Raw genomic sequence first — 55,962 nt, 5'->3', positions numbered from 1 at the left:
ATCAAGGCGCTGCGCCGCAAGATCGGGGCGGAGCGGATCCGTACCGTCCATGGCGTGGGATACGCGCTGGAGACCCCGGCGCCATGAGCACGCTCCGGCCCCGGGTGCGGGAGGCGCACCCCGGACGACGGGCGCGCAGAATCCTGATCTCGATCAAGACCAAGCTCGGCGCGCTGGTCGTCGGATCGGTGTTCATCACCTCGGGGCTGGCCCTGGTGGCCATAAGGACGGCCACCGAATTCCGTTACATCACGGTCTTCGCGATGATCGCGACGCTGTTGATCACCCAGTTCGTGGCGCACGGTCTGACCGCGCCGCTGGACGAGATGAACACGGTCGCCACCTCCATCTCGGACGGTGACTACACGCGGCGCGTCCGGGGCGCGGACCGCCGCGACGAGCTCGGGAACCTCGCCTCCACGATCAACCGCATGGCGGACGACCTGGAGGCGGTGGACCGGCACCGCAAGGAGCTGGTCGCCAATGTCTCGCACGAGCTGCGCACCCCCATCGCCGCCCTGCGGGCGGTCCTGGAGAACGTCGTGGACGGGGTCTCGGCCGCCGATCCGGAGACGATGCGTACGGCCCTGAAGCAGACCGAGCGCCTCGGCCGGCTGGTGGAGACCCTGCTCGATCTGTCACGACTCGACAACGGTGTCGTCACGCTGAAGGCGCGGCGCTTCGAGGTGTGGCCCTACCTGTCGGGCGTGCTGCGGGAGGCCAATCTCGCCGCCTCCCAGCGCGGTCTGTCCTCCGGCTCGGGCCATCACACCCGCACCGACGTCCATCTGCACCTCGACGTGTCGCCGCCCGAGCTGACCGCCCACGCGGACGCGGAGCGGCTGCACCAGGTGATGGCGAATCTGATCGACAACGCCGTGAAGCACTCCCCGCCGCACGGCCGGGTGACGGTACGGGCCCGGCGCGGCCCGCAGCCGGGCTCGCTGGAGCTGGAGGTCGAGGACGAGGGCCCCGGCATTCCGGAGTCGGAGCGGCGCAAGGTCTTCGAGCGGTTCAACCGGGGCAGCGTGGCCGCGCCGCACGGCCCGGGAAGCGACGGCGGTACGGGTCTCGGCCTGGCGATCGCCCGCTGGGCGGTGGATCTGCACGGTGGCCGTATCGGTGTGGCCGAATCCGCACGTGGATGCCGCATCCAGGTCACTCTTCCGGGCAGCCTCCAGGCGAACGGTTGACGTAGGGTTCGAACCGGAAGCCCGCGTTCTGCGTCCAAGTGAACGGGACGTTGCCAGGGATGCGCGCCGAAGGGTGCGCAGCCGCGCTGTCGCGTACCCGTAACACAGGGGAACCACGCTTGTTTCCCGCCATTGTGTACGCCGAAACACTTCGTCAAGTGTGACTTGCGCGACGTTGGCACGCCCGGTCTGCACCTCTCGGCCGGGGAGGCGTAGCCTTTATTTCCGCTGTCCATCACCTTGTGAAGCGGAAGAGGGCGGTTGCCGCCGTGTCGTCTCAGTCCCCCAGTAACTCGAGCATCTCGACCGACCAAGACGAGCAGGGTAAGAACCCTGCCGCCGCCTTCGGTCCCAATGAGTGGCTCGTCGACGAGATCTACCAGCAGTACCTCCAGGACCCGAATTCGGTCGACCGTGCCTGGTGGGACTTCTTCGCCGACTACAAGCCCGGTACGCCCGGTACGGCCGAAGCCCCCCCGACCGGTACCGCAGCCGCGGGGGCTGCGGTGACCCCGGCCCCGGCCGCTCCGGCCGCCCAGGCGCCCGCCGCGCCGGCCCAGGCCCCCCAGGCCGCGCCCGCGGCCCAGACCCCGGCCCCCGCGGCCGCGCCGGCCGCTCCGGCGAAGCCCGCGGCCGCCGCCCCGGCTCCGGCCAAGCCCGCCACGCCCGCAGCAGCCGCCGCACAGCCGGCTGCCGCGAAGGCGCCGGCCAAGGCCGAGCCCGCCGAGGCGCCCGCCGGGCCTGAGCTCGTGACGCTGCGCGGCCCGTCCGCCGCCGTCGCGAAGAACATGTACGCCTCCCTGGAGGTGCCGACGGCCACGTCCGTCCGCGCCGTTCCGGTGAAGCTGCTGTTCGACAACCGCATCGTCATCAACAACCACCTCAAGCGCGCCCGCGGCGGGAAGATCTCCTTCACGCACCTCATCGGGTACGCGATGGTGCAGGCCCTCAAGGCCATGCCGTCGATGAACTACTCCTTCGCGGAGAAGGACGGCAAGCCGACCCTGGTCAAGCCGCCGCACGTCAACTTCGGCCTCGCCATCGACCTGGTCAAGGGCAACGGCGAGCGCCAGCTGGTCGTCGCGGCCATCAAGAAGGCCGAAACGCTCAACTTCTTCGAGTTCTGGCAGGCGTACGAGGACATCGTCCGCCGCGCCCGGAACAACAAGCTGACGATGGACGACTTCACCGGCGTCACCGTCTCGCTGACGAACCCCGGCGGCCTGGGCACCGTGCACTCCGTGCCGCGGCTGATGCCCGGACAGTCCGTCATCATGGGCGTCGGCTCGATGGACTACCCCGCCGAGTTCCAGGGCACCTCCCAGGACACCCTGAACAAGCTGGGCATCTCCAAGGTCATGACGCTGACCTCGACGTACGACCACCGGGTCATCCAGGGAGCCGCCTCCGGCGAGTTCCTGCGGATCGTCGCCAACTTCCTCCTGGGCGAGGAGGGCTTCTACGACGAGATCTTCAAGGCCCTGCGGATCCCCTACGAGCCGGTCCGCTGGTTCAAGGACATCGACGCCTCGCACGACGACGACGTCACCAAGGCGGCCCGCGTCTTCGAGCTGATCCACTCCTACCGGGTCCGCGGCCACGTCATGGCCGACACCGACCCGCTGGAGTACCGCCAGCGCAAGCACCCCGACCTGGACATCACCGAGCACGGACTCACCCTGTGGGACCTCGAGCGAGAGTTCGCGGTCGGTGGCTTCGCGGGCAAGTCGATGATGAAGCTCCGTGACATCCTCGGCGTGCTGCGCGACTCGTACTGCCGCACCACCGGCGTCGAGTTCATGCACATCCAGGACCCGAAGCAGCGCAAGTGGATCCAGGACCGCGTCGAGCGCTCGCACTCCAAGCCGGAGCGCGAGGAGCAGCTGCGCATCCTGCGCCGGCTGAACGCCGCCGAGGCGTTCGAGACCTTCCTGCAGACCAAGTACGTCGGCCAGAAGCGGTTCTCGCTGGAGGGCGGCGAGTCCGTCATCCCGCTGCTCGACGCGGTCATCGACTCGGCGGCCGAGTCGCGTCTGGACGAGGTCGTCATCGGCATGGCCCACCGCGGCCGGCTGAACGTCCTGGCGAACATCGTCGGCAAGTCGTACGCGCAGATCTTCCGCGAGTTCGAGGGCAACCTCGACCCGAAGTCGATGCACGGCTCCGGCGACGTGAAGTACCACCTGGGCGCCGAGGGCACCTTCACCGGCCTGGACGGCGAGCAGATCAAGGTCTCGCTCACCGCCAACCCCTCCCACCTGGAGGCGGTCGACCCGGTCCTCGAGGGTGTCGTCCGCGCCAAGCAGGACGTCATCAACAAGGGCGGTACGGACTTCACGGTCCTGCCGGTCGCCCTGCACGGTGACGCGGCCTTCGCGGGCCAGGGCGTCGTCGCCGAGACGCTGAACATGTCGCAGCTGCGCGGCTACCGCACGGGCGGCACGGTCCACATCGTCATCAACAACCAGGTCGGCTTCACCGCCGCCCCGGAGTCGTCGCGTTCGTCCATGTACGCGACCGATGTGGCCCGCATGATCGAGGCGCCGATCTTCCATGTGAACGGTGACGACCCGGAAGCCGTGGTCCGTGTCGCGCGGCTCGCCTTCGAGTTCCGCCAGACGTTCAACAAGGACGTCGTGATCGACCTCATCTGCTACCGCCGCCGCGGTCACAACGAGGGCGACAACCCGCAGTTCACCAACCCGCAGATGTACAACCTGATCGACAAGAAGCGCTCGGTGCGCAAGCTGTACACCGAGTCGCTGATCGGCCGCGGGGACATCACCCTCGAAGAGGCGGAGCAGGCGCTCCAGGACTTCCAGGGCCAGCTGGAGAAGGTCTTCGCGGAGGTCCGCGAGGCGACCAGCCAGCAGCCGGCCGAGGCGCACGTGCCCGAGCCGCAGCCCGACTTCCCGGTCCCGGTCACCACCGCGGTTTCCCAGGAGGTCGTGAAGCGGATCGCCGAGTCGCAGGTCACGATCCCCGAGCGGATCAAGGTGCACCCGCGCCTGATGCCGCAGATGCAGCGCCGCGCGGCGTCCATCGACGACGGCACCATCGACTGGGGCATGGGCGAGACGCTGGCCATTGGTTCGCTGCTCATGGAGGGCACCCCGGTCCGGCTGTCCGGCCAGGACTCGCGTCGCGGCACCTTCGGTCAGCGCCACGCGGTGCTGGTGGACCAGGAGACCGGCGAGGACTACACGCCGCTGCTCTACGTCGCCGAGGACCAGGCCCGCTACAACGTCTACGACTCGCTGCTCAGCGAGTACGCGGCGATGGGCTTCGAGTACGGCTACTCGCTGGCCCGTCCGGACGCGCTGGTCATCTGGGAGGCCCAGTTCGGTGACTTCGTCAACGGCGCGCAGACCGTCGTCGACGAGTTCATCTCCTCGGCCGAGCAGAAGTGGGGCCAGACCTCCGGCGTCACGCTGCTGCTGCCGCACGGCTACGAGGGCCAGGGCCCGGACCACTCGTCCGCCCGCCCGGAGCGCTTCCTCCAGATGTGCGCGCAGGACAACATGACGGTCGCCATGCCGACGCTGCCGTCGAACTACTTCCACCTCCTGCGGTGGCAGGTGCACAACCCGCACCACAAGCCGCTGATCGTCTTCACCCCGAAGTCGATGCTCCGCCTCAAGGCGGCCGCGTCGAAGGCGGAGGAGTTCACCACCGGCGGCTTCCGCCCGGTGATCGGTGACGAGTCGGTCAACGCCACGGACGTCCGCAAGGTCGTCTTCTGCGCCGGCAAGGTCTACTACGACCTCGACGCCGAGCGTAAGAAGCGTGGCGTGACGGACACGGCGATCATCCGCCTGGAGCGCCTGTACCCGCTGCCGGGTGCCGAGCTGCAGGCCGAGATCGCCAAGTACCCGAACGCCGACAAGTACCTGTGGGCGCAGGAGGAGCCGGCGAACCAGGGTGCCTGGCCGTTCATCGCGCTCAACCTGATCGACCACCTCGACCTGGCCGTCGGCGCCGACATCCCGGGCGCCGAGCGACTGCGTCGCATTTCACGGCCGCACAGCTCGTCCCCGGCGGTCGGCTCGAAGAAGCGTCACGAGATCGAGCAGGCCCAGCTGGTGGCCGAGGTCTTCGACGCCTGACCGGGCGCGACCGACCGGTCGCCGTACTGACGGAGGGCCCGGCATCCCGAGGGGGATGCCGGGCCCTCCGGCGTGTTCCGGCCTGTCAGACGGGCTGCGGCTCGAAGTCCCAGTAGGGGCGCTGGCGGCGGCGCACGCTGAGCGTGTGGGGATGCTGGTCGCCGAGGGTGTCCGCGAGCATCCGGATGACCTCCTGCTCCTTGTCGGCCGCGTCCTTGACCCGGCGCAGGGCGCGCAGATCCGCCGCGTGGGCCGCCCAGGCGGAGAGCGTCAGCGGATGGGTCTCACCCAGGACGGCCTGGGCGCGCCGCGCGGTGTCGCCGCTGAGTTCGAGCGCGCGGTCCTCGTCGCCGGACAGGGCACGGGCGCCCGAGGTGTTGAGGCCGCAGCCGAGGGTCCAGGGGTGCTCGTCTCCGACGGCCGCCCGCATCCGGGACAGGGCCCGTTCGGACATGTGCAGGGACTCGTCGCGGTCGCCGGACTCGGCGCGTACGAGGGAGAGGTTGCCGAGGACCCCGGCTGTGAAGGGGTGCCCGTCGCCCAGGAGGGCGCTGTACTCGTCGGCGGCGCGCTCGGCCAGCTCACGGGCGCGGCCGGTGTCGCCGTGTTCGCGCAGCAGGGTGGCGTAGTCGGCGAGCACGGCGAGCGTGTCGGGGTGACGGGGGCCGTGGACCTGTTCGGAGCGGCTGAGGACGGTCCGCATCAGCGCTTCGGCGCTCTGGTACTCGCCGCTGCGGCGCAGACAGAGCGCCAGGTTCTGTTCCGCCCGCAGGGTCTGCGGATGGTGGCGGTCCATGATCTGCCGGTGCATCCGGACGTTCTGTTCCTGGCGTGAGGTCGCCTCGGGGTAGCGGCCGAGCCGGCGCAGCAGCGTCGCGCAGTCGATGCCGCTGGCGAGCGTGCTCGGATGCCGGAGCTTGAGGACCCGCTCGCGGGCCTGGAGCACCTCCATGTGCATCAGGAGAGCCGCTTCGTACTGTCCGAGCTGGGCGAGCACGGAGGCGAGGTTGTGCCGTGCGGAGAGGGCGCGGGGGGCCGTGTCCCCGAGGAGCCTGCTGTACGCCTCCCAGACCTCCGCGAACAGGACGCGGGCCTCCTCGTACGCCGCCAGGGCCATGAGGCTGCCACCGAGGCCGGTCTTGGCGCGGAGCAGTTCATTGCTGTCGGTGGCGTGCCGCTGGAGCTGGTCGACCGAGTTGCGGCCCATCGCCTCGGCCTCGCGGTAGCGGCCGACCCTGCGCAGCATGATCGAGTGCAGATACTCAAGGAGCAGCAGGTTCCGGTTGATCGGGGCGAGCCGCTGCTGCCAGCGTGGCAGCGCCTTCTCGCACAGCTGTAGACCGGCCGAGTGCTCTCCGCGTACGCGCAGGTAGTCGATGCAGTCCAGGACCAGCTCCTGGACGTCGGGGTCGGTGCTGTCGAAGGCTCCGGCGTAGTCGAGATGCGGGATGAGCTGGGCGTAACGTGCCCACAGGCGGGTGTCGTTGGGGTTGCGCGGTGAGCCGCTGACGAGGACCCGGCAGGCGGTCTGCGAGGCCGCCTCGCGCTCCTGTTCCGGCATCCCGTCGCGGAGGTAGCCGTGGTACAGGTGGTGCATCTGGACCGACTCGACACCGGGGTCGAGGCCGGTGTCGGCGGGGTAGTCCATCCTCATCACGGCCGTCGCCTCGTGCAGCCGGCGCAGATTGGTGTGCCAGCCGATGGGGTCGGCGGCGAGCGCGGCGAGGTGCGCCGGCAGGTCCCCGGGGCGGGCCGTCTGGATGAGGCCGACGGGGATCGCGTCTGGAGAGAAGAAGCCGAAGACCTTGAGGAGTTCGGCGGCGTCCGGGTGCTTCTCACGGAGCATGTTCTGGGTGAGCGACCAGCTGGTCCAGACGCTCTTCTTGTAGTCGTCGTCGGCGATGCTGATGCCGAACTGGTTGGGCTTCCCGCTGCGGATGCGCTCGATGTACGTCTCGACCGGCATGGTCTCGTTGATGTCCAGCCAGGCGGCCGTCTGGTTGAGGAGCAGCGGAAGGTCCTGCACGGCGTCGGCCAGGGCGTCCGCCTGCCGGGGGCTGAGCCTGGCCGCGCGGCGGCGGGCGAAGGCGATGCTCTCCCGCCGGGTGAAGGGCTGGACCTCGATCTCCACGGTCCGGCCGAGCGCCGCCCAGTCCCTGGTCAGAGTGGTGATCAGGACATGTCCCGGGCCGTCGGGGAGCAGTCCCTCGATGCCGTCGGTGCTGTCGGCGCCGTCGAAGACGAGCAGCCAGTTGCGGTGTGGGCGGCCGCTGCGCAGGGTGTCCTGAACGGCGCGGATCCGGTCGCCCGTCTCGCGTCCGGCGGGCAGTTCGAGCCGGGTCGCGAGCTCGGCGAGCTGCTCCCGGGCGGTGCCGGGATAGCCGGAGTTGACCTGCCAGACGATGTCGTACTCGTTGCGGAAGCGGTAGGCGTACTCGCGGGCGATCTGGGTCTTGCCCACCCCCGAGATCCCCCGCAGGACACAGCGCTCACCCTCGCCGGAGCCCCGGCTGAAGACGTCGTGGATCTCGTCGAGGATCGCGTCGCGGCCGGTGAAGCGCTCGTTGCGGGGCGGTACGTTCCACTGCGCCTGGTCGTCGTTGGGGAAGCGGGGGGCGTCCTCGTCGCCCGCGGCCTGCTCCCCGTCGCCGATCGGCCGGGGGCGCTCGACGCCGAGCCTGCGCAGCAGTCGGCGCCGTGCCTCGCGGGCGTCGAGGCCCAGAAGGTTGACGGGCCCCAGTGCGGCGGCCGTGGTGGGCAGCGTGCCGGTGGCGACGTTGACGGCGGCGAACCGGTCGGCGTTCGGCGGGACGACCTCGCGCAGCGCCTCGGCCCACTCGGAGGCGGGCCGGGGACCGAGGCCGAAGTACCAGTCGTCCAGCACCAGGAGCACCCGGCCGGGCGCGTCCAGAAGGTCGTTGAGCGCCTCGACGAGCGTGGTCTCCACGGCGGGGTCCCAGCGCAGCATGGACGTACTCAGTCCCTGCTGTTCCAACTGGTGCGAGATCCAGGCCGCCCACGGGCGGCTGGAGCCCGCGTGACTGATGGTGATGTGCTCGGCCATGCGACCGTCTCCCTGTCCTACGAGCAGTGTGCATTCGATGTGGAGCGTGGGGTCTTCCGGCACCGTAGTTCATCGGCGCCCACGAGAACTGACGAAGTGTCGGACGCGCGGCCCCGGCCTGGAGGTCTACGGCGAGGCCGCGGTCGCCGCGCCCATCTCGGCGCGCATCCGGCCGGCTATGTGCCGTATGAGCCGGGCCATGTCCGCGCAGTACACGGTCGGATGGTGGAAGCCGCTGTGCGCGACATAGCGGTGGGCGTAGTTTCCGGCGCCGCAGACCGCGACCAGTGGGCAGTCCAGGCAGTCGGCGGCGAGGGCGTCGCGGCCGAGCTGGCGGGCGACGATGCCCGGATGTTCGAGGGCTTCGTCGAAGGTGTCGTGGTGGACGTCCAGCCCCGTGGCGGGGGCGTGTTCATAGGCCGTCTTCAGCGAGTCGACCTGTTCGATGGCCCCGTCGGTGTCGATGACGACGGTGGCGGCCGGGGAGAGTCCTACGGACTCGGTGGTACTGGGCCGGCCGAGGAGCAGCGCGATGATCTCGGCGAAGAGCCGGACCCGCACGGCGGGCCCCTCCCGTCGGCCCCACCACAGGTCGAAGACCTCGGCGAGCCAGTCGCCGTACGGGGTCGGCCTGGTGTGCGGAAGGTACAGCAGACGCGGGTCAGCGGCGGCGACCCCGGGTGGCGGCGAGGACCAGTTGGCGTGCGGCAGCAGCAGATCCAGGGCGGGAGGCGCCAGCGCGGTCAGCGAGTGGAACACCTCGGCGGGATCGCGGGCGAGGTCGATGACGCTCAGGATTCCGGCGTACGTCCCGGGGTGCCCCCGCAGCAGCCCGGCGGCGCGCGAGGCGGCGGGCCAACTCGCGCGCCCCGCGTGGTCGACCCGGCGGCCGTTGTGCGCGGCCGTCCCCCCGTCGAGGCTGAGCCCGACGCGGATCCCGGCACCGGCGAGCTCGGCGAGGACGCCCGGCGTGAGGAGGGTTCCGTTGGTCTGGACGACGAAGCCGATGTCGCAGTCGTCCGGCACGGCCTGCCGCACGTACGAGGTGTAGGCGAGCAGCGGCCCGGCGCCGCCGAGCAGGGGCTCACCGCCGTGCAGATCGACCCGTACGGACGTCAGGGCGTGCGCGCGGACGTGCTCGCCGATCCGGGCCGCGGTGCGCCGCATGGTCTCGTCGGAGACCCGGGCGGGGCGGTGGCGCCAGGTGCGGTCGGGGCTCTCGTAGATGTAGCAGTAGGTGCAGGCGAGGTTGCAGCGGCTGTGCACCTTGAGGACGAACTGGCGGAACGGAAGGCGGCGGGGCCACGCCCGACGGGCCTCGGCCACGTCAAGATCGCGCAGCGGCCAAGGGGCTAAGACCTCGTGGGGGCTCGGTTCTCCTCCCGCACGCCCGTTCCTCACGGTCACGGCGTGTCGTCGAACGCCGCGAAGGTGTCGTGCTCCGAACGCGGCTGGCTCACCAGGTCCTCCAGTACCGCGCAGAGTGCCGGACGGTCGACGCGGTCGAGCAGCACGGCCAGATCGACGCCGGAGAAGTCGGGCAGCGACTCACGGGGCGCGCTCACGGCCGGGGTCCGCACATCGTCTCCTCAGGTGATCGGCTCAGCCCTGGGCAGGTCTAACCGGGCATGCCCTCTGCCCCGCGTCCGGAAACACGTGCGAGTCACTGCGTGCCGTCCAGCCGCTGGATCCGGTCATCGGTACGCCGTGCTTCGGCCGAATCCGTTTCGGTGGTCCGTGCCCATTGGTCCCGGGCCGCCCGGTACATCTCCAGGGCTCTGGCGGGCCCGGCGAGGAACTCCAGCACCTCGCCGCGCCCGTGCAGGGCGCGGGCGGCGATGGCCGGGTCGCCGGCCTCCGCCGCCGTGTCCGCCGCGCGGCGGTAGGCGTCGTCGGAGTGGTCCCACTGCTCGCGCTCACCGGTGCGCTCGGCCAGCAGCCGGTGCAGCGCGCCCAGTTCGAGCAGGGCGAGGGCTCGGGGGGCGGCCGCGACGGTGTCCCTGAGTGCCTGCTCCGCCGTCCAGCACGCCTCGTAGAGGTCCGCGATCATCGACTCGAGGCGGTAGCGCTCGCGCAGCGCCTCGGCGAGGAGCAGCCTGCGCTCGGTCGCGGACGGGTGGCTGGGGGCCGTGTCGGCGACGGCCTCCCGGAGGCTGTGCACGGCCTCGGAGACCGTGGACCTCCGATCGGGTTCCTGGAGGATCTCCAGGAGCATCCGGCCGTAGGAGACAAGGAGCTCTACGCGCTGTGGGTCGCCCGGTCGTAACAGACTCAATGCCCGTTTCATCTCCGCCTCGGCCAGCTCGATGTCCTGTGTGTCGCCGGTCGCCCGGTGCCGCCCCCACCGCAGTACGGCGAGCCGACCGCGCGCGACAGCCTCCAACTCCGTCTCCCCCTCTCTACGGGCCGCGTCGGCGGCCCGGTTCAAGGTTTCCCCCTCTTCGGGGCGTGTGAACGGTTCCCCGCTGAGCGCATACGCCTCGGCGAGATCGAACAGCGCGCGCGCCGGCGGCATCGCCTCACCGTCCGCGCCCCCCGTGTCCTCTACCCCTGAATCCAGCGCGGAAGCGGCCCTTCCGGCCAGTTCCCGTTGCTCGTGGCCGCCCGGCCGCGCCAGCGTCGCACGCTGGAGAAGGACCCGGCCGAGCGCGAACCACAGGGCGGCCGGGGGGCGTCCGCCGGGCCAGGTCTCACTGAGCCGGCCCAGCAGCCGGCTGGAGCGGCGCAGCGACTCGGCGGCGGCGGTCGGCGAGAGCCTGAAACGCCGTTCCACGATCCGGGTGTGCAGGAGCGCGCACTCCAGCATCGTCGCCGGATCCAGCCCCCGTTCCCCCAGCGCCCGTTCGAGCTGCGCCGCCGCGTCGTCGAGGTCCCGTACACCCTCCTCGGCGCCCGCGGCGGCCTCGCCCCGGGCACGCAGGACGCGGGCGAGCGCGAGCCGGTCCCCCGCCCGTACGGGGGTGTCCGGCGAGGCGGTGTCGTCGGTGCGGGAGCGGGCGATGCGCTCGGCGAGCCGGAGGGTCTCCGGATCCCCCCACTCCGTCCAGGCGTGCAGCAGGGCCTCGGTGTGGAGCCGGTCCCGGTCCTGATGGCCGGCGGCCTCCGGGGTGCGCAGCAGCCGCAGCGCCTCCAGCAGGTCGTCGGTGGCGTGGTCGCTCTCGTACCGGCGCAGGTGCGCGGTGGCGGCGGCGACCGGACCCTCGGCCGCGGCCGGAGTGGTGGAGCGGTAGCCGACCTCGCGCTCGAACCGGCGCATCACCTGCTCGGAGACGTACACGAACGGCTCGGGCACCCTGTCGTGGCCGCTCACCACCCGCCGGCCGGTGCCCTCCAGATGGGCGACGACGATGGCGGGGAAGTTGCGGGCGCCGCGGCCGAAGGTGCGCTCGATGTAGAAGGAGCAGTGCTTGAGGACCAGCGCGGCCTCTCCCGCGCTCAGCTGCTCGAGCAGCAACTGCCGGACGTGGGGCTTGAACTCGAACCAGGGGCCGTGGCGGCGGTCGGCGTCCTCGAGATCGGTCACCAGGCCGCCGAGCAGGACCTCGGCGAGCTCGCCGGGGCCGCTCTGCGGAAGCATCGCCCGCTGGACCAGTTGCATCACCGGTACGGAGAGCGGGGCGGCGGAGAGCTGGACGGCGAGCTGGCGGGCGGCGGGTGAGGCGGTCTCCCCGAAGTCGGCGAGCAGCCTGACGGCTTCGGCCCGCCGGTCGGCGTCGTGCCCCTCCCGGCCCTCCCGGCTCTGCTGGGCGCCGGTGGTCTCGCCGTTGGTGTCGTTCTCGCTGTTCTCGCTGTGCTCGCTGTTCTCGTCGTCGGCGGCCGGGGTGTACGGCTCCGGATCCACGGGGGGCGGCTCCAGCAGCGCGGCGGCGCAACGCAGTTCGAGACCGCCCCGGGCGGACACCAGGCGCGCCCAGGTCCGCAGCGCCGCAGGCGTCGCGGTGAGCACCGGCACATGCAGGCCGGGGACGGGCGCGCCGTTGTGTCCGCCGGTGCGGGACCCGGAGCGGGCCGCGGAGTCGAGCCTGCGGAACTCCAGCGAGCGGTACGGTCCCGGCCTCCGGGTCAGCAGACCGACGGCGGCGGGCAGCCCGGTGCGCTGCCAGAACCGGTGCGGCAGCGGCTGCAGCACGGCGAGGGGCGCGCTGCCCGCCCAGCGGTGCAGCAGCCGCTGGAAGGAGCCGTCGCGCCACAGCGGCCCCGCGCAGTCGCTGAGCAGCAGATGCACGCGCTGCCCCGAGACGTCGGTCAGCTCCTCGGCCGGGCGCAGCACGTGCCCGGGGCCGGGGTGGGCGGTGACCCCGATGCCGCTGCGCTCCGCCCGGCCCGGGCCCCGGCGGGCGGTGACCCCGATGCCGTGGGGCAGCGGGTGGAGGTAGTGGACGCTGACGTCCCGGAAGGCACCGAGCTGTTCGCAGGCGCGCCGCAGTTCCTGCAGGAGGCCCTCCCACACGGCCATGGAGGGGGCGCCGTCCATGAGGATCTGCAGGTCGGCCGTGCGCCGGCCGACCGGGCGGCGCACCGGCATCACCAGGCCCGTGGTGGCGGTGAGTTCCGCGGTGGCGTTCTCGTCGAGCTCGACGCGGGTGGCGGGTCCCGAGGGGCGGTAGGAGCGCAGTGCCCGCAGGGCGCGTTGCAGCGGGGGCAGGGACGGCAGGGTGGGGGCGGAGGAGAGCCGGACCCGCCGGCCCGGTGAGGCGGCCGGGCGCACGGGGGCGGAGGAACGTGCGGAGGTGGTCGCGGAAGCGGTTCCGGAGGGCTCGGCGGGGCTCTCGGCGGAGGCTTCGCCGGAGCCTCCGGTGAGGGGGTCGGTGAGCTGGAGGGCCGGGTTCCGGCCGTCCGCACCCGGGTGCGGCCCGGGACTCCCCTTCTCGGCACCCACATTGGCCGGATCCTTACGGGTCCCCGGGGGCGCTTCCGCACTGTCCGTGGCGGCGCCGGGCGCGCGCGGAGAGTCCGCGGGCGCCGTCCACCGGGACAGCCAGAGGGCGTCCGCGATCTGTCCGCTGTCCAGGGGGGCGCCCGCGGCGGCAAGGGTCTCGACGAGCTGGTGGAAGGGGTCCGGGCCGGGGCCTGGCACCCCGCTCACCCTGTCCGGTCGAGCGGCGCCATCAGTACCTCCGCGAGCCGGTCACGTGCCGCGGTCCCCTCCCGGTCGCTCATGTTGCGCACGAGATGGATGGCGTTGAGGAGCTGGTCGACGGCGAGGACGTCGCCCGGGTCCCGGTCGAGGAAGCGCCGGATGAGCTCGCCGTACTCCGCCTCGGCCGCCTCGCCGAAGTGCGCCCGGACCATCCCGGCGAGCCGGCTCTCGTCGGGCGCGGCCATCTGGAGGTGGATGCAGCGCCGTCGCAGGGGCGCCGGGAAGTCCCGCTCGCCGTTGCTCGTCATCACGATGAAGGGGAACTGACGGCAGCGGACCCGGCCGTTGCGGATGGGGACCTTGACCCCGTCGTCGGTCATCACCTCCACCTCGGGGGCGATGTCCGCGATGCGCTCCAGCTCCGGGATGGCGAACTCGCCCTCCTCCAGGACGTTGAGGAGGTCATTGGGCAGATCGATGTCGCTCTTGTCCAGTTCGTCGACGAGCAGCACCCTGGGCCGCGCGTACGGCAGCAGGGCCGTGCCGAGCGGCCCGAGCCGGATGTACCGCCCGATGTCGGCGATCCCCTGCGGTCCGCCGTCCGGCCGCCCGTCGTCCGGCCGTCCGTCGTCGGATCGTCCGTCGCCGGGTCGGCTCTCGCCGAGGGTCGTACGGATCTGGAGGTCCTGGAGCCGGCCGATGGCGTCGTACTGGTAGAGGCCGTGGATCAGGGCACTGCGGCTGACGATGGGCCAGCTGAGGACGCGGCCCAGACCCAGTTCGTACGCGACCGAATGGGCGATCGTGCTCTTGCCGCTGCCGGGATGGCCGGTCACCAGGAGCGGGCGGCGCAGATAGAGGGCGGCGTTGATGAGCTCGCGCTCCTCCGTGCCCGGCCGGTGCAACTGGGCCTGGCGGGTGCGCACTCCGAGTCGGCGGCGGGACGCGCTGTCGAGCTCGCGCGGGCACTGCAGGGGCCCGTCACCGTCGAAATCCCGCCAGGGCGGCGGCGGGGGCAGCATGTCGATCCCGTCGTGCGGGGCTCCGGCACCCCGGTAGATCAGCCATTCGCTCATGTCGACCCCCTTCTCGACAGGCTGCCATGACAGTACCGGGGACGGCCCCGGCTCACGATGCATTCCGGTCTCGTCGACCGGGATGTTCCAGGGGCTTCCCGGCCGCGCGGGGCAAAGGGTGGTCCGGGTCGTCGTAGAACAGGACAAGTCCCCGCACCCAGCGCGCCTCCGGGTCCATGCCCCGGGCGCGCAGCCGCCACACCTGGCCGGGAAGCGACTGCAGGGCGTGCGCCGGGCGGTCCGTGGCCAGCAGATCGGCGATCCCCGTGTGGAAGTCGTCGCAGGAGTCACCGCAGTCGACCTCGTACGCGTGCCCGTGCCCGTCGGAGCGCCACAGGGCGACGGGGAAGCCGAGCCCCACGGCCCGCTGGGCGGCGACCCCGCCGGGACCGGTCGTGACGTCCCGGCAGAGCACCGGGATCCGGCCGTCCGGTACGGCACCGAGCTCATGGCGGCCGAGCGGCGCCCGGGGGTCGGCGAGCCGCAGGAACTCGAGACGGGGCGCGCTCAGCAGACCGCTCCAGCGGTTCGCCCAGAGGGTCTCTCCGTCCGTGGCCACCGGCGCGAGGCGGCGTTCGATGTCCCGCAGGACCACGGGGCGGTCGGCGCCGATGACCACCCGCGGCGAGCTGGGGCGGGGGTCCTCCCTCATCTCCCAGTCGGCGACGGCCGCGCCGAACCGGGAGCCGGGCAGGGCCACTTCGAGCGGTACGGGGTCTCCGGGCGGCCGGGCCGCGTCGGCGCCGGACAGGACGCCGGAGAGAGCGGCGAGGGCCTGATGGCGGGCCTGTTCGAAGGGCAGGCCGTCGGGCTGGGGCGCCACGGCGAGCTCCCAGCGGCCGTCTCCGTACCCCTTGAGGATCGACCAGGTGAACAGCTGCTCCTGGACCTGCGCCTCGCCGTAGAGGTCGTCGTCCGTCTCCTCCTGGTAGAGGGCGGGGGCCTCCTCGAATTCGAGGAGGACCGCGCGGGGGGCCGGCCGCAGACCGCGCAGGGTCCTGCGGGCCTGGGGACGCAGGGCCTGCCCGCGCTCCATCACCCAGCGGTGCAGGGCCTGCGCCTCGACGGCCGCGGCGCCGTCGGCGCCGGAAGCGGCGGCGCTGCGGTGCGCCTCGACGGCGACCCGCGCGAGGTACTGGAGGTGGACGGCGAGGTCGTCGCTGCCGCCGAAGCCGCGGAGCATGCCGTGGCCGTCGCGCCAGGTCAGCGCCCGGGTGGCGCGGTTGGCGTGCTGACCTGTGGCCTCCTGCACGAGCTGCTGCACGACCAGGGGGCTGCGGGGTCCGGGGATGCTGCCCAGCCGGTGGAGGGCGGTGAGCCGGTCGGTCAGCGCCCAGGTGCTCAGCCGGCCGGGCAGTTCGCGCTGTCCGTCGATCCAGGTGTCCTGGCCGTCGCTCTGTTCCGGGTCCTGGCGGCGCCAGTGCCATTCGTCGTGCAGCCGCATCAGCTCCCGGTACGGCTCGTCCCCGAGGTCGGGGGCGCCGGGCTGGTGCGCGTCGGGGCCGAGGGCGCGCAGGGCGCTGACGGCGACCGCGAGACCGGAGCGGCCGTCCTTGGCGCGCGCCTTGACGACGCCGATCACCTCGCCGCGGTCGAGGTCGATGAGCGGGCCCCCGGAGACGCCGTGGCGCATGTCGACCTTGAGCGTGACCTTGATCCGGCTGCCCTTGTTGCCGCCATGGCCGCAGACCAGCTGTTCGGTGACGAAGGGCCCTTCCTCGCCGGTGGCGTCGTAGAAGCGGCCGATGATTCCGCCGCCGTCGTCGTCCTGCCCGAACTCACCCGGCGGCCGGTCCGTCAGCCAGACGCAGCGTTCGCGTTTCACCGGTTCCAGGAGCGCGATCAGGGCGAGGTCGGGGGTGATGCCGTCGACGGCGTCGGCGTACGGCTCGCGCCCGGCTTCCTCCGCGCCGCGCTGTGGCACGGACTGGCGGGGCGAAGGCATGCAGTACGCGAGCCGGCCCGGCAGGACCTCCCCGTCCACCACGACCCCCACATCGGGCTCCCCGGGGGCGACCGGGTCCTGGGGGCGGCGCAGCCCGAGGCCGTCCACGAGGACGTGGGCGCAGGTCAGCACCCATCCGGGCGCGACCAGGAAGCCGCTGCCCCAGAGGACGGGCCGGCGCCGGCCGGGCGCGTAGGGGCCGTCGTCGGCGGGGGCGGCCGGGCGGGGTGGTGGGCAGATCCCGACGGTGGCGTCCTGCGCAAGACGCCACAGGATCTCGCGTCCGGACATCAGCTCGCGGCCCGGTCCGGGCCTCCTTCGGGCGTTCCGTTCCGATGGGCCGAGCGGCGGTCGGCGTGCCGCCAGGTCAGGGTGATGGAGAGGTTCGCCTTCGCCTCGCCGTCGGCGAGGACCGCGAAGGCCTTGCCGGGCTTGGCGGAGACCTCGATCCCGAAGGTGACGGCGGTCTCGTCGGGGGCGACGGCGGCGGTGGCGTCCCGCACGGAGCGGGCGACGCCCTCGACGGTCTCCTTGAGCCCCTCGACCCTGGTGGTCACCCGGTCCCAGACGCCGACGTCCTCGTAAAGATCGTCGTACTCGCCCCCACCCCCGTCGAGCCGGGACACCCGGACCCAGACCTCGGTGCCGTCGGGCAGCTGTACCGGCCGTATCCCGTCCCCCATGACGCACCCCCGTCCCCGTGGCGCACCAGTTCCCGTACGCCCCAGTCACACTGATGGAGGATCAGGCTAGCTCGCCGGGGGCGCGGGGGCGAGGGGCTCCCCGGCTCTCCTATCCTGGCTGGGAGAACGCATTTTCCGAGTCCCAGCGGAGCACCCCTTGTACTTCACCGACCGTGGCATCGAGGAACTGGAGAAGCGGCGCGGCGAGGAGGAAATCACCTTCGAGTGGCTCGCCGAGCAGCTGCGCACCTTCGTCGACCTGAACCCGGACTTCGAGGTCCCGGTGGAACGCCTGGCAACGTGGCTGGCCCGCCTGGACGACGAGGAGGACGAGGAGTAGGCCCTCGGGTCACGCCTTCGACGGGGGGCGGGTCGGGCTGTGCCCGGGGCTCCCGTACGGCCGGAGGCGGGCGGGCACGGCACATCACCGGGACCGCGACCGTGACCGGTGCGGCGGGGCCGGGCGCGCCCGTGATGCGGGAAGCCGCTCGCAGCGCACTGCGCCGGACCGGCGCCGGCGGCGGGCATCCGGGCGGAAGCTTCCCGCCGGAGGCCTGCGGGCGGGTCCTCGAAAACGAGGCGCGGTTCAGCGCACCGCCGGACGGGCTGAACCGGGCGCGCGGGCGGGCGGCGGCGGGGGCGCGCCGCGCCGGACAGCTTGATCCGAGCGGCATGATCCCCGCAGGGGCGGGACCCGGGCCTCCGGTTCGGGGCCTGTCCTCGGCCACTACCTGCCGGCTCACTGCCCGCCAGGACTGATCAGCCCCGGGGGAACGAGCGCGGGACGACGACTCCGACCGCTCACCGACTCGTCGGCGCCTCCGGGAACCACCGACCCCGCGCCCCCAGGGCCGCTCAGCGACACGAGCGCACGACGGACTCGTCGGTACGCTGCACCACGGGGGCGGTTCGAGCCGCCGGCCTCTCGGCAGTACGGCGGTGCGGCCGCCCGGGGCCGCCGGCTCCCAGGACGGGACGGGCCTCCCGACCACGCGGGCGGCCCTTTCTGCCGCTGCCGCCCCCGTTTCGAGTCCACCGACCGGCCCAGCGGCCGGTCCGCGCCACATCGCGTTCGGCGCGCACCGCGCGGTGCCCTTCGCCGGCCACGCCCTCGCGACCACGTGATCACTCGGCCCCCACCGCAGCGCCGGTCCCGCGCGATCGTGCGTGTCCTCCGAGGGCCACGCCATCCCGACCAGCTTGTCGACCGGCCGACACCCGCGCCGCTCCCGCGCACGCACCGCCCCAGCCGCGCCGCCGCCGCGCCCCCGCTCACCCCCGTCGAGGCGGCCCACAGGCCGCCCCGCACTCCACCGCGTCGGAGGCCGGCTCCCCTCGCCCCCCGGGCCGGCCGAAGGCCAGGCCCCGCCCCTTGACTTCCTTCGACCGCGATATATCGTGTCTATCGAGATACGCGATATGTTGCGTCGCCGATCCGGGAGGTCCGCACCATGACAGAGTGGTCCGTCGCCGAGCCCCAGAAGCTCACCTTCGACGACCCCGTGACAACGCTCAAGGTGCGCGTCGTCAACGGGACGGTCAACGTCGTCGGGACCGACGAGGGTTCCGCGCGGTTGGAGGTGGGGGAGATCGAGGGTCCGCCGCTGAGCGTGACGCGGCAGGGTTCGACCCTCACCGTCGCCTACGAGGATCTGACCTGGAAGGGCTTTCGCGACTGGCTCGACCACAAGCTCGACCGCAGGAGCTGGCGGCGCAGCGCCGTCGTGACCCTCGCCGTGCCGGCCGGGGCCGACGTCGAGGTGGGGGCAGTCGGTGCCGCCGTGATGGTGTCCGGGGTCCGGGGACGTACGGACGTCCGCGGTGTCACCGGCGACACCACGCTCGTCGGACTCTCGGGCCCGGTCCGCGCGGAGAGCGTCTCCGGCAGCCTGGAGGCCCAGTCCGTCACCGGCGATCTCCACCACAAGTCCGTCTCCGGCAGCCTCACGGTCGTCGACGGCGCCGGCCCCCGCGTCCGGGCGGAATCGGTCAGCGGCGACATGGTCGTCGACCTCGACCGCGCCGGCCCCACCGACGTCCGCCTGACCAGCGTCTCCGGCGAGATCGCGATCCGGCTGCCGCACCCGGCGGACGCCCAGGTCGAGGCGAACACCGCGAGCGGCGCCGTCTCCAACGCCTTCGAGGACCTCCGGGTCGGCGGCCAGTGGGGCGCCAAGAAGATCACCGGAACGCTGGGCGCGGGCACGGGGACGCTCCGCGCGACGACCGTGTCCGGCTCGATCGCGCTGCTGCGCCGCCCGGCCGCCGCCGAGGCCGACCCGGGCTCCGGCTCCGGCTCCGGCTCCGGTCACGACGCCGGCCCCGAGTCCGGCCCCGACTCCCCCATCGACTTGGGAAAGGTGCTCTGACATGCCCCCGGTCTTCGCCCACGGCCGCCTGCGGCTCTACCTCCTCAAGCTCCTCGACGAGGCCCCCCGCCACGGCTACGAGGTGATCCGTCTCCTGGAGGAACGGTTCCAGGGCCTGTACGCGCCCTCGGCGGGCACGGTCTACCCCCGGCTGGCCAAGCTGGAGACCGAGGGTCTGGTCACGCACGCCACCGAAGGCGGCCGCAAGGTCTACTCGATCACCGACGCGGGCCGCGAGGAACTGGCAGGGCGCGGCGGCGAGCTCGCCGACCTGGAGCTGGAGATCCGCGAGTCCGTCTCCGAGCTCGCCGCCGAGATCCGCGACGACGTCCGCGGCGCCGCCGGCAAGCTCCGCAGCGAGATGCGGGCCGCGGCGAGCGAGACGCGCCGTCCGGAACCCGGCTTCGGCGACACCTTCGGTACGGCGTTCGGGGAGACCTTCGGCGACGCCAAGGAGGAGCTGCGCCGCGCCAAGCAGGAGTGGAAGGAGCAGACCCGCCGGGCCAAGGACGAGTCGCGCCGGGCCCGCGAGGACGCCAAGGCGGCCCGACGCCAGGCGAAGGAGGCCCAGGAGAAGGCCCATCAGGAGGTCCAGCGGATCGCCCGCCAGGTCCAGGAGCAGGTCCAGGACCACTTCAGGCGGGGCGACTGGCCCACGGGCGTACGGGAGGGGCTGTCCGAGCTGACCGCCCAGCTGGGCGGCATGGCCCGGGGAGCGGCCTGGCCGCCGTACGTCAAGCCGGATCCCGCCGACGCGGACCCGGAGTGGCCGAAGGACACCGAGTCGACCGGCGACCCGGCCCGTGACCTGGACCGGCTCCTGGACCGCTTCCGCGACGACATCCGCGACGCGGCGCGGGACCACGGGGTCTCGGAGGCCCAGCTCGGCGAGGCCAGGCGCCATCTGTCCACGGCGGCGGCCCATATCGCGGCGCTGCTGCGCAGCGACCGGCAGGAGGGTTCCGACCGCGCCTGAGCCCGCACCGGGTCCGGGCCGACGGGGTTCCCCCTGTCCCGGTCGGGGGACGACCCGCGACCCGGCCACGCCTTACGCGGAGCCCAGGAGCCCGGCGGGCCGGTTACCCGGCGGGACGCGGCCGGCGTACGAGGGCTACGGCCGCACCGCGTTCGGGCGCAGCGCCTAGCGTCACCGCTGCCGTCGACGGCTGCCCCATCGATCCGAAGCCCGTGCGCTCGGGCGCCACCTGCTGACGGCCCCGGCCGTCCTCATCCGGCGGCGGACGCCTCGGCCGCGAACAGGAGCCGTTCCAGGGCGCCGTAGGTCGCGCCGTGCTCGGCCATGACCTCCGACACGAGACCCGGGCGGGCCGCGAGTGCCAGCAGCAGGTGCTCGGCGCCGATGGTGCGGTCGCGACGGCCGAGGGCGACACGCAGCGACTTCTCCAGGACGTCCTTGGCCTCGCGGGTGAAGGGGCGGCGGCCGGACCACCAGCTCCGGTCGGCCCGGTCGCCGGCCAGCACGCCCACGCCGTGGGTCTCCTCCACGCGGGCGACGATCTCCTCGACGGAGATGCCGATCCCGGCGAGGGCGTCGGCGTCCGCCCTGGACATTCCCCCGCGTCGGCGCGCCTCGGCGAAGGACTCCTCCAGCGCGGCCCGCCGGTCGGTGACGCCCAGGGCCCGCAGGGCGAAGGCCGTCCGTCCTCCCTCCGCGTCGAGCAGGGAGAGCAGCAGATGCTCGTCGGTGACGGAGTCGGAGTGGGCCCGCTCGGCGTGGGCGACCGCGCCGGTCACCACGGAACGGGCGTCCTTCGTGAACCGTTCGAACATCACTGCCTCCCGTACTTCTTGTGGACGGCCTGCCGGCTGACCCCCAGCTCGGCCGCGATCTCCTGCCACGACCAGCCCTGGTTGCGGGCACTGCGCACCTGGACGGCTTCGAGTTGCTCGAGGAGTCGCCGCAGCGCGGAGACGGCGCGCAGGCCGACCCGTGGGTCGCGGTCGCCCGCCCTCGCGGCGAGATCGGTTGCGTCGGTCATGGCTGTCAACTTACATTGACAGCCCTCGGCTGTCAACCTTGGTTGACGGTGAGGGTCACCGCGGCTCCCGGCGCGGCCACCACCCGCACACGCGCGGGCTTCCCGGGCGCCACGCGCCGCGTGTCCGCACACGCCCGCCCGCCGACCTCGATCCGCCAGCCCCGCTCGCCCGGCGGCAGCGACAGTTCGGTGACCCGTGAGCCGCGCCGGGCCGCCTCGTACTCCAGCCGGTAGACACCGGAGCCGTACGACGAGGAGCGCACCGCCCCCGCGACCGCGGCGGCGTACGGCGAGGCGGTCTGCTCCTTGTTCGTACGGAAGGCCCCGGCGGCGTCCACCGCGCAGTACCCGCCTCCGTAGCACCACACATAACCCGCCCAGCCGGAGCTGTAGCGGTTCAGCGAGGCGAGGGCGTCACGGTAGAAACGGCCCATGTTCGGCAGGTCGTTGTTGAGCGGCCCCCACTCCCCGACGACGACCGGGACGCCGTAGGCCTTCGGATAGCCGGTGACCGCGGTCTCGTACGACTCGATCCAGCCCGCCGCCGGGTCGTAGTCGGCGCCGGCCTCCATCGCGGTGTTGTAGAAGTGCGGGGCGTACACCACCTTCGGGTCCTTGATCCTCCCCAGGCCCGTCGGGACGCCCTCGCCGACGATCGGTGTCGGCTCGACGAACACCCAGGTGTCCCCGTCCACCGAACGGACCGCGTCCGCGAGCCGGTTGTACATCGGCGTGAGCTGGTCCCGCTCGATCCGGCGGGCCGCGGCCGGCAGGTCCTCCCCCTCCCGCAGCTCCCCCATGGGCTCATTGATCAGGTCGTAGCCGAGCACGGCAGGATGGCCCTCGAACCGGCCGGCGAGCACCCGCCACATCCGGGCCTGCGCGCGCCGCAGGTCCTCGTCCTCGTAGAGATGGGTGAAGGCCCGCTGCACGGCGGGCTCGAAGTACTCCGAGAACCAGTCACCGGGATGCGGCGCGAACGGCAGGCCGTCGGTGCGGGTGGCCCACTCCGGGACGCCGCGATGCCCGAAGGCGGGCCCGAAGACATCCTGGTGGGCGTCGATCAGGATCTGGATGTCGTACTTCTCGGCCCAATCCAGGATCCGCTCGATCTTCCGCAGATACGCCCGGCTGTACTGGCCCCGCCGTGGTTCCAGGTCGTCCCAGAAGACCAGCAGGCGGGCGAAGTTGAAGCCGCGGCCGCGCATGTCGCGCAGATGCTTCTCGGTGACGGCGCTCAGCGCCTCGTCACCGCGGTGGGTCTTGTCCTCGATGTTCCAGCCGCGCAGGGTGAGGGCGCGGCCGTCCTTGTCCGTCAGGGCGGGTATGCCCGCGGGCCCGGCGGGGCCGGTGCGGGCGGCCGCAGGGGCGGCCGTCGGGGCGAGGAGCGCGGCGGCGAGCGCCGCGACTGCGGCGAGGGTGCTGGTCGTTCGCATCACGGGAAACCTCCGGCACGGCGGTGTGGTCGCGTGCCGGAGATCCCATCAGTACATCTGACGGACCATCAAGACGTCGTGAGGACGATCTTTCCGAAGAGGTCGCCCGAGGCCATCTTCTCGAAGCCCTCGCGCGCCCGGTCCAGCGGCAGCACGTCGTCGATCACCGGCCGGACACCGGTCGCCGCGCAGAAGGAGAGCAGGTCCTCCAGCTCGTCCTTGGAACCCATCGTCGAACCGATGACCTTCAGCTCCAGGAAGAAGATCCGGGTCAGCTCGGCGTGCGGGGGGCGGTCGCCGCTGGTCGCGCCGGTGATCACCAGTGTGCCGCCCGGCCGCAGCGACTTGACGGAGTGGGACCAGGTGGCGGCGCCGACCGTCTCGATGACGGCGTCGACCCGCTGCGGCAGCCGCGCGCCCGGCTCGAACGCGTCGACGGCGCCCAGCTCGACCGCCCGCTTGCGCTTGGCCTCGTCGCGGCTGGTGGCGTACACCCGCAGGCCCGCCGCCTTGCCGAGGACGATCGCGGCGGTCGCGACGCCACCGCCGGCGCCCTGGACGAGGATCGAGTCGCCGGGGCGAACGCCGGCGTTGGTGAAGAGCATCCGGTAGGCGGTGAGCCAGGCCGTGGGGAGGCAGGCGGCCTCTTCGAAGGAGAGCTCCTTCGGCTTGGGCAGCACGTTCCACGCGGGGACGGTGACCTTCTCGGCGAAGGTGCCCTGGTAACGCTCGGTGAGGATGGACCGGGGCTCACGCGGCCCGACGCCGTGACCCGTCTGGCCGATGACCGAGTGGATCACCACCTCGTTGCCGTCCTCGTCGATGCCGGCGGCGTCGCAGCCGAGGATCATCGGCAGCTTGTCCTCGGCGAGGCCCACTCCGCGCAGCGACCAGAGGTCGTGGTGGTTGAGCGAGGCGGCCTTGACGGTGACGGTCGTCCAGCCGGGACGTACCTCGGGAGCGGGCCGTTCACCCAGCTCGAGGCCGTTCAGCGGCTGGTCGCGGTCGATTCGGGCGGCGTAGGCAGCGAACATGACCTTGAGCGTAGGACTCGGGGCCGTACGGGGGAACCATGTGCCGGTGTGACACGCACCCCAGGCCGCGGGCTCGCGACGCGAAGGGGTTCGGCGACGGAAGGGGCCCGGGCAACCCGAAGGGTTCGGCGACGCGAAGGGTTCGGCGACGCGAAGGCGCCCGGCAGCGCGAAGGGGCCCGGCAGCGCGAAGGGGCCCCGCCGTTCGGCGGGGCCCCCTGGGTGCGCGTGACCGGGTCAGCGGCGCGCCACGCCCTCGGCGCGAGCCGCCGCGGCGACCGCCGCGGTGACCGCCGGGGCGACCCGCTCGTCGAACGGCGAGGGGATCACGTAGTCGGCCGCGAGGTCGTCACCGACCACGTCGGCGAGCGCGTCCGCCGCCGCGATCTTCATGCCCTCGGTGATCCGGGAGGCCCGCACCTGCAGCGCACCGGCGAAGATGCCCGGGAAGGCGAGGACGTTGTTGATCTGGTTCGGGTAGTCCGAACGGCCGGTGGCCACGACCGCCGCGTACTTGTGCGCGACGTCGGGGTGGACCTCCGGGTTCGGGTTGGCCATGGCGAAGACGAACGCGTTCGGCGCCATCGACGCCACCGCGGCCTCCGGGACCGTACCGCCGGAGACACCGATGAACACGTCCGCGCCGGCCAGCGCGCTCTCCAGCGAACCGCTCAGACCCGCCTTGTTCGTGATCTCCGCCAGCTCGCGCTTGACCGGGGTGAGGTCCTCACGGTCCAGGCTCACGATGCCCTTGCGGTCGGCGACCGCCACATCGCCGAGCCCCGCCTCGAGGAGGAACTTCGCGATGGCGACACCGGCCGCGCCGGCGCCGGAGATGACGCCGCGCAGCTCGCCCAGGCCCCGCCCGGTCAGCTTCGCGGCGTTGCGCAGAGCGGCCAGGGTGACCACGGCCGTGCCGTGCTGGTCGTCGTGGAAGACGGGGATGTCGAGGCGCTCCTGGAGCTTGCGCTCGATCTCGAAGCACCGCGGCGCCGAGATGTCCTCGAGGTTCACTCCACCGAAGGAGGGAGCGAGCCGGACGACGGTCTCCACGATCTCGTCCGCGTCGGTCGTGGCGAGCGCGATCGGCACCGCGTCCACGCCACCGAACTGCTTGAAGAGGATGGCTTTCCCCTCCATGACCGGAAGGGAGGCTTCCGGGCCGATGTCGCCGAGTCCGAGCACGGCCGTTCCGTCGGTGACCACGGCGACGACCTGGGACTTCCAGGTGTAGTCGTGGACCAGGTCCGGCTGCTCGGCGATAGCGGTGCACACCTTGGCGACGCCGGGCGTGTACGCGAGGGACAAATCGTCCTTGTTGCGGACGGGCACAGTGGCCTGGATGGCCATCTTGCCGCCGCGGTGCAGCGCGAAGGCCGGATCGAAGGGCTCGTCGGGCCCACCTTCCGTACCGCTGTCGCTGCGAGGATTGACGATCTCCGCTGCCATTTGGTTGACCCCTTAAGTCTTCATCATTTGAGGGTGGCCACTCCTGGTTGAGGAGGGGTGGGCGGACCCGCGTCCGTGCCCTGCGCCTGGCGGTTGGCCCGCCTCGGCAGGGGGAGGTACGAACGCGCGGGCGCGCCGCACACGCGCCCTGAGCCCCGGATGAGGGGTGTAAGGATCCTTCTTACCGGACGGACGGCGTCGGCGACGAGTCCATATCCGGTGATCTGTCACTCGCGACGGCGCGCCCGATGACATGATTCGTCACACCATGTCGGTCAGCGCTCACAGAACGCCCGGTTCGCGGACTTCGCGGAGTCCGTATGACGAGATCAACCGAAGATTTTCCGGTCTGAAGGTAGTGCTCCCGGAGATGGTCCGGCCTTGCGGTACCGGCCTTCCGGAGATCGGGGGTGACCCGTTACCCGATTTTGACATGCGCGGCCCCCTGATTCGTGTGGTCCGAATGGCAAGATGCCGTAATCACACGAGGTCGCGACACCCGAAGGTGCGTGCCCGACCTGGCAACTCCCTCACCAGCCGGAGGAACCCGACCATGACCGCAAGCTCCACCCGCTGTACGACCGCCGCCAAGCCCCGGACGTCCCGGATTGCCGCGGTCGCCGCGATCGCGGTCGCCGGCTCCATGCTGCTGACCGCCTGTGGCGACCAGACCGACAGCGGCACGAAGAAGGAGGGCACCTCCTCGAGCTCGGCCCCGCTCTTCTCCAAGCTCCCCGCGAAGGTCCAGAAGGCCGGCGTGATCAAGGTCGGCACGGACGCCACCTACGCGCCGATGGAGTTCAAGGAGGGCGAGAAGGTCGTCGGTGTCGACCCCGACATCGCCGCCGCCCTGAGCAAGCAGCTCGGCGTGAAGTTCGAGTTCACCAGCGGCACCTTCGACACCCTGCTCGGCGCGCTGCCGACCGGCCGCACCGACGTCGTGATGTCCTCGATGACGGACACCAAGGCCCGCCAGGAGGGTCTGGACGACAAGGGCAAGAAGACCGGTACCGGTGTCGACTTCGTCGACTACTTCTCCGCCTCCACCGGCATCCTGGTCAAGAAGGGCAACCCGGAGAACATCAAGTCCCTCGACGACCTGTGCGGCAAGAAGATCGCCGTGCAGCGCGGTACGACCTACGAGCAGTCCGCCAAGGACCAGGCCGCCAAGTGCGAGAAGGACGGCAAGCCGAAGCTCACCTTCGAGTCCTTCCCGACCGACGCCGAGGCCCAGACCCGTGTGAAGGCCGGCGGCGCCGTCGCCGACCTGAACGACTCGCCGGTCGCCGCGTACATCGCCAAGACCGCCGGCGGCGGCAACGACTTCGAGGCCGTCGCCAACAAGTCGGACGCCGGACTCTTCGGCATCGCGATCGACAAGAAGAACACCGAGCTGCGTGACGCCCTCAAGGCGGCCCTCGACGCGGCCATCAAGGACGGCAGCTACAAGGCCGCGCTGGACAAGTGGGGCGCCGCCGACGGCGCCGTGACCGAGGCCAAGATCAACGGCGGCTCCTGACCCGCGCACCACTGAAGGGCAGTCGTTGTGAGCGACAAGTTCGACAAGATTCCCTCCGGGGCCACACCCGCCCCGGCGGGGGTCCCCCCCGAGGCGATCAAGGCCATTCCCGTACGCCACTACGGACGCTGGATCAGCGCCGTCGTGGTGATCGCGCTCCTCGGGGCGCTCGGCTACGCGTTCTCCCAGGGCAATGTCCGCTGGGCGACCGTGCCCGAGAAGCTGTTCGACTCCAGCATCCTCTCCGGCCTCTGGCACACCATCCTCATCAGCGTCGTCTCGATGCTGCTGGGCCTGGTCCTCGGTGTGCTGTTCGCCGTGATGCGGTTGTCGAAGAACCCGGTGACCAGTGCGGTCGCCTGGCTGTACATCTGGGTCTTCCGCGGCACGCCGGTCTATGTGCAGCTGCTGATCTGGTTCAACCTCGCCCTGATCTTCCCGCTGTTCAACATCGGGTTCTACAAGGACGAGATGACCGATGTCATGACCCCCTTCCTGGCCGCCCTGCTGGGTCTCGGCCTCAATGAGGGCGCGTACATGGCGGAGATCGTCCGGGCCGGCATCCAGTCGGTCGACGAGGGCCAGACGGAGGCGTCGCACGCCCTGGGCATGACCCAGGCGAAGACCATGTGGCGCGTGGTGCTCCCCCAGTCGATGCGGGTGATCATCCCGCCGACCGGGAACGAATTCATCAATATGCTGAAGACGTCGTCCCTGGTCATCGCCGTTCAGTACCCGGACCTGCTGCGCAGTGCGCAGGACATCGCCTCCACCTCGTTCGCGGTGATGGAGATGTTCTTCGTGGCGTCGATCTGGTACCTGGCACTGACGTCGGTGTTCAGCGTCGGCCAGTTCTACCTGGAACGGCGGTTCGCGCGGGGTTCGCTGCGCCAGCTGCCCGCCACCCCGTGGCAGAAGGTCAAGGCGAACATGCTCTCCCTCTCCAACTGGCGGCGGTGATCCTATGTCTACGCAACCCATGGTGAAGGCCGAGGGCGTTCACAAGTCCTACGGCGCCGCCCACATCCTCAAGGGCATCGACCTGGAGGTCGCGCCCCGCGAGGTGTTCTGTCTGGTCGGCCCGTCCGGCTCCGGCAAGTCCACCTTCCTGCGGTGCATCAACCACCTGGAGAAGATCAACTCCGGTCGGCTCTATGTCGACGGTGACCTCGTGGGCTACCGCCAGAAGGGCGACAAGCTCTACGAGCTCAAGGACAGCGAGGTCGCGGCGCAGCGCCGGGACATCGGCATGGTCTTCCAGCGCTTCAACCTGTTCCCGCACATGACGGCGCTCGAGAACGTCATGGAGGCGCCGGTCCAGGTGAAGGGCGAGTCCAAGGCGGTGGCCCGGGAGCGGGCGGCGAAGCTGCTGGACCGCGTGGGCCTGGCCGACAAGGCCGGGAACTACCCCTCGCAGCTCTCCGGCGGTCAGCAGCAGCGGGTCGCGATCGCCCGTGCGCTCGCGATGGAGCCGAAGCTGATGCTCTTCGACGAGCCGACCTCGGCGCTCGACCCGGAGCTGGTCGGTGACGTCCTGGACGTCATGCGCGACCTCGCCGAGTCCGGCATGACGATGATCGTGGTCACCCACGAGATGGGCTTCGCCCGCGAGGTGGGCGACTCCCTCGTCTTCATGGACGGCGGTGTGGTGGTCGAGTCGGGCCACCCGCGCGATGTGCTGGGCAACCCGCAGCACGACCGCACGAAGGCGTTCCTCTCGAAGGTGCTGTGACGCCGTCGGGGCTGTGGCCGTAGGGGAAGGGGCGGTACGGAATCTCCGTACCGCCCCTTTCGCGTTACTTGACGGCCAGCACGAGCGAGTCGGACGGGGAGGCCCAGACGGCCCGCGCCTCGCCGAATCCGGCCGCGCGCAGGGTCGCGGCGTGCCACCGCGCGGAGGGCGTCTCGCCGTCGGCGTGCTCGCCGTAGATGGCGAACCGCTCGGCGGTGGGCCCGGCGAGGACCGGATCGGAGGCGGCGAGCTTCCACCAGTCGGTCCAGTCGAGGGCCCCGTCGGCCCTGGCGCGGTCCATCGCGGCGTGCCGGTGGGCGCGCTCGGCCGCGTTGATCCGGGGGGTGCTCTCGTCCCTCATGTGGTCCGCGTTCATGAAGACGCCGCCGTCGCGGACGAGCGGCGCGAGCTGTCCGTACAGCGTGGCCAGCGGCCCGAGGTGCAGCCAGTGCAGGGCCGTGGCGGTCAGGACGGCGTCGTACGAGTCGTGGGGCAGCGCGTCCGTCCATCGCGGGTCCTTGAGGTCCGCGCGGACGAAGGTCACCCGGTCGTCACCGGCGAAGTACCCCTCGGCGATGGCGAGGAGCGCCGGGTCGAGGTCCACGCCGGTACTGACGGCCTTCGGGAACCGCTGGAGCAGCCGGTCCGTAATACTTCCCGTACCGCACGCCAGATCCAGGACGCGGGGCTCCGGACCGACCACGGCCTCGACCATGTCGAGCATGACCCGGAACCGCTCCTCCCGGTCGGGCATGTACCACTCCTGCTGACGGTCCCAGCTCTCCTGCCAGGCCCGCCAGTCCGTGGCACTCGCTGTCGTATCCGTCATCCCCGGCCTCCCGCTCCGTAATACCCTCGAAGTAATACCCTGGATGGGCAAGCGTCACTTACCCCCGCTGCCCCGACCCTAGACCGCCGCCGTAAGGACTACAAGTGGAACTGGCCTATTACTCGGATTACGCCGTGCGTCTGGTCAACACCGAGGAGCCGGCTCGCAACAAGGACGCCCTCACGTCGGTCGAGGTGGTCCGCGACCTCTTCGGCGCGGCCTCCCAGATGGCGCGGCGCGTCACGGACGCCGACGTGACCCGCTTCCGGTCGGTACGGGCCCGGCTGCGCGCGGTCTTCACCGCCGCGGACGCGGGCGACCAGACCGGGGCCGTGGACCTGCTGAACTCGCTGCTGCTCGAATTCCCCGTCAGCCCGCAGATCTCCGGGCACGACTACCTGGACGACGAGGGCCGGCCGCGCTGGCACATGCACCTGGCCGACCACCCGTCCAACGCGACCGCAGGCTACGCCGCGATCGCCGCCATGGGCCTCGCCTTCCACCTGACCGAGTTCGGGGCCGACCGCTTCGGTCTGTGCCAGGCGGCGCCGTGCCGCAACGCCTACCTGGACACCTCCACCAACCGCTCGCGCCGCTACTGCTCCGACCGCTGCGCGACCCGCGCCAACGTGGCCGCCTACCGGGCGCGCAAGCGCCTGGAGACCGAGCGGGCGGAGAACACCGGCCTCACGCAGGACAGCAGCCAGGACAGCACGACCCCGACGGACCGCTGACGCCCGGGCGTCAGCGGCCGGTAGCGCGCCCGTACGCGGCCGAGCACGAGCTCCGGCGGCACACTGCCGAACAGCCGGCTGTCGCCCTCGGCGTCCGGATTGTCACTCAGCACCCACCAGCCGCCGTCCCGCCGGCCGACCAGCCGCTTCACGATGAGCAGGTCCTGCTGGAGAGGGTGGCGCAGCACGACCACGTCACCCGGCCGGGCCACCGCCCGGTAGTGCACGAGCAGTTGGTCGCCGTGCAGGAGCGTGGGGACCATCGACAGCCCCGTGACCTCGGCGATCCCGAACGGCACTGCCGATTCCCGCCCCTGATTCGCCATCCGGCACCTCCCGGTTCGATCGTCCACGAGTCTCATGGTGACCCTGGACTTTTGTCCTAAGCCCAAGGGGGCGCTCGCGAAATCGCGCTTCTCACGGAGTAATGTCCCACCTGAGAAGACGATCACGAGGAAGGACAGCTCAATGCTCTCCCGCCTGTTTGCCCCCAAGGTGAAGGTCAGCGCCCACTGCGACCTCCCCTGCGGTGTGTACGACCCGGCCCAGGCCCGTATCGAGGCCGAATCGGTCAAGGCCGTCCAGGAGAAGTACCTGGCCAACGAGGACCCGCACTTCCGGGCCCGCGCCACGGTCATCAAGGAGCAGCGCGCGGAGCTCGCCAAGCACCACGTGTCGGTGCTGTGGAGCGACTACTTCAAGCCCCCGCACTTCGAGAAGTACCCGGAGCTGCACCAGCTCGTCAACGACGCCCTGAAGGCGCTGTCGACGGCGAAGGCATCGACGGACCCGAAGACGGGCGAGAAGGCGCTGGAGCTCATCGCTGAGATCGACCGCATCTTCTGGGAGACGAAGAAGGCCTGATTCGCGTTCTTTCTTCGCGTATCGCCATGCTTCACCAGACCGCACCCGGTCCGCAGGCCGCCTCTCCTGGCGTCCACCGCGGTCCGGGTGCGGTCTTTTTCGGTCCCCCTGTACGGGTCGGTGCGGTCGGTGCGGATCGGTGCCGGCGCCGGGACCGGCCCCTCACCCCACGCGCAGCGTGTACCGCAACTTCTCCTTGGCGGCCGCGCCAAGACGGTCGTAGAAGCGGATCGCCCCCTCGTTCCACGCCGGTGTCTGCCATTGGATCTCGGTCAGGCCCAGGGACCGGGCCTCCTCCTCGATCGCCGCCATCAGGAGCGCGCCGAGGCCCAGACCCCGCCGGCTGTCCGCGAGGTAGAGGCAGTCCATGTGGAGATAGGGGCCGGCCCAGGTGGAGAGTTCCGGGGCGCAGGTGGCGTAGCCGGCCAGGTGACCGTCCGGGAGTTCGGCGACCAGGCAGCGCAGGCGGCGGGGGTCCTCACCGAAGAGCATCGCCGCCAGACGGTCGGCGAGACCGGGCGCCGGGGGCGCGGCCTTCTCGTAGGCGGCGTGCTCGGCGGCCAGTTCCGCGACGCGCGGCAGGTCGGCCGGGAGGGCGTGGCGGACCCGGGGGGCGGGCGCCGTCATCGCACGACCCCCTCGATCACATCGGTGCCCCACGCGTCGAGCCGGCCGCCCCAGGGCCCTTCGCCGTCCAGCACGTGACGGACGAAGGACTCCCGCTCGTGGGCGAGTACCGCGGCCTCCCAGACGCAGGGCGCGAGACCGACCCGGCCCGGGCGCAGTTCTTCGGGGCGCCCCGCCGGGCCCGTGTGGACCGAGAGGTCGGACATGTGGCCCTCGATCCAGGTGTGGACGAGGACGTAGTCGCCGTCGCCGCCCGCGTGTACGAGCAGGACGGCCAGCCCCAGGGAGCCGTACCGGCGGCCGCCCGCCAGCCGGTCCGCGGCGATCCGCAGCGCCGGAGCCAGGTCCGCCTCGGTGACCGTGCGGCCCGGGGCCTCGATCCCGTACACCTTGACGAGGTGCCCGGCAGTCTCCCGTACGCCGAACGACCGCACCGCGCGCGGGTGGTGGCCCTCGGCCAGCGCCGTGAGCGCCTCCAGGTCCACCGCCGTCGCACTGTTGGCGTCGTGCGCCCAGGTCCGCAGGGTGTAGGCGCGGCCCTTGTCCTCGACCGGTATCGGCTCCTCGTCGGTCAGGCGGTAGCCCGCCGCCCGCGCGACCGCCTCGCTCGCCGCGTTGCCCGGTTCGATCTGGAGCAGGAGCCGCGGAAGTCCCAGCGTCCCGTGCGCGTAGGCGGTGAGCAGCCGGGCGGCGCGCGGGGCGAGGCCCTGGCCGCGGTGGGCGGCGCCGACCGCGTAACCGAGGGAGCGGGCGGGGACGCTGATCATGACCTCGCCGAGCGGCTCCCCGCCGTCCTTGGTTATCGCCAGATGGAGCCGGCTGCCCTCGGTGCGGGCGCCGCGGATCTTCGTCAGGAGCCCGGCCGCGGCGGCCTCGTCGAAGGGCGAGGGCAGCGGAGTCCAGCGGGCCACCACCGGGTCGTCGAAGAGCTCCGACATCACCGGCAGATCGTCCTCGGTCCACTCCCGGAGGACGATGCCCTCCCCCTCGATCCGTACGGTCACAGTGACGCACTCCCCTTCGTCGACGGCCGGAGAGCGGCTCCTACGCCGCTCTCAGCAGCGGACTCCCGTTCCGCAGCAGCCATTGACGGTACGCCGCCGCGCGCAGCGCGGCCTCCCGGTACGCCGCCGAGAGGTCCTCGTACATGCCGCCCGTCCCCTCCGGCGGGGCCTCCAGGCGCGCGTACAACAGCAGCCGCACGGCCAGCGGGTCGCCCCGCAGGGGTCTGATCGCCATGTCGTCGCGGGGTCCCGAGGTCGGCTGGCAGGGCGCCACCGCCTCGCCGAGCACGATCAGGGAGGCCGCCGTGTGGTAGTCGGCGTGCAGGACGGGCGGGTTGATACCGGCGGCGGCCAGGACGCGGCGCAGCCCGTCCCACTCGCCGTCGACCGTCGGGTCGACCAGCCACCGGTCCCCCGCCAGGGCGGCCAGTTCCACGACGGGCTCGGCGGCCGCGGGGTGATCGTTGGCCATGGAGACGAACTGCGGCTCCCGGTCGACCAGTACGCGCCGCTCCAGGCCGTCCGGGACCCTCAGCGGGCAGCCCTCCACCTCGTGCACGAAGGCCACGTCGAGCTGGCCGGCCGCGACCATCCGCAGCAGCGCGTTGGCGGAGACGTCCATGTGGAGGGCGATGTCGGTGCCGGGCAGCCGCTGGCGCAGTCGGCGCAGCCAGCCGGGCAGGGCGCGGCTCGCGGTGGAGCCGACGCGCAGCCTGGGGCCGTCGGCGCGGGCGGCCGCCGCCCTGGTCTCGGTGATCAGGGCGGCCATCTGCGTCACCAGGGGCCGGGCACGGCTCAGTACCGACCGGCCGAGCGGCGTCGGCCGGCAGCCCGTGCGCTCGCGCGAGAACAGCTCCGCGCCCAGGGAGTTCTCGATGCGCCGCAGCTGGGTCGTCAGCGACGGCTGGCTCATCCCCAGCTGGCGCGCGGCCTTGTGCAGGCTGCCCGTGTCCGCGATGGCGCAGAGCACGCGCAGATGCCTCACCTCCAGCTCCATGCCCCGAGGGTAGGGCGGCGCCCTGGGTCGCACCAGACAACCATTCCGGCTCAATTGCCGCCGAATTAAAGGTCTGTTGGGACGGGTGATGCGTTTGTGCTATCGGGGTTTGCCATCATCCGTACGGGCCCGGGGCTCCTCGACACTCTGACCGACCCACCCAACCGAGCGCGCCCACCCAGCGCGTACCGGACGAGTAGGAGCCCCCCATGAGACATCGCATCTCCGTCGCCGCCGCGGCCCTCGGCCTGGCCGTCGCCGCCCTCGGCGCCGTCCCCGCGAGCGCGAGCCCCGCCGCCCCCTCCCCGACCAGCGCCTCCGGCTTCACCGCGTACGCCGGTTCGGCGGCTGAGGCCAAGGCCAACAAGGCGTTCTACGAGGCCGTGATGAAGTCCGTCGCCGAGAAGCGCGCCGCCAATCCCGGCGCCCTCGCCGTCACCGTGATCTACAGCACCGCCAACGCCCCCAGCTTCCGTTCGCAGATATCCCGGAGCACCCAGATCTGGAACAGCTCCGTGAACAACGTGAAGCTGCAGGAGGGCAGCAACCCGGACTTCCGGTACTACGAGGGCAACGACTCCCGGGGCTCGTACGCCAGCACCGACGGGCACGGCCGGGGTTACATCTTCCTCGACTACCGGCAGAACCAGCAGTACAACTCCACGCGCGTGACGGCCCACGAGACCGGCCATGTCCTCGGTCTGCCCGACCACTACTCCGGCCCGTGCAGCGAGTTGATGTCCGGCGGCGGTCCCGGGACCTCCTGCCAGAACGCCCAGCCGAACTCGCAGGAGCGCTCCCGCGTCGACTACCTGTGGCGCAACGGCCTGGCGGCGGCGGTCGCCAAGGCCTCCTGACCCGCGCCTCCTGAACGAGGGGGAGGGACGCCCCGCCCTCAGCAGTGGCGGGGCGCGCCTCCCCCTCTCCCCGCACCCTTCGCGCGAACGCCCCTTGCGCCGACGGCCGTTGCGCCGAAAGCGGTTGAGCCGGCGGCGTTGCGCCGGCGGTCTTTGCGCCAACAGCGGAACCCCTTCCGCGGTACGACCACCGGGCGAGAGTGGGCATCCTCAGATGTCGACCCGGGAGGCTTCCGTGACCAGCGAGCGATCCGAGACGCTCTACGAGGCGGTGGGCGGCGCCGACGCGCTGCGCCGCCTCTCCGACACCTTCTACGAGGCCGTGCTCGTCGACCCGCTCCTCGCGCCGGTCTTCGCGGACTTCACCCCGGCGCACGTCGAACACGTCGCCGTATGGCTGGCCGAGATCTTCTCGGGCCCCGACCGCTTCACCGCCGAACTGGGCGGCCACCAGGCGCTGTTGCGCGCCCACCTCGGCCTGTCCATCACCGAGGAGCAGCGGTCGCGCTGGATGGAGCTGATGACCGCGGCAGTGGAGAAGGAACTGCCCGACGACGAGCTGCTGCGCCGCCGGGTCCTGGAGTACTTCGAGTGGGGTACCAGGATCGCCCGGGATGTCTCCGCCGCACCGCCGGGTACGGACCTGGGTGAGCCGGGTCCGACGCCGAGGTGGGGCTGGAAGGGCCTCGCCTGAGCGGGCGGCGACCCGGCACGGGGAGTCAGGCGTGCTCCGGGAGCCTGCGTCCGAACGCGGTTCCTGGAGGCAGCTGGCGCCCGATCCGGTCGAGCGCCTCCTCGAAGTCGCCGCCGGCGATGCCCGACTCGTAGGCCGTTCCGGCGTAGTGCAGGGTCAGGCTCAGGTCGGCGCGCTCACCGAGCGTCAGAAGGCAGCTCAGCGTGGCCTGTCGGGTGTCCCCGTCGGTCACGACGGGCAGCGGCAGGTCCCATTCGATGACGCATCCGGTGAGCGCGTCACCGTCGGCCGACCTCAGGGTGGCGAGACCCGCCCCCTCATATTCGATCCCCCTGATGCGGGTGGCCACCCGCTTGCCGTCCGCCGTGATGACGATCGCTTCCGCGCCCCGACGGTCCCGGTACCAGCCGGTCCAGACTTCCCTCGACTCCGATGACATGCGCGGACTGTAGCGGTATGACTGGCTCCACCGCGCGGCCGGTCACCCCGGAGTCTGACTTCTGCCGATCTCGTCGTCCTTGCCCGGCCGCTCCCCCGCGACCTCACCGGCTTCCGTCTGTCCGGATTCCGTCTGTCCGGTTTCATTCTCCGCGGACCGCGCGTCACCGGTCTTCCCGGATTCGGCTTCGGCGGACGCGGCGGTCGGCGACTTACCGTCGAAGAGTTCACAGTCTGGGTTGCTACAGGGCTGGGGCTCCCAGACGGGCACCCACGCGCCGAGGACCTTGTGGCGCTTGATGGTCGTGCCGACAGTCCGTCCGCAGGCCGGACACACCGGGTCGGCCTGCGGATCACGGACGGTCGGTCCTTCGCTGCTGCCCATGCTTCCAGCGTAGGCAGTCGGACGCGTCACCGCTTCCTGGTGTACGTACGGACGAGGACGCCGTTGTCGAACGAGCGCACCGCGCCGAGCTCGAATTCACGCACGGCGAAGTCGGCTCCGAACATGGGCATCCCCGCGCCGTAGACCTGCGGATAGGTCTTGATGACCAGCTCGTCGATCTCGTCGATCAGTTGGCCGGCGAGAGTGGATCCGCCGCAGAGCCAGATGCCGAGCGGGCCGTCCTCGGCCTTCAGCTGCCGGACACGGCCGACGAGGTCGTCGGCGATCAGCTCGACGTTCGCGTCGGGGGACTTCTCCAGCGAGCGGGTCGCGACGAACTCGCGCAGATGGGAGTAGGGGCTGGTGATGCCGACGTCCAGGCCCACCTTGTAGGAGTTCAGCCCCTGGACCACGGTGTCGAAGTGCCGGCTCGCGGCGTCGGGGTCGATACCGAGCACGGGCCAACCTTGGGTCGGAATGGTCTCCGGATACTCGGTCTTCAAGTACTCCATGTACTCCCCGGCCACGTACTGGTACGTGGACGTGGCGTCGCCGCCCGGGTCGCCGATGAAGCCGTCGATGGTGCAGGCGATGAAGTAGGTGAGCTTGCGCAAACCGGTCCTCTTTGTCTCGGGATGATGGGGATGAGTCCCAGCGCGCTGCCCGCGCGTCGAACCACGACGGTTATAGTGCTTCAGCTGTAGTGGTGTACGCAAGCACTAATTTCCCGGCGGCTCCGAAGGCCCCGTCCCCTCGCCCGGACTACCTGGTCCGGCGGGTCACGAACTCCGCCAGTGCCAGCAGGTCCCCCGCTGCCGAGAGGTCCGGCACCGCCCGGGACAGGTGCTGCACCGCCCGGCCCATCCGGTCCGCCGCCTGCGTCTGCGCCCAGTCGCGGCCGCCGGCCCGCTCCACGGCGTCGGCCGCCCGGCGGACCGCCTTCTCGTCCAGCACCGGCAGCCGGTACAGCTCCGCCAGCTCGGCACCGGCCTCCAGCCCGGAGCCGAGCGCCGCCACCACCGGCAGCGACTTCTTGTGCGCGGCCAGATCCGCCCCGGCCGGTTTGCCCGTGCGTCCGGGATCGCCCCAGATCCCGATGAGATCGTCGATCAGCTGGAAGGCGAGACCCGCCTCCCGGCCGAACGCGTCCATCGCCGCGACTTCCTCCTCCCCCGCGCCCGCGTACAGCGCCCCGAGCGCGCAGGCGCAGCCGAGCAGCGCACCGGTCTTGGCGGTCGCCATCGCCAGGCATTCGTCCAGTGAGACCTCGTGCGGCCCCCGGTGCTCGAAGGCGCAGTCCGCCTGCTGTCCCGCGCAGAGCTCGATCACACAGGCCCCGAGCCGGGCCGAGGCAGCGGCGGACGCCGGATGCCCGTCCTCCGCCAGCAGCCGGAGCGCGAGCGCGAGCATCGCGTCGCCCGCGATGAGGGCGTCCGGAATGCCGAACACGGTCCAGGCCGTGGGGCGGTGCCTGCGCGTCGGGTCCTCGTCGACGATGTCGTCGTGGAGCAGGGTGAAGTTGTGCGCGAGCTCCACGGCGGCCGCCGCCCGTACGGCCTGGCCCGGGTCCCCGGCCAGCGCGCCCGCCGCCGCGAGCACCAGGGCCGGCCGGATCGCCTTGCCCGCCTGGCCCGCGGCCGGGGTCCCGTCGGCGTGCTCCCAGCCGAAGTGATACATCGCCACGCGCCGCAGGGAGCCCGGCAAGGAACCGACGGCGTCACGCAGTTGGGGAGTGACGACGGTGCGGGTGTGGTCGAGGAGTGCCACGGCCCCCTGGCCGTCGGTCGTGGCATCCGTGCGGGTCATGGTCACGGTCACTTCCTTCACAGCATGTCCGTCACTGCGGAACCGGTGGGCCGGCCGGGGTGGCCGCACGCGCGCGGGCGGCCACCCCGAGCACACATCAGCGCCAGCGGCCGACCTCCACGTTCTCCAGGACACCGAGCGCGTCCGGCACCAGGATCGCGGCCGAGTAGTACGCCGTGACCAGGTACGAGATGATCGCCTGCTCGTCGATGCCCATGAAGCGGACCGACATGCTGGGCTCGATCTCGTCCGGGATGCCGGTCTGGTGGAGCCCGATGACACCCTGGTCGGCCTCACCGGTACGCATGCAGATGATCGAGGTGGTGCGGGCGTCGGAGATCGGGATCTTGTTGGACGGGAAGATCGGCACCCCGCGCCAGGCGGGCACGTGGTGCCCGCCGATCTCGACGCTCTCCGGGACCAGTCCGCGCTTGTTGCATTCACGGCCGAAGGCGGCGATGGCCTTGGGGTGGGCGAGGAAGAGCTTGGAGCCCCGTCGGCGGGACAGCAGTTCGTCCATGTCGTCCGGGCTCGGCACGCCGTCGTGGGGCTGGAGCCGCTGTCCGTAGTCGCAGTTGGAGAGGAGGCCGAACTCCCGGTTGTTGATGAGCTCGTGCTCCTGGCGCTCGCGCAGCGCCTCGACCGTGAGCCGCAACTGCTGCTCGGTCTGGTTCATCGGCTGGTTGTAGAGGTCGGCGACGCGGCTGTGGACCTTCAGCACGGTCTGGGCCACGCTCAGTTCGTACTCGCGGGGCGCGGCGTCGTAGTCCACATAGGTGTGGGGCACGACGGCTTCGCCGACATGGCCGGCCGACAGGTCGATGGCCGCCTCGCCGTACTTGTTGGTGCGCTGGTGCGGCAGCGCGGCGACCGCGGCGAGGTGCTCGGCGAGTGACGTGGCCCGCTCCGCCAGGTTCTGGACGTCGGCGCGGGTGAGTTCGAGGACCGTGCACGCGGTCGCCGCGCGCGCGGTGTACTTCCAGGTCGCCTGCCCGTCGAGGAGGCCCGCGTCGCCGAAGTACATCCCGTCGGCGAGGACGTCGATGACCGCCTCGCCGCCGTAGGGCCCCTCCCCGAGCTGCTCGACGCGGCCGTGCGCCAGCAGGTACACCCGGTCCGTGCCGTCGCCCCGGTTGGCGATCACCTCACCCTCCGCGAAGTCCCGCTGGGTGCAGCGCTGCGCCAGTTCGGCGAGGGCCACCTCGTCCGCGTAGCCGCGCAGGGCCGGGAGTTCGCCGAGCTCGGCGGGGATGACGGCGACGCGGTCGCCGGTCTGGACGAACGTCACCCGCCCGTCGCCGACGGAATAGCTGAGCCTCCGGTTGACCCGGTAGGTACCACCCTGCACCTGCACCCACGGCAGCATCCGCAGCAGCCACCGGGAGGTGATCTCCTGCATCTGCGGTGCGGACTTGGTGGTGGTCGCCAGGTTCCGCGCGGCGGCCGTACCAAGACTCTGCTGCGGTGGTGCCTGATCCGCGCGCGTCTCGTCGCCGACCGTGCCTACCGAACCAACCGACATGGATCTCCCTCTCGATCAAGAGCTGACCTGCAGGAGAAGCCTTTCAGCACGGAGCGTGCAGGCGCCATTACACAAATGGGTGGGACTGGATCACGCAGGCGCGGGCAGGACACGCGCTTTTCCACTCCGGCGGCGGAGCGCCCGGAAGGCCCGGAATCCACGCCGGTGTCCGGATCGGCTCGCACGCCGTCCGAACGCATGGCCCCGGACGTCCGTACTCCGGTACAAGCGGTATCAGCGAAAGGAGGCGGTCATGGCCTCACCCATGTCCGCGAGCAGGTTCATCGACGCGCTGCGCGACGAGGGCCTCTCGGTCGTCGAGGTCGGCGACTGGCGACACCACAACCGCAACCACAAGGGCCCCTGGGGCCCCGTTCACGGCGTGATGATCCACCACACCGTCACCCGGGGCACCGCGCAGACCGTCCGGATCTGCCGAGACGGCCACTCCGCCCTGCCGGGGCCGCTGTGCCACGGCGTCATCGCCAAGGACGGCACGGTCCACCTGGTCGGCTACGGCCGGGCCAATCACGCGGGGCTCGGTGACGACGAGGTCCTGCGTGCCGTCATCGCGGAGAAGGGGCTCCCACCGGACAACGAGGCCAACACGGACGGGAACCGGCACTTCTACGGCTTCGAGTGCGAGAACCTCGGCGACGGCAAGGACCCCTGGCCGGCCGTCCAGCTGGAGGCGATCGAGAAGGCCGCCGCCGCGGTCTGCCGGGTCCACGGCTGGACCGCCCGTTCGGTCATCGGTCACCGTGAGTGGCAACCGGGCAAGGTCGATCCGCGGGGCTTCACCATGGAGTCGATGCGGGCACGCATCGGGGCGCGCCTGAAGTGACGCGCCCCTGACGCGCCACGGGACGTGACAATGGCCGGGTGAACGCGTTCGACCTCGCCTCCCTGAACCCCCGGCTCCCGTCCCCTCTGGAGCCGGTCGAGGACGAGCGCTTCACCCGGCACGGCGTGCGGCTGCTGCTCAAGCGGGACGATCTGATCCACCCCGCCCTGCCCGGCAACAAGTGGCGCAAGCTCTCCCCCAATCTGCTGGCCGCCGCCGGGCGGCCGGTGGTGACCTTCGGCGGCGCCTACTCCAACCATCTGCGCGCGACCGCCGCCGCCGGCCGGCTTCTCGGCTTCCCGACCGTCGGGGTCGTACGGGGCGACGAACTGGCCGGCCGGCCCCTCAATCCGTCGCTGGCGCGCTGCGTCGCGGACGGAATGGAGCTGCTGTTCGTGGACCGGGCGACCTATCGCGCCAAGAGCGATCCGGAGGTGCTGGCGGCCGTCCTGCGCGATGCTCCGCCCGGCAGTTTCGTCGTCCCCGAGGGCGGCAGCAACGCCCTCGCGGCCCGGGGGTGCGCCGAGCTCGGCCGGGAGCTGGCCGGGGCCGCCGATGTCGTCGCGGTGGCGTGCGGTACCGGCGGCACCCTCGCCGGGCTCGCCGCGGGGCTGGGCCCCGGGCAGCGGGCGCTCGGGATACCCGTCCTCAGGGGCGGCTTCCTCGGCGGCGAGATACGCGCCCTCCAGGAACGGGCCTTCGGCGGGCCGGCCGGCGACTGGAGCCTCGACGAGCGCTTCCACTGCGGCGGCTACGCCCGCACGACTCCCGAGCTCGACGCCTTCGCAGAGGAGTTCGAGGCCCGCCATGGACTGCCCGTGGAACGTCACTATGTCGCCAAATTGCTCTACGGACTCACGACCCTGGCCGCCGAGGGCGCCTTCCCCCGCGGAACCACCGTGGCCGCCGTCGTCACCGGTCAGCCGGACGACTCCTCGCGGTAGGCGGCCGCCTCCTCCAGGTCCAGCCGGCGCAGCAGCGTGCGCATCATCTCGTCGTCGATCCGCCGGGCGTCCCGCAGCTGGACGAACACCTCCCGCTCGGCCTCGATCATCTGACGTGACAGGCGCCGGTAGGTGTCGTCCGCGCTCTCGCCGGTGAACTCGTTGACCGCTCCGAGCCGCTCCCACACCGCGTTGCGGCGACGCTCCATGACGGTCCGCAGCCGGTCGGCGAGCGGCGGCGGGAGCGCGTTGCGCTCGTCGGCGAGCAGTTCCTCCAGGCGCCGCTCGGCGGCGGTCGACGCCTCGCTCTGGGCCTGCGCCTCGGCGAGCGTCTCTGCCTGCGCGTCCCGGCGGGGCAGCTTCAGGATCCGGATCAGCGGCGGCAGGGTGAGGCCCTGCACCACCAGCGTCCCGATCACGGTCGTGAAGGTGAGGAAGAGGACCATATTGCGGGACGGGAAGGGTCCGCCGTCCGCCACCATCGGGATCGAGAAGGCGATGGCCAGCGACACCACTCCGCGCATTCCGGCCCAGCCGACGATCAGCGGGGCCTTCCAGTCCACCCCGGGCTCCCGCTCCCGTATCCGCCGTGACAGCACCCGGGGCAGGAAGGTCGCCGGATAGACCCACACGAACCGCACCACGACGACCGCCACGAAGACTCCGACCGCGTACCAGATCGCCTCGGCGATGCCGTACCGGCCGAGCCCCTGGACCACGTACGGCAGCTGGAGGCCGATCAGGGCGAAGACGGCGGACTCGAGGAGGAAGGCGACCATCTTCCACACCGCCTCCTCCTGGAGGCGGGTCGCGAAGTCCACCTGCCAGTTGTGGTGGCCGAGGTAGAGGGCGACCGTGACGACGGCGAGCACGCCGGACGCCCCGACCTCCTCGGCCGCCGCGTAGGCGATGAAGGGGATGAGCAGGGAGAGCGTGTTCTGCAGCAGGACCTCGCGCAGGTGCCGGCGCAGCCAGTGGATGGGCACCATCAGGACCAGCCCGACGCCGATGCCGCCCACCGAGGCGAGGGCGAACTCACGGATGCCCCCGCCCCAGCTCACGCCCTCGCCGACGGCCGCCGCCAGCGCGACCTTGTACGCGGTGATCGCGGTTGCGTCGTTCACCAGGGACTCGCCCTGCAGGATCGTGGTGATCCGGTGCGGAAGCCCGAGCCGGCGGGCGATGGCGGTGGCCGCGACCGCGTCCGGCGGCGCCACCACCGCCCCCAGGACCAGGGCGGCGGTCAGCGGCAGATCGGGAACGAGGGTGTAGGCGAGCCAGCCGACGGCGACCGTCGCGAAGAGGACATAGCCCACCGAGAGGAGGGCGACGGGTCTGATGTTCGCGCGCAGATCGAGATACGAGGATTCGACCGCCGCGGTGTGCAGCAGGGGCGGCAGGACCAACGGCAGCACGATGTGCGGATCGAGCGTGTAGTCGGGGACCCCGGGCACATAGGAGGCGGCGAGCCCCGCCGTCACCAGCAGCAGGGGCGCGGGCACCGGCGTCCTGCGGGCCACCCCCGCGATCGCGGCACTCGCCGCGACCAGCGCCACCAGTGGCAAAGCTTCCATCTCGGTCCCCGTCCCTCGCAACGTAACCTGGCAATCATGAGCGAGTGTCCCCACGTTGCCGAACTGCCGCGCCCCGAGCCCGAACCGCTGAGCGCCGAGTGCCCGGAGTGCCTGGCCGCCGGCACGCATCCCGTACAACTGCGGCTCTGCCTGGAATGCGGGCATGTGGGCTGCTGCGACTCCTCGGTGGGCCGGCACGCCACGGGGCACTTCCAGCGGACCGGCCACGCGGTGATGCGGAGCTTCGAGCGCGGTGAGAGCTGGCGCTGGTGCTTCGCGGACGGTTCGATCGTCTGACAGCTGGGTACGTCAAAGCTCCGCCGGTTCCTCTCAATTGGGCGGCGCAGACCCCTAGCCACTGTCCGTACTCATGGCCTTACCATGAGTGACAAGCGTCGAGGCCCGGCCACTGTGGGGGCCCCGGCGACACGGCACCATGGATCGCGATAGCGTCACGGCGGACTACGTACCACTGCGTATCGCCCGGCCTGGGGGAACTTTTCTCCTCCCGGCCCCGAAAGAGCTTGTGCCACCTTGGAGGTGAGGGTGTCCCAGATCGCAGGCGAGCCCGGGACCCAGGACTTCGTGGAAGTCCGGCTGCCCGCTGCGGGTGCCTACCTGTCCGTGCTGCGTACGGCCACGGCCGGCCTGGCGGCGCGTTTGGACTTCACCCTCGACGAGATCGAGGACCTGCGCATCGCGGTCGACGAGGCCTGCGCGATCCTGCTCCAGCAGGCCGTGCCGGGCTCCGTTCTCAGCTGCGTCTTCCGGCTGGTGGACGACTCGCTCGATGTGACGGTCTCGGCGCCGACGACGGACGGCCGGGCCCCGGAGCGGGACACGTTCGCGTGGACGGTGCTCTCGGCGCTGGCCGGCAAGGTCGAGTCGTCCGTCGCCGACGACCGTACGGTCTCGATCAGCCTGTACAAACAGCGCGGCGCGGGCCCAGGTCCGGCGTGAGGAACGGGGAGGGTCCCGTGCGAAACGAGCTACGTTCCACGGCCGGAATCCCGGATCCGACGGGCATCCCGGAGCAGCAGGCGCGGCCGCACCCCGCGGACGCACCCGGTGGGCCGGAAGGGCTCGACGGCCTTTCGGCCGCGACGGAGCAGGCGCAGGCGCAGGCTGGGGGTACCTCCCAGGCGGAGCTTCGGGGGAGGGCGGCCCATATGAGCGAGCAGGCACACGACCACCACCATCACCACGATCCGCATGACCGGAGCGGGGCGCGGGCGATGTTCGTCGAGCTGCGCAAGCTGCCCGACGGATCGCCGGAGAAGGCGGAGCTGCGCAACCAGCTGGTGCGGATGCACCTGCCGCTCGTGGAGCACCTGGCACGGCGCTTCCGCAACCGTGGCGAGCCGCTGGACGACCTGACCCAGGTCGCCACGATCGGCCTGATCAAGTCGGTGGACCGCTTCGACCCGGAGCGCGGTGTCGAGTTCTCGACCTACGCGACGCCGACCGTGGTCGGCGAGATCAAGCGGCACTTCCGGGACAAGGGCTGGGCGGTGCGGGTCCCGCGCCGCCTCCAGGAACTGCGCCTCTCCCTGACGACCGCCACGGCCGAGCTCTCCCAGCAGCACGGGCGCTCCCCGACGGTGCACGAGCTGGCGGAGCGCCTGGGCATCTCGGAGGAGGAGGTCCTGGAAGGCCTGGAGTCGGCCAACGCCTACTCCACTCTCTCCCTGGACGTCCCCGACACGGACGACGAGTCGCCGGCGGTCGCGGACACGCTGGGCGCCGAGGACGAGGCGCTGGAGGGCGTCGAGTACCGGGAGTCGCTGAAGCCGCTGCTGGAGGATCTGCCGCCGCGGGAGAAGCGCATCCTGCTGCTGCGCTTCTTCGGCAACATGACCCAGTCGCAGATCGCGCAGGAGGTCGGCATCTCGCAGATGCACGTGTCGCGCCTGCTGGCCAGGACGCTGGCGCAGCTGCGGGAGAAGCTGCTGGTGGAGGAGTAGGAGCCGGCGGGGCGGCGCCCTACGCGTCGCTTCCCGACCCCCGGATGCCCAGGGCCCGGGTCGTCTCCGGGTTCAGCAGGAGGACGAGGGCCGCCACGGCGGTCACCGCGAGGGCGATGCCCGCGGGGATCAGCGCGCTGGTGGCCTGGAGCAGCTGCCAGGCGACCGGGAGCGCGAGGATCTGCGTGATGACCGCCGGCCCTCGGCTCCAGGAGCGGCGCACCAGCAGTCCGCGCGCGGCCGCCAGCGGGATGAGACCGAGGGCGATCAGGGTCGCGCCGCCGGTCACCGCCTGGGTCCGGCTGTCGGGGCTGCCCGTGAATCCGGTCACCAGTACATACACGCCACCGACCACCAGAGCCAGGGCCTCCAGCGCGGCGAGCGCCGCCGCGGCGGTCAGGCGGGCGGGGCGCGGGGCGGTGTCCGTGGGGGTGTTCTGCTCGGTACTGCTCACCCCAGCAGGGTAGCCGCCGGCGCCTTCCACGGTCCGGACGGGGCTGGGCCAGGTACCGCGCGGTAGGTACGCTGGCGGCCATGCGCGCACTTCTTGTGGTCAATCCGGCAGCAACCACCACCAGTGCCCGCACGCGCGACGTTCTGATACACGCGCTGGCCAGCGAGATGAAGCTGGAGGCGGTGACGACCGAGTACCGCGGCCATGCCCGGGACCTCGCCCGCCGGGCCGTGGAGTCCAAGGACATAGAGATGGTCGTCGCTCTCGGTGGCGACGGCACGGTCAACGAGGTCGTGAACGGGCTTCTGCACCACGGCCCCGATCCGGAGCGGATCCCGATCCTCGCGGTCGTCCCCGGCGGCTCGACCAATGTCTTCGCCCGCGCGCTCGGCCTTCCTAACGACGCGGTGGAGGCGACCGGCGCGATTCTGGACGCGCTGCGTGAGCGCCGCGAACGTACGGTCGGTCTGGGACTGGCGTCCGGCACGCCGGGCACCGACGACGAAGCGGTTCCGGCCCGCTGGTTCACGTTCTGCGCCGGGCTCGGTTTCGACGCGGGGGTGATCGGCCGGGTCGAACAGCAGCGGGAACGCGGGAAGAGATCCACGCACGCGCTCTACGTCCGCCAGATGGTCCGCCAGTTCGTGGAGGAGCCGCACCGCCGGCACGGGACGATCACGCTGGAGAGGCCCGGCCAGGACCCCGTCGACGATCTTGTGGTGTCCATAGTCTGCAACACCTCTCCCTGGACCTACCTGGGCAATCGTCCGGTGTACGCGTCCCCGGAGGCGTCCTTCGACACCGCGCTGGACGTGCTCGGACTGAGCCGTCTGTCGACCCCGGCGGTGGCCCGTTACGCCACCCAGCTGCTGACCTCGACGCCGGAGCGCGGTCCGCACGGCAAGCATGCCCTCACTCTGCACGACCTGACCGACTTCACCTTGCATTCGAAGGTTCCGCTCCCCTTCCAGATGGACGGAGACCACCTGGGCCTGCGTACGGGCGTGACGTTCACAGGCGTTCGCCGTGCACTGCGTGTGATTGTGTGAGCGGAAGGGCCCAAAGGCCTTTCACTCGAACGTTTAGGCTGGCATCCACCCCATAGAAGTACGGCTGTGACCTAGCCGACACCGAGGAATCAAAAAAAACTTTCCGGAAGGGGTTGTATCCGCCGCCGAGGTTTGCGAATCTCTACATGGCGCTCGGGACGGCCCGCAGGATCGGCCTCCACTGAGCACCAGAACCCCTCCTCATTCCAAGGACCACACCAGTCCAGCTGGCAGTCGGCCCTTCCCTTGCGGGGGGATTCGTGAAAGCGTTCACATTCACAAGCAACGTGCATGTCACACAAGAGAGGTAGCAGCCATGGACTGGCGTCACAACGCCGTTTGTCGTGAGGAAGACCCCGAGCTGTTCTTCCCCATCGGCAACACCGGTCCTGCGCTGCTGCAGATCGAGGAAGCCAAGGCCGTCTGCCGCCGCTGCCCCGTCATGGAGCAGTGCCTGCAGTGGGCGCTCGAGTCCGGCCAGGACTCCGGCGTCTGGGGTGGCCTCAGCGAGGACGAGCGTCGCGCCATGAAGCGCCGCGCCGCTCGCAACCGGGCGCGCAACGCCAGCGCCTGACGCCCCCTGTTACGAGCCTGAGCCGAGCGGCGCGTACATCGCGTACGCAATCACCGCCCACGAGCCGCAGCGCGCAGCAGTAACCCACAGCATTCGAGCCCCGGACCGTCTCACACGGTCCGGGGCTCGCTGCTCTTCACGGACCGCTCTCGCCCGCCGCCATTTCCGCCCGTTGCTTCCGCGCCGCTATTTCTGCGGGTGGACGGGGATGTCGAGCACGACCCGCGTGCCGCGCTCCGGAGCGGGCTGCATGTCGAACGTGCCGCCCAACTCCCCTTCCACCAAGGTCCGTACGATCTGCAGCCCGAGGTTCCCCGCGCGCTGCGGGTCGAAGCCCTCGGGCAGCCCGCGGCCGTCGTCCTGGACCGTGATCAGCAGCCGGGCGTCGGCGCGGGCCTCGCCGCGGACCGCCGTGACCTCGACCGTGCCCTGCTCCCCCTGGGCGAAGGCGTGTTCGAGGGCGTTCTGCAGGATCTCGGTGAGGACCATCGAGAGCGGGGTGGCGACCTCGGCGTCGAGGATGCCGAAGCGGCCGTTGCGCCGGCAGGTCACCTTGCCCGGGGAGATCTCCGCCACCATGGCGATCACCCGGTCCGCGATCTCGTCGAACTCGACACGCTCGTCCAGGTTCTGCGAGAGCGTCTCGTGCACGATCGCGATCGAACCGACGCGCCGCACCGCCTCGTTCAGTGCCTCGCGGCCCTGCTCGGAATCCATCCGGCGGGCCTGGAGCCGCAACAGGGCGGCGACCGTCTGGAGGTTGTTCTTCACCCGGTGGTGGATCTCCCGGATGGTGGCGTCCTTGGTGATCAACTCACGCTCTCGGCGACGGAGTTCGGTGACGTCGCGCAGGAGTACGAGCGAGCCGACGCGGGTGCCCTTGGGCTTCAGCGGAATGGCCCGCAGCTGGATGACACCGCCGTTGCCCTCGATCTCCGTCTCCCGGGGCGCGTAGCCGCTGGCCAGCTTGACCAGCGCCTCGTCGACCGGGCCGCGGGAGGGGGCGAGTTCGGCGGTGATCTGGCCGAGGTGCTGGCCGACCAGGTCGGCGGCGAGGCCGAGACGGTGGTACGCGGAGAGGGCGTTGGGCGAGGCGTACTGGACGACGCCATCGGCGTCGAGCCTGATCAGGCCGTCGCCCGCGCGCGGGGAGGCGTCCATGTCGACCTGCTGGCCGGGGAACGGAAACGTTCCGGCCGCGATCATCTGGGCCAGGTCGGACGCGGACTGGAGGTAGGTGAGCTCCAGCCGGGAGGGCGTACGGACCGTGAGGAGGTTCGTATTGCGGGCGATGACTCCGAGGACGCGGCCCTCGCGGCGTACGGGGATCGACTCGACCCGCACCGGGACCTCCTCGCGCCACTCCGGGTCGCCCTCGCGCACGATCCGGCCCTCGTCGAGAGCGGCGTCGAGCAGCGGGCGGCGCCCTCGCGGGACGAGATGGCCGACCATGTCGTCCTGGTAGGAGGTGGGGCCCGTGTTCGGCCGCATCTGGGCGACCGAGACATAACGGGTGCCGTCCAGGGTGGGAACCCAGAGAACGAGGTCGGCGAAGGAGAGGTCGGAGAGCAGCTGCCACTCCGAGACCAGCAGGTGGAGCCACTCGAGGTCGGTCTCACTCAGAGCGGTGTGCTGGCGTACGAGGTCGTTCATGGAGGGCACGTGGCGAGCGTACCCGCGGAATTACAAGGCGGTGAACCTGGATCTCCGGGCGTCCGTGTTGGAGGATGGGCCGGGAAGGACCGTGTTCCCATGGATGGACAGACAAGAATGGTCTAGTCCACAATGGACAGATAAAGCCTCCACTCTCCCCGCACAGGAGGGTGGAACGAGGTACCGGCGCTCTCTGCCCTGACTGCGTCGAGACCTCTACACGGCCGAGGGACCGCACACCCCCGGCCTGCTGCTCCGGGCTGCGGTGCCGGACGGGTTGAGGGTCCCGTCCTGGCGCCGCGGCCCGCGGGTGTTTCAGGGGGCGGGCGGCCAGGCCCGCATCGCGTTCTCCGCCAGGGCCTCCAGCTCCTCCTTCGAGGCGCCGTCCCGTGCCTGCTGCGACATCCCCTGCATCACGGCTCCGCTGAAGCGGGCCAGGGCGCGGGCGTCGGTGTCCGCCGGGAGCAGGCCCGCCGCGACGTCCGCGCGGATCCGGCTCTCGAAGCTCTCCAGCGTGGCGTTGCGACGGTCACGCAGGGCCTGCTCGACATCGGGGGCCGTGCAGTTGATCGCGGCGCTGATCATGAGGCAGCCGTACGGGTGGTCCGGGTCGGTGTACTCGGCGGCGGCTTCCCGCAGCAGCCGGCGCAGGCCCTCCCGGGCGGTCGGCTCCTCGGCGAGGGCGCGGGCGCCGAAGGATCCGTAGCTCCGGGCGTAGGCCTCGACGACCTCGCCGAACAGCGCCTTCTTGTCGCCGAAGGCCGCGTACAGGCTGGGCGCGCCGATGCCCATCACCCGGGTGAGGTCGGCGACGGAGGTCGTTTCGTAGCCGTGCTCCCAGAAGGCCCTGGTCGCCTTGTCGAGGGCCGCGTCGCGGTCGAAGGACCGGGGCCGGCCGCGCTGTTTCGTCGCCATGGCGGTCATTTTATAGCGAGCGCTAGAAAAGCTGCTAACGTCTTTCTGTAGCGACCACTAGGGAAATGGGGGGGCGTCTCATGAGCACGCTCGCGGGCAGGACGGCGCTGGTCACCGGCGGCAGCAGGGGGATCGGACGGGCCGTCGCGGAACGGCTGGGCCGGGACGGGGCGCGGGTGGGTGTGCACTACGGCCGCAACGAGGCGGCGGCCGCACAGACGGTGGCGGCGATCGAGGCGGCCGGCGGTGAGGCGTTCGCGCTCCGCGCCGAGCTGGGGGTGGCGGGAGACGCGGAGAGGCTGTGGGCCGCGTTCGACGAGCACGCCGACGGGCTCGACATCCTGGTCGGCAACGCCGGAGCGGCGGCGTTCGCGGGGATCGCGGAGACGGACGAGGAGACGTACGACCGGATCCACGCGGTCAACGCCAAGGCGCCGTTCTTCGTGATCAAGCACGGTCTGGGGCGGTTGCGGGACGGTGGGCGGATCGTCAATGTCACCGGGACGCCGGACATCGCCCTGCCGGCCATCCTCGCCACGATCATGGCCAAGGGCGCGGTGAACGCGCTGACCCGCTCCCTCGCGGCGGAGCTCGCCCCGCGCGGGATCACCGTGAACTCGGTCGGTCCCGGAGTCGTCGAGACCGACCTGAACGCGGCCTGGCTCGCCGACCCCGCGGCCCGCGCCCACGTGGCCTCCCGCTCGGTCTTCAACCGCCTCGGCACGACCGCGGAGGTCGCGGACGTGGTCGCCTTCCTGGCCTCACCCGACGCCCGCTGGGTGACGGGCCAGCACCTGGACGCGACGGGCGGCCTGCTGCTCTCGCTGCTGTAGCGGCGCGGGGCGGCCGGGGCGGTCAGCGCGTCTCCGTCACCTTCATCAGAGCCCTGGGGGCGTCCGGGTCCTGGCCCCGGGCGATGGTCACCTCGTACGCGAGGAGTTGGAGCGGAAGGATCTCCAGGATCGGCTGGATCTCCTCCGGGACGCCCCGGGTCGGGAGGGCGAAGCCCGCGGAGGCCGCGTCGACCGCCGGTTTCGGGCCGACCACCATCAGGTCCGCGCCCCGGCCGCGCAGACGGTCCAGGACGGGCTGGAGGGCCTGGCCGCCGTGCCCCTCGGGGACGACCGCGATGACCGGCGAGATGTTGTCCACCATGGCGAGCGGACCATGCAGCAGGTCGGCGCCGGAGTAGGCCAGCGCCGGGATGTAGCTGGTCTCCATCAGCTTCAGGGCCGCTTCCTTCGCGGTGGGGTAGCCGTAGCCCCGCGAGGTGATCACCATGCGCTCGGCGAAGCGGTAGCGGGACGCCAGCCGCCGCACCTCGTCCCGGCGCGCCAGGACGGACTCGGCGAGCTCCGGCAGGTCCCGCGCGGACGTGGCGTCGCCGCCGCGCAGACCCTCGACGAAGAGGTGGAGGGCCAGCAGCGAGGCGGTGTACGTCTTGGTCGCGGGCAGCGCCCTCTCCGGGCCCGCGAGGACGTCGACGTGGTACTCGGAGACGGCCGCCAGCGGTGAGTCCGGGTTGTTGGTGACCGCGACGGTGACGGCGCCGGCCTCCCGGGCCGCCCGGGTGGAGGCCACCAGGTCCGGGGACCCGCCGGACTGACTGACGGTGACGACCAGGACGTCCCGCAGATCGGGCACCGCTCCGTACGCCGTCGTCGTGGACATGGACGTCAGCCCGCAGGGCAGTCCCAGCCGGATCTCCACGAGGTATTTCGCGTAGAGCGCCGCGTTGTCGGAGGTGCCGCGCGCCGTGAGCAGGACGAAGCGGGGACGGCGGGCGGAGACGGCCTCGGCGGTGCGGCGGATCGCGGAGGCGCCGTCGGCGAGGATCCGGCGCAGCACGGCGGGCTGCTCCGCGATCTCACCGGCCATGATGCAGCCGGGCTGCTCGCTCATGGGCGGTCCTTCCAGGTGGCTGTCCCGGTGCGCCCAGTCGACCATGGGAGGGCGCGCACTCGCCAGTGGAGAGCCCGGGCGGGAGCGGCCGTACGGAACCGGACAAACGCCCGAAGCGACGGCCCCCACTCTGCTAGATTGGTCTATACCACACGAGACCCCTTTTCAGATCGGCAGGCCCAGCGTGGAAGTTGTCATCGTCCCGGACGCAACGGCAGGCGGAGAGCTCATCGCGGAGGGCATCGCCGGCCTGCTGCGCCGCACGCCCGACGCTCTGCTCGGCGTGGCCACCGGCTCGACTCCGCTGCCCATCTACGAAGCCCTCAAGGCCAAGGCCGACGCGGGTGCCGTGGACGTCTCGCGCGCCCGGATCGCCCAGCTCGACGAGTACGTGGGCCTGCCCGCGGGGCACCCCGAGTCGTACCGCGCAACCGTCCTGCGCCAGGTCGTGGAGCCCCTCGGCCTCTCCCCGGAGTCCTTCATGGGCCCCGACGGCTCCGCCGAGGACGTCCAGGCCGCCTGCGAGGCGTACGACAAGGCCCTGAAGGACGCCGGGGGCGTCGACCTCCAGATCCTCGGCATCGGCACGGACGGGCACATCGGCTTCAACGAGCCGTGCTCCTCGCTCGCCTCCCGCACCCGCATCAAGACCCTCACCGAGCAGACCCGCGTCGACAACGCGCGCTTCTTCGACGACGACATCGAGCAGGTCCCGCACCACGTCATCACCCAGGGCATCGGCACCATCCTGGAGGCCCGCCACCTGGTACTGCTGGCCACCGGCGAGGGCAAGGCGGAGGCCGTGGCGCAGACGGTCGAGGGTCCCGTCGCCGCGATCGTGCCCGCGTCCGCGCTCCAGCTGCACCCGCACGCCACGGTCGTCGTGGACGAGGCCGCCGCGTCCAAGCTGAAGCTCGCCCACTACTTCCGCCACACCTACGCCAACAAGCCCGGCTGGCAGGGCATCTAGACCGCACGGTGAAGGGCCGGTACCCGGTGGGTACCGGCCCTTCACCATGCGCAGCGCGGCCATGACGCCCGCGCGGCCGTCACTTGCCGGCGATGACCTCCGCCGCGGCGATTCCGCACACCCGCGCCGCCCCGTGCGTCGCGATGTGCAGCGCGCCCCGCGGCTCCGCCCGGTTCAGGCCCATCTCGACCACGACCGTGTCGGGGCGGGCGGCGAGCAGGGCGTCCAGGGCCGAGGTCATCCACGGGTGGCGGTGGGCGTCGCGTACGACGGCGACGATCCGGCGCTGCCCGGCGGCGGCGAGGACGGCCTCGACCGAGGCGTCCGCGTACGAACCGGTCAGCGTGCCGGGCAGCAGCCGCGCGAGCTCGGCCGAGACACCCCAGGGCGTCTCGTCACCGACCGCGATGTTGGCCACGGGTGTGAAGGCGGCGACGTACGCCGGTTCGGCAGGGGCCACCCGCTCGCCGGTCACGGTCAGCGCGCGGCGCGCCGCGACCAGCCCGATGTCGGTGCCGGGCGCGGTCCCCTCCTGCGTTGCCGCGCCCGGCTCCGATACAGCCCCCCTGGCCCGACGCGCCTGGGTCCAGGACGCGAGGGCGCGCACACGCGCCGCCGCGTCGGCCAGCCGCTCCTCGGACAGGTCGCCGGTCCGTACCGCTTCGACCAGCGCGTCGCGCAGTCGCAGTACGGTCTCCTCGTCCGCCAGGCCGCCGCCGACGCAGATGGCGTCGGCGCCCGCCGCGATCGCGAGGACGGAGCCACGCTCGATGCCGTACGTCGACGCGATGGCCTGCATCTCCATGCCATCGGTGACGATCAGCCCGTCGAAGCCGAGCTCCTCGCGGAGCAGACCGGTGAGGATCTGCGGGCTGAGAGTCGCCGGGCGATCGGGGTCGAGCGCGGGGAGCAGGATATGCGCGCTCATCACCGCTTTGGAACCCGCCGCGATGGCCGCGCGGAAAGGCACCAGCTCACGGGCGTGGAGTGTGGCGAGGTCCACATCGATCCGGGGCAGCGCGTGGTGCGAATCGACATTGGTGTCGCCGTGGCCGGGGAAGTGCTTGGTGCAGGCGGCGACGCCGGCGGCCTGGAGGCCTTCGACGTACGCGACGGTGTGGCGGGCCACCAGATCGGTGCCGGCGCCGAAGGACCGTACACCGATGACCGGATTGTCCGGGTTGGAGTTGACGTCGGCGGACGGCGCCCAGTTGAAGTCGACCCCGCACGCGGCGAGGCGCCGGCCCAGCTCGCGGGCGACGGCCCGGGTCAGGTCCGTGTCGTCGACGGTGCCCAGCGCGTAGTTGCCGGGGAAGGAGGAGCCGGTCCGGACCTCCAGGCGGGTGACGTCGCCGCCCTCCTCGTCGATGGCGACGAGGACGTCGTCCCGCTCGGCCCGCAGCTGGACGGTGAGGGCGGCGAGTTGTGCCGGTGAGGCGATGTTGCGGCCGAAGAGGCCGACGGAGGAGAGCCCTTCGCCGATGCGGCGGAGCAGCCAGTCGGGCGCGGTGGTGCCGACGAAGCCGGGCTGGAGGACGGTGAGGGCGTCCTGGGTCAGCGTCCCGGTACCGGATACGAGCGTCGTCATGAGGCGGCGTTATCCCTTCACGGCGCCGGCGGTCATACCGCCGACGGCCCGGCGCTGGAGGAAGAGGAAGACGATGAGCACGGGGAGGGCGAAGAGCGTGGAGGCCGCCATGGTGGCCCCCCAGTCGCTGCCGAACGCGGTCTGGAACTGCGTCAGCCAGAGCGTCAGCGTCTGCGACTCCTTGTCCTTGTTGAGGATCAGGACCATGGCGAACTCGTTCCACGCGGTGATGAAGCCGAAGAGCGAGGTCGACATGAGGCCGGGAGCGAGCAGCGGGAAGATCACCTTGAGGAACGCCTGGCCGCGGGTGCAGCCGTCGATGAGCGCCGCCTCTTCCAGCTCGACCGGGACCGCCGCGATGAAGCCGCGCAGCGTCCAGATGGTGAAGGGCAGGACCATCACGAAGTACACCAGTGTGAGCAGCGGGATGCTGTTCAGCATGTCGCTGTCCCGGGCGATGATGTACATGACGATGACCATGACCTCCCAGGGGGCCATCTGCGCCATCATCACGCCGAGGACCAGGCCCTTGCGGCCGCGGAACTTCATCCGGGCGATCGCGAAGCTCGCCGCCAGGGCGACGACCAGGGCCAGAAGCACCGCGCCGACCGTGACCGTGAGGCTGTTGACGACGTACGTCCAGAACAGGTCGACACCGGTCGCGGTCGTGTAGTTCTCGCCGGTCGGCACGAAGAGGAAGACCGGGTCCTTGCTGAGGATCTCGCTCTGCGGCTTCAGCGAGGAGGAGAGCATCCAGTAGACCGGGAAGACGAACACCACGGCGAGGACGAGCGCCGTCAGGTTCTTGAGGATCGCGCCGGGCCGCACGGGCTTTCTGCGGCGCCGGGCGGGGGCCGCGGGGGTCTTGGAGAGGGTGGTCGTGCTCACTGCTCCTCCTCCTGCTTCAGGATCAGGCGGAAGTAGAAGGACATGACGGCGATCAGCATCACGATCGTGAGGACGGAGACCGCCGCGGCGAGGCCGTAGTGGGCCTGGCTCTGGCCGACGATGTACGCGTAGACCGTAAGGGTCTCGGAACTGCGGTCCGGACCGCCGGAGTTCATGGCGTACACCTGGGTGAAGGCCTTGAAGACCCAGATGATCTCCAGAAACGTGGTGATCATGAAGAACGGCTTCAGGTTCGGGAAGACCACGGACCAGAAGGTGCGCCAGCCGTTCGCGCCGTCCATCTTGGCGGCCTCGTACAGCTCGGTGCCGATCGTGGTGAGGCCCGCGTACATGTTGAGCGCGACGAAGGGGATGGAGCCCCAGGCCACCAGGATCGTGATGATGACGAGCGAGGAGAACCCGGTCTCGAACCAGTTGTGCTGGTCGTAGCCGGTGAATCCGAGCATCCGCATCAGCCAGTTGACGACGCCGAACTGCTCGTCGAAGAGCCAGCGGAAGACCGTGACCGAGGCGACGATCGGCATGGCCCAGGCCATCATCAGCGCCAGCGAGAGCACCAGACGCATCTTCTTGCCGAGCCGGTTGAGCAGCAGGCCGAGGAGCGTGCCGACACCCATGATCACGGCGACGTTCGCGGCCGTGAAGAGGAGGCTTCGGACCACGACGGTCCAGAAGTCCGGGTCACCGATCAGCTCGGTGTAGTTCTCGAAACCGATCCACTGCGGCCTACGGGTGATCAGTTCCTTCCGGTTGACCTGCTGGAAGGAGAGGATCACATTGCGCGCGAGCGGATAGAGCAGCAGCACCGCCATGGAGAGGACGGCGGGGCCGATCAGCAGGTACGGCAGCAGCCCGCCGGGCAGGGCGCGCCTGCCGCGAGGAGGCTGAAGGACTTCCTTCGATCCGGAAGGGGGTGGCGGAGTCTGAGACGGCCCTGCCGCCCTCCCCGACGCGTCCTGGGGAGCGGAGGTCACCGCTCCCTGGGAGTCCACGGTCATGGTCTTCTTCCTCGCGGTTCTGGGGCTCCCGCGCCCAACGGGCCCGCGGCCCCGGGGGAACGGGCCGCTGTGCACTGCGATGACCCGGTGGTGGGGGGGGGGGGGGGGGGGGGGGGGGGGGGGGGGGGGGGGGGGGAGGAGGGGGGGGGGGGGGGGGTGGGGGGGGGGGTATTTGGCTATGC

At 71.4% G+C, this 55,962-nt stretch carries 52 protein-coding genes (1 of these 52 running past the window's edge); 22 read left to right on the top strand and 30 right to left on the bottom strand.

Annotated elements, in window-relative coordinates; genetic code table 11:
* From ACZ5VC_RS07985 to ACZ5VC_RS07975, 3 genes are all read left to right on the top strand, one after another.
* Positions 1–87, top strand: the final stretch of a protein-coding gene (locus ACZ5VC_RS07985) for a response regulator transcription factor (protein ID WP_468707138.1). 657 nt of this gene lie to the left of the window's left edge; the window shows 87 of its 744 coding nt (coding positions 658–744); its start codon lies beyond the left edge, outside the window; its stop codon occupies positions 85–87.
* Positions 84–1,193 (top strand): HAMP domain-containing sensor histidine kinase, encoded by a 1,110-nt coding sequence (locus tag ACZ5VC_RS07980; RefSeq protein WP_468707140.1) that lies wholly within the window; start codon positions 84–86, stop codon positions 1,191–1,193. Before ACZ5VC_RS07985 ends, ACZ5VC_RS07980 begins: the two co-directional genes overlap by 4 nt.
* Positions 1,194–1,462: 269 nt before the next feature.
* Positions 1,463–5,299 (top strand): multifunctional oxoglutarate decarboxylase/oxoglutarate dehydrogenase thiamine pyrophosphate-binding subunit/dihydrolipoyllysine-residue succinyltransferase subunit, encoded by a 3,837-nt coding sequence (locus ACZ5VC_RS07975; RefSeq protein ID WP_469119244.1) that lies wholly within the window; start codon positions 1,463–1,465, stop codon positions 5,297–5,299.
* 85 nt (positions 5,300–5,384) lie between these two features.
* On the opposite strand, the gene fxsT is transcribed toward ACZ5VC_RS07975, so the two are convergent.
* From fxsT to ACZ5VC_RS07940, 7 genes are all read right to left on the bottom strand, one after another.
* Positions 5,385–8,363 (bottom strand): FxSxx-COOH system tetratricopeptide repeat protein, encoded by a 2,979-nt coding sequence (gene fxsT, locus ACZ5VC_RS07970; protein WP_469119243.1) that lies wholly within the window; start codon positions 8,361–8,363, stop codon positions 5,385–5,387.
* 126 nt (positions 8,364–8,489) lie between these two features.
* A complete protein-coding gene (locus ACZ5VC_RS07965; protein WP_469119242.1) occupies positions 8,490–9,689 on the bottom strand; it encodes an FxsB family cyclophane-forming radical SAM/SPASM peptide maturase in 1,200 nt (399 codons plus the stop codon).
* A gap of 77 nt (positions 9,690–9,766) precedes the next feature.
* A complete protein-coding gene (locus ACZ5VC_RS07960) occupies positions 9,767–9,928 on the bottom strand; it encodes a hypothetical protein (protein WP_469119241.1) in 162 nt (53 codons plus the stop codon).
* A 98-nt stretch (positions 9,929–10,026) separates the two neighbouring features.
* Complete coding sequence (locus ACZ5VC_RS07955) at positions 10,027–13,440, bottom strand: SAV_2336 N-terminal domain-related protein (RefSeq protein ID WP_469119240.1); 3,414 nt, start codon at positions 13,438–13,440, stop codon at positions 10,027–10,029.
* Positions 13,441–13,445: 5 nt separating this feature from the next.
* Positions 13,446–14,519, bottom strand: coding sequence for an AAA family ATPase (locus ACZ5VC_RS07950; protein WP_469119239.1), 1,074 nt, complete (start codon positions 14,517–14,519; stop codon positions 13,446–13,448).
* A gap of 52 nt (positions 14,520–14,571) precedes the next feature.
* Entirely contained in the window at positions 14,572–16,755 is a 2,184-nt protein-coding gene (locus tag ACZ5VC_RS07945; protein WP_469119238.1) for a VMAP-C domain-containing protein, read from the bottom strand.
* The gene (locus ACZ5VC_RS07940; protein ID WP_469119237.1) at positions 16,755–17,147 is read right to left on the bottom strand and encodes a CU044_2847 family protein; all 393 of its coding nucleotides are present in this window, start codon (positions 17,145–17,147) and stop codon (positions 16,755–16,757) included. The genes ACZ5VC_RS07945 and ACZ5VC_RS07940 overlap by 1 nt, the downstream gene beginning before the upstream one ends.
* Before the next feature lie 157 nt (positions 17,148–17,304).
* On the opposite strand from ACZ5VC_RS07940, the gene ACZ5VC_RS07935 reads away from it, so the two are divergent.
* The 3 genes from ACZ5VC_RS07935 (at position 17,305) to ACZ5VC_RS07925 (ending at position 20,492) form a co-directional block, all read left to right on the top strand.
* Complete coding sequence (locus ACZ5VC_RS07935) at positions 17,305–17,487, top strand: DUF6104 family protein (RefSeq protein ID WP_469119236.1); 183 nt, start codon at positions 17,305–17,307, stop codon at positions 17,485–17,487.
* Between the two features lie 1,111 nt (positions 17,488–18,598).
* Complete coding sequence (locus tag ACZ5VC_RS07930; protein WP_469119235.1) at positions 18,599–19,516, top strand: DUF4097 family beta strand repeat-containing protein; 918 nt, start codon at positions 18,599–18,601, stop codon at positions 19,514–19,516.
* 1 nt (position 19,517) lies between these two features.
* Entirely contained in the window at positions 19,518–20,492 is a 975-nt protein-coding gene (locus ACZ5VC_RS07925; RefSeq protein ID WP_469119234.1) for a helix-turn-helix transcriptional regulator, read from the top strand.
* Between the two features lie 251 nt (positions 20,493–20,743).
* Here ACZ5VC_RS07925 and ACZ5VC_RS07920 read toward each other — a convergent pair whose 3' ends face one another.
* The 5 genes from ACZ5VC_RS07920 to ACZ5VC_RS07900 all read right to left on the bottom strand — a co-directional run bounded on the left by ACZ5VC_RS07920 (position 20,744) and on the right by ACZ5VC_RS07900 (position 25,434).
* Positions 20,744–21,307, bottom strand: coding sequence for a Clp protease N-terminal domain-containing protein (locus ACZ5VC_RS07920; protein WP_469119233.1), 564 nt, complete (start codon positions 21,305–21,307; stop codon positions 20,744–20,746).
* Positions 21,307–21,516, bottom strand: coding sequence for a helix-turn-helix domain-containing protein (locus tag ACZ5VC_RS07915; RefSeq protein WP_026058749.1), 210 nt, complete (start codon positions 21,514–21,516; stop codon positions 21,307–21,309). The genes ACZ5VC_RS07920 and ACZ5VC_RS07915 overlap by 1 nt, the downstream gene beginning before the upstream one ends.
* 32 nt (positions 21,517–21,548) lie before the next feature.
* On the bottom strand, positions 21,549–22,952 hold the full coding sequence (locus ACZ5VC_RS07910; RefSeq protein WP_469119232.1) for a glycoside hydrolase family 5 protein: 1,404 nt from the start codon (positions 22,950–22,952) through the stop codon (positions 21,549–21,551).
* Positions 22,953–23,020: 68 nt separating this feature from the next.
* Positions 23,021–23,986, bottom strand: coding sequence for a zinc-binding dehydrogenase (locus tag ACZ5VC_RS07905; RefSeq protein WP_469119231.1), 966 nt, complete (start codon positions 23,984–23,986; stop codon positions 23,021–23,023).
* A 236-nt stretch (positions 23,987–24,222) separates the two neighbouring features.
* Positions 24,223–25,434 carry an NAD(P)-dependent malic enzyme gene (locus tag ACZ5VC_RS07900; RefSeq protein ID WP_469119230.1) on the bottom strand — a complete coding sequence of 404 codons (1,212 nt, stop codon included), beginning with the start codon at positions 25,432–25,434 and terminating at the stop codon, positions 24,223–24,225.
* Between the two features lie 553 nt (positions 25,435–25,987).
* Here ACZ5VC_RS07900 and ACZ5VC_RS07895 point away from each other — a divergent pair.
* From ACZ5VC_RS07895 to ACZ5VC_RS07885, 3 genes are read left to right on the top strand one after another with little or no spacing between them, the layout of a single operon-like run.
* Positions 25,988–26,953, top strand: a complete 966-nt coding sequence (locus tag ACZ5VC_RS07895) for an ABC transporter substrate-binding protein (RefSeq protein WP_469119229.1) — start codon at positions 25,988–25,990, stop codon at positions 26,951–26,953.
* 27 nt (positions 26,954–26,980) lie between these two features.
* Entirely contained in the window at positions 26,981–27,913 is a 933-nt protein-coding gene (locus tag ACZ5VC_RS07890; RefSeq protein ID WP_469119228.1) for an amino acid ABC transporter permease, read from the top strand.
* 4 nt (positions 27,914–27,917) lie between these two features.
* Entirely contained in the window at positions 27,918–28,685 is a 768-nt protein-coding gene (locus tag ACZ5VC_RS07885; protein ID WP_469119227.1) for an amino acid ABC transporter ATP-binding protein, read from the top strand.
* A 64-nt stretch (positions 28,686–28,749) separates the two neighbouring features.
* Here ACZ5VC_RS07885 and ACZ5VC_RS07880 read toward each other — a convergent pair whose 3' ends face one another.
* On the bottom strand, positions 28,750–29,514 hold the full coding sequence (locus tag ACZ5VC_RS07880) for a class I SAM-dependent methyltransferase (RefSeq protein WP_469119226.1): 765 nt from the start codon (positions 29,512–29,514) through the stop codon (positions 28,750–28,752).
* A gap of 104 nt (positions 29,515–29,618) precedes the next feature.
* On the opposite strand from ACZ5VC_RS07880, the gene ACZ5VC_RS07875 reads away from it, so the two are divergent.
* Positions 29,619–30,248, top strand: a complete 630-nt coding sequence (locus ACZ5VC_RS07875; protein WP_469119225.1) for a CGNR zinc finger domain-containing protein — start codon at positions 29,619–29,621, stop codon at positions 30,246–30,248.
* Here the strand turns inward: ACZ5VC_RS07875 and sodX are convergent.
* Positions 30,152–30,574: a nickel-type superoxide dismutase maturation protease gene (gene sodX / locus ACZ5VC_RS07870; protein WP_469119224.1), complete on the bottom strand. Its 423-nt coding sequence runs from the start codon at positions 30,572–30,574 to the stop codon at positions 30,152–30,154. The genes ACZ5VC_RS07875 and sodX overlap by 97 nt on opposite strands.
* Before the next feature lie 142 nt (positions 30,575–30,716).
* On the opposite strand from sodX, the gene sodN reads away from it, so the two are divergent.
* Positions 30,717–31,112, top strand: coding sequence for a superoxide dismutase, Ni (gene sodN / locus ACZ5VC_RS07865; protein WP_468707194.1), 396 nt, complete (start codon positions 30,717–30,719; stop codon positions 31,110–31,112).
* A 162-nt stretch (positions 31,113–31,274) separates the two neighbouring features.
* Here the strand turns inward: sodN and ACZ5VC_RS07860 are convergent, their stop codons facing one another.
* The 3 genes from ACZ5VC_RS07860 to ACZ5VC_RS07850 are packed head-to-tail and all read right to left on the bottom strand — an operon-like array spanning position 31,275 to position 33,740.
* A complete protein-coding gene (locus ACZ5VC_RS07860) occupies positions 31,275–31,739 on the bottom strand; it encodes a GNAT family N-acetyltransferase (protein WP_469119223.1) in 465 nt (154 codons plus the stop codon).
* On the bottom strand, positions 31,736–32,743 hold the full coding sequence (locus ACZ5VC_RS07855) for a GNAT family N-acetyltransferase (protein ID WP_469119222.1): 1,008 nt from the start codon (positions 32,741–32,743) through the stop codon (positions 31,736–31,738). Before ACZ5VC_RS07855 ends, ACZ5VC_RS07860 begins: the two co-directional genes overlap by 4 nt.
* Positions 32,744–32,783: 40 nt before the next feature.
* On the bottom strand, positions 32,784–33,740 hold the full coding sequence (locus ACZ5VC_RS07850; RefSeq protein WP_469119221.1) for a LysR family transcriptional regulator: 957 nt from the start codon (positions 33,738–33,740) through the stop codon (positions 32,784–32,786).
* A 209-nt stretch (positions 33,741–33,949) separates the two neighbouring features.
* On the opposite strand from ACZ5VC_RS07850, the gene snpA reads away from it, so the two are divergent.
* Both snpA and ACZ5VC_RS07840 read left to right on the top strand, forming a co-directional pair.
* Positions 33,950–34,597 carry a snapalysin gene (gene snpA, locus ACZ5VC_RS07845; RefSeq protein WP_469119220.1) on the top strand — a complete coding sequence of 216 codons (648 nt, stop codon included), beginning with the start codon at positions 33,950–33,952 and terminating at the stop codon, positions 34,595–34,597.
* Between the two features lie 235 nt (positions 34,598–34,832).
* Complete coding sequence (locus ACZ5VC_RS07840; RefSeq protein ID WP_469119219.1) at positions 34,833–35,291, top strand: group II truncated hemoglobin; 459 nt, start codon at positions 34,833–34,835, stop codon at positions 35,289–35,291.
* Positions 35,292–35,316: 25 nt separating this feature from the next.
* Here ACZ5VC_RS07840 and ACZ5VC_RS07835 read toward each other — a convergent pair whose 3' ends face one another.
* The 5 genes from ACZ5VC_RS07835 to ACZ5VC_RS07815 all read right to left on the bottom strand — a co-directional run bounded on the left by ACZ5VC_RS07835 (position 35,317) and on the right by ACZ5VC_RS07815 (position 39,442).
* A complete protein-coding gene (locus tag ACZ5VC_RS07835; RefSeq protein ID WP_469119218.1) occupies positions 35,317–35,730 on the bottom strand; it encodes a DUF6304 family protein in 414 nt (137 codons plus the stop codon).
* A gap of 42 nt (positions 35,731–35,772) precedes the next feature.
* A complete protein-coding gene (locus tag ACZ5VC_RS07830; protein WP_469119217.1) occupies positions 35,773–36,114 on the bottom strand; it encodes a hypothetical protein in 342 nt (113 codons plus the stop codon).
* A 26-nt stretch (positions 36,115–36,140) separates the two neighbouring features.
* Positions 36,141–36,728 carry a dihydrofolate reductase family protein gene (locus tag ACZ5VC_RS07825; RefSeq protein ID WP_469119216.1) on the bottom strand — a complete coding sequence of 196 codons (588 nt, stop codon included), beginning with the start codon at positions 36,726–36,728 and terminating at the stop codon, positions 36,141–36,143.
* Positions 36,729–36,876: 148 nt separating this feature from the next.
* A complete protein-coding gene (locus tag ACZ5VC_RS07820) occupies positions 36,877–37,920 on the bottom strand; it encodes a family 2 encapsulin nanocompartment cargo protein polyprenyl transferase (protein ID WP_469119215.1) in 1,044 nt (347 codons plus the stop codon).
* 97 nt (positions 37,921–38,017) lie between these two features.
* On the bottom strand, positions 38,018–39,442 hold the full coding sequence (locus ACZ5VC_RS07815) for a family 2B encapsulin nanocompartment shell protein (protein WP_469119214.1): 1,425 nt from the start codon (positions 39,440–39,442) through the stop codon (positions 38,018–38,020).
* 253 nt (positions 39,443–39,695) lie between these two features.
* On the opposite strand from ACZ5VC_RS07815, the gene ACZ5VC_RS07810 reads away from it, so the two are divergent.
* The gene (locus ACZ5VC_RS07810; RefSeq protein WP_469119213.1) at positions 39,696–40,286 is read left to right on the top strand and encodes an N-acetylmuramoyl-L-alanine amidase; all 591 of its coding nucleotides are present in this window, start codon (positions 39,696–39,698) and stop codon (positions 40,284–40,286) included.
* A 38-nt stretch (positions 40,287–40,324) separates the two neighbouring features.
* A complete protein-coding gene (locus tag ACZ5VC_RS07805; protein WP_469119212.1) occupies positions 40,325–41,230 on the top strand; it encodes a 1-aminocyclopropane-1-carboxylate deaminase/D-cysteine desulfhydrase in 906 nt (301 codons plus the stop codon).
* On the opposite strand, the gene ACZ5VC_RS07800 is transcribed toward ACZ5VC_RS07805, so the two are convergent.
* Positions 41,206–42,804 carry a Na+/H+ antiporter gene (locus tag ACZ5VC_RS07800; RefSeq protein ID WP_469119211.1) on the bottom strand — a complete coding sequence of 533 codons (1,599 nt, stop codon included), beginning with the start codon at positions 42,802–42,804 and terminating at the stop codon, positions 41,206–41,208. The two genes, ACZ5VC_RS07805 and ACZ5VC_RS07800, sit on opposite strands and share 25 nt — an antisense overlap.
* 36 nt (positions 42,805–42,840) lie before the next feature.
* Here ACZ5VC_RS07800 and ACZ5VC_RS07795 point away from each other — a divergent pair, with 36 nt between their 5' ends.
* The 3 genes from ACZ5VC_RS07795 to ACZ5VC_RS07785 all read left to right on the top strand — a co-directional run bounded on the left by ACZ5VC_RS07795 (position 42,841) and on the right by ACZ5VC_RS07785 (position 44,768).
* Positions 42,841–43,101: a UBP-type zinc finger domain-containing protein gene (locus ACZ5VC_RS07795; protein ID WP_469119210.1), complete on the top strand. Its 261-nt coding sequence runs from the start codon at positions 42,841–42,843 to the stop codon at positions 43,099–43,101.
* 249 nt (positions 43,102–43,350) lie between these two features.
* Positions 43,351–43,764: an ATP-binding protein gene (locus tag ACZ5VC_RS07790; RefSeq protein ID WP_019889334.1), complete on the top strand. Its 414-nt coding sequence runs from the start codon at positions 43,351–43,353 to the stop codon at positions 43,762–43,764.
* Entirely contained in the window at positions 43,761–44,768 is a 1,008-nt protein-coding gene (locus tag ACZ5VC_RS07785; protein ID WP_469119209.1) for an RNA polymerase sigma factor SigF, read from the top strand. The genes ACZ5VC_RS07790 and ACZ5VC_RS07785 overlap by 4 nt, the downstream gene beginning before the upstream one ends.
* A 19-nt stretch (positions 44,769–44,787) precedes the next feature.
* On the opposite strand, the gene ACZ5VC_RS07780 is transcribed toward ACZ5VC_RS07785, so the two are convergent.
* Positions 44,788–45,222 (bottom strand): hypothetical protein, encoded by a 435-nt coding sequence (locus tag ACZ5VC_RS07780; RefSeq protein ID WP_469119208.1) that lies wholly within the window; start codon positions 45,220–45,222, stop codon positions 44,788–44,790.
* 80 nt (positions 45,223–45,302) lie between these two features.
* Here ACZ5VC_RS07780 and ACZ5VC_RS07775 point away from each other — a divergent pair, with 80 nt between their 5' ends.
* Complete coding sequence (locus tag ACZ5VC_RS07775; protein ID WP_469119207.1) at positions 45,303–46,271, top strand: diacylglycerol/lipid kinase family protein; 969 nt, start codon at positions 45,303–45,305, stop codon at positions 46,269–46,271.
* 316 nt (positions 46,272–46,587) lie between these two features.
* The gene (locus ACZ5VC_RS07770) at positions 46,588–46,845 is read left to right on the top strand and encodes a WhiB family transcriptional regulator (RefSeq protein ID WP_003953983.1); all 258 of its coding nucleotides are present in this window, start codon (positions 46,588–46,590) and stop codon (positions 46,843–46,845) included.
* Positions 46,846–47,031: 186 nt separating this feature from the next.
* Here ACZ5VC_RS07770 and ACZ5VC_RS07765 read toward each other — a convergent pair whose 3' ends face one another.
* Together ACZ5VC_RS07765 and ACZ5VC_RS07760 are read right to left on the bottom strand one after the other, a co-directional pair.
* Entirely contained in the window at positions 47,032–48,498 is a 1,467-nt protein-coding gene (locus ACZ5VC_RS07765; protein WP_469119586.1) for a sensor histidine kinase, read from the bottom strand.
* Between the two features lie 315 nt (positions 48,499–48,813).
* On the bottom strand, positions 48,814–49,413 hold the full coding sequence (locus ACZ5VC_RS07760) for a TetR/AcrR family transcriptional regulator (RefSeq protein WP_469119206.1): 600 nt from the start codon (positions 49,411–49,413) through the stop codon (positions 48,814–48,816).
* Positions 49,414–49,493: 80 nt separating this feature from the next.
* On the opposite strand from ACZ5VC_RS07760, the gene ACZ5VC_RS07755 reads away from it, so the two are divergent.
* The gene (locus tag ACZ5VC_RS07755) at positions 49,494–50,246 is read left to right on the top strand and encodes an SDR family NAD(P)-dependent oxidoreductase (protein ID WP_469119205.1); all 753 of its coding nucleotides are present in this window, start codon (positions 49,494–49,496) and stop codon (positions 50,244–50,246) included.
* 22 nt (positions 50,247–50,268) lie between these two features.
* On the opposite strand, the gene ACZ5VC_RS07750 is transcribed toward ACZ5VC_RS07755, so the two are convergent.
* Complete coding sequence (locus tag ACZ5VC_RS07750; protein ID WP_469119204.1) at positions 50,269–51,315, bottom strand: SIS domain-containing protein; 1,047 nt, start codon at positions 51,313–51,315, stop codon at positions 50,269–50,271.
* Positions 51,316–51,499: 184 nt separating this feature from the next.
* Here ACZ5VC_RS07750 and nagB point away from each other — a divergent pair, with 184 nt between their 5' ends.
* Positions 51,500–52,285, top strand: a complete 786-nt coding sequence (gene nagB / locus ACZ5VC_RS07745; RefSeq protein ID WP_469119203.1) for a glucosamine-6-phosphate deaminase — start codon at positions 51,500–51,502, stop codon at positions 52,283–52,285.
* A gap of 79 nt (positions 52,286–52,364) precedes the next feature.
* Here the strand turns inward: nagB and ACZ5VC_RS07740 are convergent, their stop codons facing one another.
* Genes ACZ5VC_RS07740 through ACZ5VC_RS07730 form a run of 3 tightly spaced genes read right to left on the bottom strand, consistent with a single transcriptional unit; the run spans position 52,365 to position 55,780 of the window.
* Positions 52,365–53,873 (bottom strand): glycoside hydrolase family 3 protein, encoded by a 1,509-nt coding sequence (locus ACZ5VC_RS07740; RefSeq protein WP_469119202.1) that lies wholly within the window; start codon positions 53,871–53,873, stop codon positions 52,365–52,367.
* A 9-nt stretch (positions 53,874–53,882) separates the two neighbouring features.
* Positions 53,883–54,701: a carbohydrate ABC transporter permease gene (locus tag ACZ5VC_RS07735; protein ID WP_468707429.1), complete on the bottom strand. Its 819-nt coding sequence runs from the start codon at positions 54,699–54,701 to the stop codon at positions 53,883–53,885.
* A 56-nt stretch (positions 54,702–54,757) separates the two neighbouring features.
* Positions 54,758–55,780 carry a carbohydrate ABC transporter permease gene (locus ACZ5VC_RS07730; RefSeq protein WP_469119201.1) on the bottom strand — a complete coding sequence of 341 codons (1,023 nt, stop codon included), beginning with the start codon at positions 55,778–55,780 and terminating at the stop codon, positions 54,758–54,760.
* Positions 55,781–55,962: the final 182 nt, after the last annotated feature.

Source organism: Streptomyces sp. NPDC033174, assembly GCF_055577795.1.
Note: the sequence above shows the minus strand (reverse complement) of the source record. Positions and strands in the feature narration are given on the sequence as shown.

Coding starts and splice junctions, on each gene's coding strand:
- ACZ5VC_RS07980 (WP_468707140.1), top strand. CDS start 84: ATGAGCACGCTCCGGCCCCGGGTGCGGGAGGCGCACCCCGGACGACGG.
- fxsT (WP_469119243.1), bottom strand. CDS start 8,363: ATGGCCGAGCACATCACCATCAGTCACGCGGGCTCCAGCCGCCCGTGG.
- ACZ5VC_RS07950 (WP_469119239.1), bottom strand. CDS start 14,519: ATGAGCGAATGGCTGATCTACCGGGGTGCCGGAGCCCCGCACGACGGG.
- ACZ5VC_RS07945 (WP_469119238.1), bottom strand. CDS start 16,755: ATGTCCGGACGCGAGATCCTGTGGCGTCTTGCGCAGGACGCCACCGTC.
- ACZ5VC_RS07940 (WP_469119237.1), bottom strand. CDS start 17,147: ATGGGGGACGGGATACGGCCGGTACAGCTGCCCGACGGCACCGAGGTC.
- ACZ5VC_RS07930 (WP_469119235.1), top strand. CDS start 18,599: ATGACAGAGTGGTCCGTCGCCGAGCCCCAGAAGCTCACCTTCGACGAC.
- ACZ5VC_RS07925 (WP_469119234.1), top strand. CDS start 19,518: ATGCCCCCGGTCTTCGCCCACGGCCGCCTGCGGCTCTACCTCCTCAAG.
- ACZ5VC_RS07920 (WP_469119233.1), bottom strand. CDS start 21,307: ATGTTCGAACGGTTCACGAAGGACGCCCGTTCCGTGGTGACCGGCGCG.
- ACZ5VC_RS07915 (WP_026058749.1), bottom strand. CDS start 21,516: ATGACCGACGCAACCGATCTCGCCGCGAGGGCGGGCGACCGCGACCCA.
- ACZ5VC_RS07910 (WP_469119232.1), bottom strand. CDS start 22,952: ATGCGAACGACCAGCACCCTCGCCGCAGTCGCGGCGCTCGCCGCCGCG.
- ACZ5VC_RS07905 (WP_469119231.1), bottom strand. CDS start 23,986: ATGTTCGCTGCCTACGCCGCCCGAATCGACCGCGACCAGCCGCTGAAC.
- ACZ5VC_RS07900 (WP_469119230.1), bottom strand. CDS start 25,434: ATGGCAGCGGAGATCGTCAATCCTCGCAGCGACAGCGGTACGGAAGGT.
- ACZ5VC_RS07895 (WP_469119229.1), top strand. CDS start 25,988: ATGACCGCAAGCTCCACCCGCTGTACGACCGCCGCCAAGCCCCGGACG.
- ACZ5VC_RS07885 (WP_469119227.1), top strand. CDS start 27,918: ATGTCTACGCAACCCATGGTGAAGGCCGAGGGCGTTCACAAGTCCTAC.
- ACZ5VC_RS07880 (WP_469119226.1), bottom strand. CDS start 29,514: ATGACGGATACGACAGCGAGTGCCACGGACTGGCGGGCCTGGCAGGAG.
- sodX (WP_469119224.1), bottom strand. CDS start 30,574: ATGGCGAATCAGGGGCGGGAATCGGCAGTGCCGTTCGGGATCGCCGAG.
- sodN (WP_468707194.1), top strand. CDS start 30,717: ATGCTCTCCCGCCTGTTTGCCCCCAAGGTGAAGGTCAGCGCCCACTGC.
- ACZ5VC_RS07860 (WP_469119223.1), bottom strand. CDS start 31,739: ATGACGGCGCCCGCCCCCCGGGTCCGCCACGCCCTCCCGGCCGACCTG.
- ACZ5VC_RS07850 (WP_469119221.1), bottom strand. CDS start 33,740: ATGGAGCTGGAGGTGAGGCATCTGCGCGTGCTCTGCGCCATCGCGGAC.
- snpA (WP_469119220.1), top strand. CDS start 33,950: ATGAGACATCGCATCTCCGTCGCCGCCGCGGCCCTCGGCCTGGCCGTC.
- ACZ5VC_RS07835 (WP_469119218.1), bottom strand. CDS start 35,730: ATGTCATCGGAGTCGAGGGAAGTCTGGACCGGCTGGTACCGGGACCGT.
- ACZ5VC_RS07830 (WP_469119217.1), bottom strand. CDS start 36,114: ATGGGCAGCAGCGAAGGACCGACCGTCCGTGATCCGCAGGCCGACCCG.
- ACZ5VC_RS07820 (WP_469119215.1), bottom strand. CDS start 37,920: ATGACCCGCACGGATGCCACGACCGACGGCCAGGGGGCCGTGGCACTC.
- ACZ5VC_RS07815 (WP_469119214.1), bottom strand. CDS start 39,442: ATGTCGGTTGGTTCGGTAGGCACGGTCGGCGACGAGACGCGCGCGGAT.
- ACZ5VC_RS07810 (WP_469119213.1), top strand. CDS start 39,696: ATGGCCTCACCCATGTCCGCGAGCAGGTTCATCGACGCGCTGCGCGAC.
- ACZ5VC_RS07800 (WP_469119211.1), bottom strand. CDS start 42,804: ATGGAAGCTTTGCCACTGGTGGCGCTGGTCGCGGCGAGTGCCGCGATC.
- ACZ5VC_RS07795 (WP_469119210.1), top strand. CDS start 42,841: ATGAGCGAGTGTCCCCACGTTGCCGAACTGCCGCGCCCCGAGCCCGAA.
- ACZ5VC_RS07775 (WP_469119207.1), top strand. CDS start 45,303: ATGCGCGCACTTCTTGTGGTCAATCCGGCAGCAACCACCACCAGTGCC.
- ACZ5VC_RS07770 (WP_003953983.1), top strand. CDS start 46,588: ATGGACTGGCGTCACAACGCCGTTTGTCGTGAGGAAGACCCCGAGCTG.
- ACZ5VC_RS07765 (WP_469119586.1), bottom strand. CDS start 48,498: ATGAACGACCTCGTACGCCAGCACACCGCTCTGAGTGAGACCGACCTC.
- ACZ5VC_RS07760 (WP_469119206.1), bottom strand. CDS start 49,413: ATGGCGACGAAACAGCGCGGCCGGCCCCGGTCCTTCGACCGCGACGCG.
- ACZ5VC_RS07755 (WP_469119205.1), top strand. CDS start 49,494: ATGAGCACGCTCGCGGGCAGGACGGCGCTGGTCACCGGCGGCAGCAGG.
- ACZ5VC_RS07750 (WP_469119204.1), bottom strand. CDS start 51,315: ATGAGCGAGCAGCCCGGCTGCATCATGGCCGGTGAGATCGCGGAGCAG.
- ACZ5VC_RS07740 (WP_469119202.1), bottom strand. CDS start 53,873: ATGACGACGCTCGTATCCGGTACCGGGACGCTGACCCAGGACGCCCTC.
- ACZ5VC_RS07730 (WP_469119201.1), bottom strand. CDS start 55,780: ATGACCGTGGACTCCCAGGGAGCGGTGACCTCCGCTCCCCAGGACGCG.